This is a genomic window from Streptacidiphilus cavernicola (assembly GCF_042510955.1).
Taxonomy (GTDB): domain Bacteria; phylum Actinomycetota; class Actinomycetes; order Streptomycetales; family Streptomycetaceae; genus Streptacidiphilus; species Streptacidiphilus cavernicola.
On record NZ_JBHFAB010000003.1, the window covers coordinates 223857 to 279915 of the forward strand.

Sequence of the window (56059 nt, forward strand, 5' to 3'; positions counted from 1 at the left end):
GGTCTGCGAGTGGTCCATTGGCGCACTATTGAGCCCGGGTCGAGGTCGGCCGTCAAGGGGTTCATACCGGTGGATCGAACGGAAGGAGCCCCCGGCGGGACGGCCGGGGGCTCCAGGTAATGCTGTGACGGATCGTCAGGGTGCTTGCATCGCCGGGGTGATGGGGGCGGCGATCTCCCCGGTGCGCTCCTCCGGGGTCTCCTCGTGTTCGATCCGCTCGGTGCGTTCGGTACGCTCCGCGCGGTCCGGGACCGGCTTGGTGAGCGAGGTCCCGGCCGGGGCCTCGGTGCGGCTGTCGGCGTGCGGCAGCAGGGCGATCACCGCGTCCCGCTGGTCCGCCGGGGTCTCCTCGTCCAGCGGGTCCGGCGCGGCCGGGACCTGGAGCCGGAACGGCGGGTGGACGCCGAGCCGGGCGTAGCCGCGGCCCGGGGGCGTGTGGCTGGGCGGGGTGATGTCCAGCGGCGCGCCCAACGCCTCCGGCGCCAGGTCCGGGTCCAGCGGGCCGAGCACCACCCGGGCCCGGCAGGCGGACCGCACCGTCGGCTTGATCCGCGGCAGCGCGTCCAGGTGGTCCGCGACCACCACGGTGAGGTGCGCGGTCCGGCCGTGCCGGAGCGGCACCTCCAGCAGGTCCTGCGGGTCGGGACGGCCCTCGGCCTGGGCCAGCTCGCTCAGCTCGGCCGGGTGGTCCAGCAGCAGCCACAGCGGGCGGACGGTATCGGCCGGCGGCGCGATCCCGCTGCGCTTGGCCAGGTTGTGGGCGTCCAGCCGGCGCTGGGTCTCGTTGGCGGCCCACTCCAGCGCGGCCAGCGCGCCGTGCAGGCTGGTCTCCACCGTGTGCACGCCGGGGCGGCCGACCAGGCAGGCGTGCTCGCCGGTGCCCGCGCCGTCGATCACCACGATGTCGCCGGTGACCAGCGCCTGCAGGGCGAGCGAGCGGAGCAGGGTGGAGGTGCCCTGGCCCTGGGTGCCCAGCGCCAGCAGGTGCGGCTCGCCGGCCCGCGGGCCGGTCCGCCACAGCACCGGCGGCTGGTGTGCGGTGGACGAGCCCTGACGCACCGGGATCATCCGGTTGGTGCTGGTGGAGTCGGTGAAGCCGAGCACCACCTCGCCCTGCGCGGTGACGTACGGCTGCGCCGTGATGTCGGTGGGCAGCGGGGCCAGGGCCGACACCTGGAGCTGGTTGGTCTCCTCGTCCCAGGTGAAGCGGTACTCGCGGCTGCGTCCGGCCTTGCTGTGGATCACGTGCTCGATCCGGGCTCTGGCGTGCGGCTCGGTGTCGGTGAAGTAGGCCGGGTAGCGCAGCTCCAGCGAGGTGAGCCGGCCTTCCGCGTCGAACTCCCAGCCGCTGAAGGCGTCCTTGAAGTCGCCGCCGTGGCTGAACATCGGGGTCGGGTCCGACTCGTGCACCAGGTAGGGGGTGAGCGCGGTGTAGATCGCGGCCAGCTTGAGCTGGCTGGTGTCCGGGGCCGGCTCGGCGGCCGGGGCCCGGTCCCGTCCGGCCCAGGCGGCGCTGCTCATCAGGGTGAGCAGCGCCAGCAGCGGGCCGTAGGGGAGCAGGGCGACGGCGGCGATCACCGCCACCGCGACCAGCAGGGCGGGCCCGCGGCGGTCCTTGGGCAGCCCGCCCCACCACTTGGCGGTCCACCGGCCCTGCGACCGCAGGCCGCGACCGATGGTGAGCAGCGGACCGAACATGTCGCTGGCGTGGTCGCCCGCGGTGCGGGCGAACTCGCGCCCCCGGGCCAGGTGCTGGGTCAGGGTCATCGGGGGGTTCCTCAGAACTTGATGCCGCTGAGCAGGCCGGCCAGGCTCTGGCCGCCGGCCGTGATGCTGGGGGCGATCGCGGTGCCGGCCAGGTAGAAGCCGAACAGGGCGCAGACCAGGGCGTGGGAGATCTTCATGCCGTCCTTGCGGAAGAACAGGAAGGCGATGACGCCGAGCAGGACGACTCCGGAGATGGAGAGGATCACGGTGAACTCCTCGGTGGTGGGGACAGGCGCGGGGACCACGCCAGAGGGGATATCAGGCAATCGTCACAGAATGTCCCTATATCGTGACAAAAAGTAAGAGATGATGGGTAGGCGCAAACGGGTGGTTCTTGTTGAAGGCCGCAACCGAACCGCCGATAGGCCGCTCGGAGCAGTCCTCGGGGTGATGGTGTCCGCCGCCGCCGCCGGGTCGTGCGCGGCGCGCGGCACGTTCGCCCGTTCGGGTGCCTGGTCGGGCTCCGCCGACCGGGTCGACCCGGTGCCGGGGCGGGTTCCGGCGCCGGGAGTGGGACGGACCGCCGGCACCCGGCACAATGGCGTGGCCCGCACGGTCGTGCGGGCGTCGAACAGCAGCACGGACGACGGCGACGAGGAGCGGTGTGAGATGAGCGATCCGGTGGATCCCGAGCTGGTCGAGCTGGCCGGGCGGGTCTTCGACGCCGCGAGAACCGGCGACGCGCCCGCGCTGGCGGCCTACGTGGACGCGGGCGCGCCCGCCGACCTCTGCAACGACCGGGGCGACTCGCTGGTGATGCTCGCCGCGTACCACGGCCACGCCGACGCGGTCCGCACCCTGCTGGAGCGCGGCGCGGACCCGAACCGGGTGAACGACCGCGGCCAGACGCCGCTGGCCGGTGCGGTGTTCAAGGGCGCGGACGCGGTGATCGAGACCCTGCTCGCCGGCGGCGCCGACCCGCACGCGGGGCAGCCCTCGGCGGCGCTGACGGCGGAGATGTTCGGGAAGACCGCGCTGGTGGAGCGCTTCCGGGTGTACTGAGCGGGTGTACTGAGGGCCGCCGTCGGGATCGTAGGATCAACTGATGGACATCCGAGTCACCGGCTACGCCCACCCAGACGCCCAGCGCCTCGTCGCCGAGGTCCAGCAGGAGTACGTACGGCGCTACGGCGACCCGGACGCCACCCCGGTCGACCCCGCCGAGTTCGATCCGCCGAACGGCCTCTTCGCGGTCGTCTACGACGACGGCGGCAGCCCGGTCGGGACCGGCGCCTGGCGCGCCCGTGACGGCGGCGAGACCGGCCTGGCCGACGGCGACGCGGAGCTGAAGCGGATGTACACCGTGCCCTCGGCGCGCGGACGCGGGCTGGCCCGGCGGATGCTGCGCTTCCTGGAGGACGAGGCCCGCCGGGCCGGGCGGCTGCGGGTGGTCCTGGAGACCGGCACCGAGCAGCCCGAGGCGCTGGCCCTCTACGCCTCCGAGGGCTACCTCCCCACCGAGAAGTTCGGCCTCTACCGCGAGCACCCGCTGAGCGTCTGCCTCGCCAAGCCGCTGACCGCCGGGCCGCCGTCGGGCGGGGGCGCGGAGATCGCCGCAGACTGGTCGGAGACCGCTGTGTGATCGACCGTCACCGTCACGAAGGGCTGCGCACCATGGGCTGCTGGATCGACCGCAAGGACCTCGGGCTGCTGGCGCTGCGGCTCGGCACCGGGGGCGTGCTGTTCGCGCACGGCGCGCAGAAGCTGTTCGGCTGGTTCGGCGGGCACGGCCTGGAGGGCACCGCCAAGGGCATGGAGCACATGGGCTTCACCCCCGGCCGGCAGAGCGCGATCGCGGCCGGGCTCGGCGAGGCGGGCGGCGGCGCGCTGCTGGCCCTCGGGCTGGCCACCCCGGCCGCGGGGGCCGCGGCGGCCGGCGCCATGGCCGGTGCGGTCGCGGTGCACGCCCCGGCCGGGTTCTTCAACCAGAGCGGCGGCTACGAGTATCCGGCCTTCCTCGGTTTCGCCGCCGCGGGCCTGGGCCTCGCCGGGCCCGGCCGCTACTCGGTCGACCACCTCACCCGGCACCGGCTGGACCGCTCGGCGACGGTGCTGCTGGCCTTCGCGATCAGCGCGGTGGCCGCGACCGCGGTGGTCGGCAGCCGCACCCCGCCCGCCCCGGCCGCGGTCGCGGCCGACGCCGCGGACCAGGACGACCCGGCCGAGCCGGAGGGCCCGCAGGGCTCGGCCTGAGCCGCGGTTCAGGCGGCGGTTCAGGCGGCGGTGGGATAGCTGATGCGGTAGCTGAGGTGGGTGACGCCGGGCGCGTCCACCACGCCGATGCAGTCGAGCTGGACCCGGGCCGGGTCCAGGTGGTCCAGCAGCCGGACGCCGGCGCCGAGCACGATCGGGACCAGATGCAGCGTCAGTTCGTCCAGCAGTCCGGCTCGCAGGCAGGCCTGCACGGTGCCCGCCCCCATCACCCCCACCACGTCGCGGCCGTCGGCGGCGGCCCCGATCGCCGCCCCGGCCTGGGCGACGGCGGACTCGACGCCGTCGGTGACGAAGGTGTACTCCTCGTTCGGCGGCACCGGCTCGGGCGCGCGGTGGGTCAGCACGAACAGCGGGACGCCGGGCAGCGGCCCCTTGCCGGCCCAGCCGTCGGCGATGTCGTAGGTGCGCCGTCCGGCGATCACCGCGCCCACCTCGGCGGCCCCCGCGTCGAAGAACTCGGCGCTCTGCCGGGACATCCGGAAGGCCGGGTAGAACCGGCTCGGCGTGTCCCCGGCGTTGTACCAGTCGAACAGGGCGCGCCCGCCGGCTCCGAGCGGCTGCCCTGGACCGTCCTGGGGCCCGGCGATGTAGCCGTCGAGCGAGACGGAGAGGGCGGTGGCGATCCTGGACATGACGGAGACCTCCTCGGAGGGGGTGGGGGCACCAGGCAGGCGGCCGACGCCTCCGACGGTACTTGAGGTTCCCGGCCCCGGCCGGTACTCGGCCCCGGCGGCGCGCCGTGCGGCGCCGTGCGGCTGCGCGGTCAGCGCCTGCCCCGGGACTGAGCCAGCGTCAGGACCCTGGTGTACGAGCCGGGGGCGAGCCTGGCGATCAGGTCGGGGATCCTGGCGCTCCAGCCGATCAGTACCCGCGGCGAGCGCCGTTCGATGCCGCGCAGCACCGCCTCGGCGGCGGTGGCCGGGGGGATGGTGAGCAGCCTGCCGATCTGCTCCCGGCCCGCGGCGGTCTCCTGCTGGGTCACCCCGGAGCCGATCCGGGCGTTGCCGGCGATCCGGGTCGCGATCCCGCCGGGGTGCACGCAGGTGACCCCGACGCCCTCGCCCGCCAGCTCGGCGCGCAGCGCCTCGGTGAACCCGCGGACGGCGAACTTGCTCGCGCTGTAGGCGGGTTCACCGGCCGGGGCGATGATGCCGAAGACGCTGGAGACATTGGCCAGATGCGGCGCCGGGACGGGTCCGCAGCACCGGCAGCAGGTGGTGGGTGAGGGTGACCACGGCCCGGAAGTTGATGTCCATCAGCGGAACTCGTCCAGGGTGATCTGGTCGAACCGCCCGCCCAGCGCCACCCCGGCGTTGTTGACCAGCAGGGTGGTCTCCGGGTGGTCGGCCGCCAGTTGCCGGGCGGCCTTCTCGGTGGCCTCGTGGTCGGCCAGGTCGACCACCACGGTCGCCACGGCCAGGCCCGGACGTGCCGCGCGCATCGCGTCGGCGACCGTCCCCAGCCGTTCGGCGTCGCGGTCGAGCAGTACCAGGTGGCTGCCCCGGGCGGCCAGCGCACCGGCCAGCGCCTCGCCGATGCCGCTGGCGGCGCCGGTGACGATCGCGGTGCCGCCGCCGAAGGTGTACCTGTCCATGCCGGTCCTCTCAGGACGTGCCGCGGTCGCGGGCGAAGAACGCGGAGGCCAGCGCCGCGAACGCGTCGGCCCGTTCGATCTGCGGCATATGGCCGGTGTCGGTGAAGAGGTGGGACTCGGCCCGCGGCAGCGCCGCCCGCGCCGCGTCCAGGTGGGCGGCGGGCAGGATCAGGTCGCGGTCGCCCCAGACCACCAGGGTGGGCAGGTCGAGCCCGGCCAGCTCGGCCAGCAGCGCGGTGCGCCACGGCTCGCTGACGCCGCGGAAGCCGCCCAGGTCGCGGGCGACCTCCAGCAGGGTCCGGTTGTGGGCCGGGCGCCCGGCCAGCGCCAACGCCAGTTCGATCCGCTCGGGGGTGGCGAAGGACCGGTCGTGGAAGATCGCCCGGGTGGTCCTGGCCGCCCCGGTGCGGCTGGGGCGCAGCAGCAGGCCGCCCAGCGGACGGATCGCCAGCACCCGCAGCGCGATGGTCACTTCCTGCCCGAACCCGGCGCTGTTGGCCAGCAGCAGCGAGCGCACCCGCTCCGGCCGGTCCGCGGCCAGCCGCATCGCCACCGCGCCGCCGAGCGAGTTGCCGACCGCGTGCACCGGACCGCTCGCGCCCACCGCGTCCAGGAAGCCGGGCAGTGCCGAGGCCAGGCCGGTCAGCGTGCTCGGTCCGGGCAGCCGGTCCGAGTGGCCGAAGCCGGGCAGGTCGAGGCTGATCACCCGGTACTCGGCGGAGAGCCGGTCGTGCTGCTCGGACCAGTCCTCCAGGCTGCGCCCGATGCCGTGCAGCAGCAGCACCGGATCGCCGTCGCCGGTGGCCCGGTAGCGCATCCGCAGGCCGCCGACCTCGGCGGTCGCGGTCGGCGCGGCGGAGGGGAAGGCGGTGGAGGTGCTCACGCGGTACTTCCTTCCTTGGCGCGGCCCCCGACCGGCCGGGTGTCGGCAGCGGCGGCGTCACCGGCGGCGTTGGTGTTGGCGGCGTGGCCGAAGCGGACCGCGTCGGTCACCGGGCCGCGGCGCATCATCCGCAGGTCGCGGAGGTAGTTCTGGTGCAGCCGCCAGGGTGCGGACGGCCCCTGCCGCGGCAGCAGCCCGACGCTCCGCTGGACGTAGCCGGACTCCAGGTCGATCAGCGGGGCGAGCTGCTCCGCGTCGTCGAGGACCGGCGCGACCGGGGTGACGATCTGGTAGCCGCCGGCGTCCAGGTGCTGGAGCAGCCGGCACACGTACTGCGCGACCAGGTCGGCCTTCAGGGTCCAGGAGGCGTTGGTGTAGCCGACGGTGAGTGAGAAGTTGGGCACGCCGGACAGCATCATGCCCTTGTAGGCCATGGTCTCCGGCAGGGCGATGTCGCGGCCGTCGACGTTCAGCTCCATCCCGCCGATGGCGAGCAGGTTCAGCCCGGTCGCGGTCACGATGACGTCGGCGGGCAGCTCCGTGCCGGACTCCAGCGCGACGCCGGTGGCGGTGAAGCGCTCGATCCGGTCGGTGACCACCTCGGCCCGGCCGCTGCTGACGGCGGCGAACAGGTCGCCGTCGGGGACCACGCACAGGCGCTGGTCCCAGGGGTTGTAGGACGGCGCGAAGTGGGTGTCCACGTCGTACCCGGCCGGGAGCGCGGAGGCGGCGCCCCGGCGCAGGATCGACTTCATCAGCTTCGGCCGACGCCGGCTCAGTTGGTAGGTGGCCATGCTGAACAGCACGTTCTTCCAGCGGATCACCCGGTAGGCGGTGGTGGCCGGCAGCCGGCGGCGGAGCCGGTCGGCCAGGGCGTCGCTGCCCGGCAGCGCGGCGACATAGCTGGGGGAGCGCTGCAGCATGGTGACGTGCGCGGCCGTCTCGGCCATCGACGGCACCAGGGTCACCGCGGTCGCGCCGCTGCCGATGACCACCACCCGCTTGCCGGTGTAGTCGAGGTCGTCCGGCCAGTGCTGCGGGTGCACGATCCGTCCGACGAAGTCCTCGGACCCGGCGAACTCCGGGCTGTAGCCCTGGTCGTAGCGGTAGTAGCCGGCGCAGACCTGGAGGAACGAGCAGGTCAGGGTGACCGTCTCGGCGGGCTCGGCCGCGGGGTCGGCGTCGGGGTCGGCGCGGGTGGCGGTGACGGTCCACCGGGCGGTGTCCGAGGACCACTCGGCCCGTACCACCCGGTGGTGGAACCGGATGTGCCGGTCGATGCCGTTCTCCCTGGCGGTGTCCACCACGTAGTCGCGGATGGAAGTGCCGTCGGCGATCGCCTTGGGGTCGGTCCACGGGCGGAACGAGTAGCCCAGGGTGAACATGTCGGAGTCCGAGCGGACGCCCGGGTAGCGGAAGAGGTCCCAGGTGCCGCCGATCGCCCCGCGCGACTCCAGCAGGGTGAACGACTTCCCCGGACACTCGCGCCGCAGATGGCTGGCGGCCCCGATCCCGGACAGGCCGGCGCCGACGATCAGGACGTCGACGTGCTCAGGAGCCGGATGCGCGGCGGTACTCACCGATGGCCTCTTCTCGCGGGGTGGGGGACGGGACGCTGCCAGTCTGACCCCGGAACCACCCAACCGGCTTGACTTCAGACGACAGAGTTTTACCCTGGGGCGACATGACCCCCTTGGTGCGAGCCGCCGGACTGCGCGGCCTGGTCCCGCTGCTGGACGCGTTCGGCGAGGACGGTGCGGCGCTGCTCACCCGCTTCCGGATCGACCCGGCCGCGCCGGACTCCGACGACGCGCTGATCCCGGCCGGGGCCGCCGCCCGGGTGCTGGAGACCGCCGCGGCCCAGACCGGCCGTCCCGACCTGGGGCTGCTGCTGGCCGAGCGGCAGGACATCAGCATCCTCGGGCCGCTGGCCGTGGCCATCGAGACCTCGCCCACCATCGGCGCCGCGGTGGACTGCGCCTCGCGGTTCCTCTACATCCACAGCCCGGCGCTGAGCGTGGTCCAGGTCCCCGACCCGGACGGGGCCCCCGGCGTGGTCGGGCTGCTCTACCGGGCCAGCATCCCCGGGGCGCCGCCGCAGCCGCAGGCGACCGAGCTGGGGGTGGGCCTGATCCACCGCGTCCTGACCCAGGTGCGGAGCGGGTACGGGCTGCGCTCGGTGGACCTCCCGCACCCGATGCTGGCCCCGCGGGCCCGCTACGCCGCGTTCTTCGGCGCCGAGGTCAGGTTCGACCGCCCGTCCGCGGTGCTGCGGATGCCCGCGACGCTGATGTCCTCGCCGCTGGACAGCTGGGACGGGGTGCTGCGGGACATCGCCGTCGACTACCTGGCCAGCCACTTCGGCGAGCCGGGGGAGACGCTGACCGCGCGGGTCCGCGGCACGCTGGCGCGCTCGGTCGGCACCGCCGAGGTGAGCATCGGGTCCGTGGCGCGGTGGCACCGGATGCACCCGCGGACGCTGCAGCGGCACCTCGCCGCCGAGGGCACCAGCTACGAGGCGGAGCTGGACGGCGTCCGCAGGCGGCGGGCGCACCAGCTGCTGACCGAGACCGCGCTGCCGCTGTCGCAGATCACCGGGATGCTCGGGCTGTCCGAGCAGTCGGCGCTGACCCGCGCGGCCCGGCGCTGGTTCGGCGAGCCGCCGAGCCTGGTCCGCAAACGCGTGGCCGCGGGCCGCGGGGGCGCGGACGGGGGGTGACCGCGGCGGCGCGGGGTCTGTGTCCCGGTCAGGCCGGGCTCCAGTCAGGTTCCGGCGGCGCGCGTTAGGTTCGGGGCATGGGCATGGAGACCAGCACGCGGCGCGGGCCCTCCCCCAAGGGGGTGGCCCGGCGCGCGGAGATCCTGCGGGTGGCGCTGGACGCCTACCGGACGTCGGGACGGTACGGGCCGTCGCTGAAGTCCATCGCCGACGCCACCGGGCTCAGCGAGGCCGGGGTGCTGCACTACTTCGGCAGCAAGGACGAGCTGCTGGTGCAGGTCCTGGCGGCCGACGACGCGCGGTGCGCGGCGACCTACGACCTGACCACGATCGACGGCTTCTGGGAGCTGCTGGCGCACACGACCAGGACCCCGGGCCTGATCAGGCTCCTGATCGACATGACCGCCGCCGCCACGGACCCGGGGCATCCGGCGCACGCCTTCGTCGACCGCCGCACCCGGGACTGGCTGGCGCTGATGGAGCGGATCCTCGGCCCCGGCTACGACTGGGAGGCCCAGGTGCTGCTGGCCGCCGCCGACGGCCTGAGGTTCCAGTGGCTGCGCGATCCGTCCACCGACATCGTGGGCGACCTGCGCAGCCTGCACACCGCCCTGCTCAGCGGACCCGGCGTCAGATCCAGCTGAGCAGGCCGTAGCCGAGCGCCGCCGCGGCCAGGCCGAGGGCCAGGCTGCCGACGGCGTTGAGCCCGGCCTCCGCCAGCGAGCCGTCCTCCATCAGCCGGACGGTCTCGAAGGAGAAGGTGGAGAAGGTGGTCAGGCCGCCGCAGAAGCCGGTGCCGAGCAGCAGCCCGTGGTTCGCGGGCAGGTGGTGGTGCACGGTGGCGGCGGTCAGCGCGCCCAGCACGAACGACCCGCAGACGTTGATGAGCAGCGTTCCCCAGGGGAACACGCTGTCGTGCCGGGCCTGCACCGCCCGGTCGGTCAGGAAGCGCAGCGGCGCCCCGACCATGCCGCCGAGGAAGACCATCAGGACGGGCATCGCTCAGACGCTCCGCTCGGTGTCGGCGGGCCGCTCGGTGTCGGCGGGCGGGACGAGTTCGACGGTGTCGAGGGTGGCCAGGCTGTGCGGGCTGACCTCGCGCAGCTGCGGCAGGAAGGCGCGGATCCGCTCCGGCGTGTCGACGATGACCACCAGCACCGGCAGGTCGTCGGCGACGTCCAGCAGCCGGGTGGTGTGGATCATCCGGGAGGTACGGCCGAAGCCCTCGATGCCGCGCAGCACGCTGGCTCCGGCCAGGCCCGCCCGGTGCGCCCGGTGCACGATCTCGGTGTAGGCCGCGTGGTGGTGGAACGGGTCGTTGTCGGCGAGGTGGACGGTCAGCCGCAGCGCGGTGCCGCGCAGTTCCTCGCGGGGCTCCCGCGCGGGGCCCTCGTCCTGGTGGCGGCGGCGCAGCGGGCTCATCGTGGGGCTCCTTCAGGGGCCGGGTCGGCGGCGGTGGCCGCGACGGCGGTCGCGGTGTGTCCGGACTGGCTGCGGCGGCGGGGGCCGCGGCGCACCGGGAGTCCGCTCAGCAGCCGGGCCAGGGCGATGCCGGTCCACACCGCGGCCAGCCCGGCGATCAGGCTGGTCAGGGCGTAGGCGTCGGCGAGCGCCAGCCGCCCGTCGGCGATCAGGCCGCGGGTCTCGTTCATGTAGGTGGAGAAGGTGGTGAAGCCGCCGAGGACGCCGACCCCGAGGAAGGGGCGGCGGTAGCGCGACGGCGGCCAGACCTCGACCACGTAGACCATCAGCGCGCCCAGCAGCAGGCTGCCCAGGACGTTGGTGCCGAAGGTGGCCCAGGGGAAGCCGCCGGCCGGGGTGGGCCAGACGCGGGCGAGTCCGTAGCGGGCGAGGCTGCCGAGGCCGCCGCCCAGCGCGATGACGGCCAGCACGCCCCCCTGCCGGTTCCGCTCGCCGCGGGCCCGCGGCGGCCCTGCGGTGTCCGGGTCGATCGGGAGCTCGGCTGCGGGCATCGGCCCTCCTGGGGGCGTGGGCCCGCCGCGGGCGGCCGGGCCGGTGCGGGGTGTGCGGGGCATGGCTCTCCTACCTGAGTCCAGGGCCGCCCGGGTACGGGCGGCCGCCAGGTAGGGACCGTTGGCAGCTCGACGTCACGCTGCGGTTCTACGGCGAGCCCCTCCGCCGTACGCACGAGGATAGCGCCCCCGGGTCCGGCCCGTGCAGAAGGGGGGCTACCGCCGGTCGGCCCGGCGGCCGTCCCAGGCGCCCAGTGCGGTGGCCAGCTCGTCGTCGTCGCGGCAGGGCAGCTCGGTGTAGCCGCCGGGACCGGTCGGCACCACCAGCCACAGGCGCTCCTGCATGCCGGTCGAGGTGATGTCCTCGCGCGCGGTCTCGTGCCGGAACAGCGCCCACAGGTCCTGGCCCAGCGGGGCGACCGCGGTCAGCGTGGCCGCGCCGGGGTGGGTGTAGCCGGTCCAGTCCCGGCCGTCCAGCACCCGGTCCAGGGTCCGCGGCAGCTGCCGTCCGGTGAAGGCGGCGGCCCGGCGGACCGCCTCGGCGCGGCGGTTGCGGTGCCGGGTCAGCTCGCGCTTGCGGCGGCGCTCCTCCGAGGCCGAGTGCCGCTGCGCCAGCCGGGCCCGGTGCACGGCGGCCAGGTCGCGCAGGGCCCCGGCCGGATCCCCCGGGCGGTCCTGACTGGTGGGCATGGTCTCGGTCATCGGCGTCCCTCCAACGTTTCCAGCAGAGATTACTCCAGGCGTGGCAATAGATGACTTATATTACTGACTGCTTGACTAGGAATGACAGAGGTTGTTGTATGGCCTCTGGGGAGCTGACGACCGGAGGAGCACTGATGGCTGGGGGAGGGCGTGAGACCGTCGGCATCATCCTGGCCGGCGGCCGGGGAGAGCGGGCGAAACCGATCACTCTGGAATCCGCGGACTACATACGCAGCAAGGCGCTGATCCCGTTCGCCGGGCGGCGCCTGATCGAATGGGTCGTCGATGCCTGCCGGGAGCAGGGCATCCGCCGCTTCTACGTGGTAGCCCAGGGGCTGGAGAACCGCAACCAGATCAAGCTCCTGCTCGGCCACGGCGAGCGCTACGGAGTCGACATCCAGTACTCGCGGGCCCGCTTCGACCGCTACAACGTCGGCTCGGGCGCCGCCACGCTGCACAACCTGGAGTACTGGGACCTGCGGGACCAGGCGCTGGTCCTGCCGGTCGACTCGATCTTCGAGTTCTCGCTGGCCGAGATGGAGGCCACCCACCGCCGCAACGGCGCCCTGGTCACCGTCGCCGCGGTGGAGCGGACCGCGGCGGAGGTGGCGGGCAAGTACGGGGCCATGCAGACCGGTTCGAACGGCCTGGTCAACGGCTTCGTGGAGAAGCCGGGACTGGAGCGGATCAGCCGGCTCTTCCCGGGGGCGGCCGACCCGGACCTCGGTGCGCTGATCCCCACCAACGCCGGGATGTACCTGGTCGACAGCAACGGGCTGCGCCGCGCGGCCCGGGACCCGGAGCTGATGCGGCTGGCCCAGCAGCGGCTGGACTGGGGCGGCGACCTGCTGCCCTGGCTGGTCGGCCACGGCCTGATGGTGGCGGTCCACCCGATCGACCGGCTGGGCGACCTCGGCAGCGTCGAGGACTACCTGCTGACCCTCGGCGAGGTGCTCGGCGGCGGCTACCCGCAGATGGACCAGCTGATGGAGGTCCCGCACAACAAGGAACCGCGCTACTGGATCGACGAGACCAGCCTCAACACCAGGGACGAGCGGACCGGCACCACGCTGGCCCAGAAGATCGAGGACGGCAGCGTGGTGATCGGCCCCGGGGTCCGGATCGGCCGCCACGTCGAGATCGGCTCGGGCGTGCGGATGGAGTACGCCGACATCGGCGACGGGGTGGAACTGCGCGAGGGCGCCCGGCTGAGCCGTACCGCCTGCGGCGACTCCTCGGTGATCGGCCCGTACGCCGAGATCAGCGACTGCTATGTGGGGCCGATGGCCGAGGTCGAGTCGGAGCGCCGCAGACCGGTCCGGCTGGAGTCCTTCACCGCGCTCGGCGACGGGGTGCACCTGTGGCCCGGCACCGAGCTGTCCCGGGTGAGCGTCTACCCCCGGCTCAGGATTCCGACCGTCACCGGCCTTCCGCCGGGCACCAGCATCACCAGCGCCGAGGACCTCGGCCGATGGCTCTGAGCAGCAGGAGGAAGCAATGGACAGTCCGGTGACAGTGGTCGGTGGCACGGGGCGGGTCGGGCGCCTGGTCGTCCGCAAGCTGCTCGGCCGCGGCGAGCGGGTCCGGGTGGTCGGACGCAGCCCGCAGCGCGCCCGGCGGCACCTGCCGGCCGGGGCCGAGTTCCAACAGGGGGACGTCCGGGTGGCCGGCTCGCTCGGGACGGCGCTGGCGAACTCGTCGGCGGTGGTCTACTGCGTCGAGCCCGGCACTGACGAGCGCGGCCCGGACCGGCCGGAGACCACCCTGCACATCGGGGTCCGCAACGTGCTGGAGGCGGCCACCGCGTCCGGCGGCCACCCGCACGTGGTGCTGGTCAGCCAGCTCCACGCGACGCACCACGGCCACCCCTTCAACGCCTACGGGCGGGTCCTCGACTGGCGGCTCGCCGGGGAGGGGACAGTGCGCGGCTCCGGCCTCCCGTACACCGTGGTGCGGCCCGGCTGGCTCACCGACGGGCCGGTCGCCGGGGGCGGGGTGCACCTGGCCCAGGGCGACCGCGGTGACGGCCGGGTCTGCCGCCAGGACGTGGCCGAGGCCTGCGTGCAGGCGCTCTACTGCCCCTCGGCCAGCGGGGTGACCTTCGAGATGTTCAACGAGCCCGGTCCGGCCGCCCCGTCCTGGGAACGGCTGTTCGCGGCCCTCGAATGGGACCTGGCCCCGGTGGGGTGACCTCCGCGCTGCCCGGCACCTGTCCAGCACCTGTCCAGGCCCCTGACGCCCAGAGAGGCGACAAGACGACATGACGACCAGTGAGATCCTCCAGATCCCCCCGCCCCCGGCGCCCCCCGGCGCCGTCGGCGCCGGACGGCCCCAGCCGCTCGGCGCGACCGTCGACCGGGACGGCGTGAACTTCTCGGTCTTCTCCGAGCGCGCGACCGCGGTGCAGTTGCTGCTGTTCGACCGGCACGACGCGCCCGAGCCCAGCCGGGTCATCGCGCTCGACCCGGACCTGCACCACAGCTACCACTTCTGGCACTGCCGGGTGGACGGGCTGGGTCCCGGCCAGGTCTACGCCTACCGGATGGACGGCCCCGGCGACACCAGGGAGACCGGCAGCCGCTTCAACCCGCGCAAGGTGCTGCTCGACCCGTACGCGCGGGCGAACATCAACTCGGTCTGGGACCGGGCCGGGGCGGTCGGACCGCAGGACAACTGCGCGACCGCGATGCGCAGCATGGTGGTCGACCTGGACGCCTACGACTGGGAGGGCGACCAGCCGCTGCGCACCCCGCTGGCGGACACCGTGATCTACGAGGCGCACGTCCGCGGCATGACCGCGTCGCCCACCTCGGGCGTCGCCGACCCGGGCACCTTCCCCGGGCTGATCGAGAAGATCCCGCACCTCAAGGAGCTGGGGATCACCGCGGTGGAGCTGCTGCCGGTCTTCGACTTCGACGAGACCCAGGTGCTGCGGAGCGGCCCGGACGGGGAGCCGCTGCGCAACTACTGGGGCTACGACCCGTTCGGCTTCTTCGCCCCGCACACCGGCTACTGCGCCGACGCGCGCGACTGCCAGCACATCACCGAGTTCCGGGACCTGGTCAAGGCCCTGCACCGGGCCGGCATCGAGGTGATCCTGGACGTGGTGTTCAACCACACCTCGGAGGGCAACGAGAACGGCCCCGCGATCAGCTTCCGTGGCCAGGCCAACGAGGCGTACTACCACCTGTGGGCCCAGGACCGGCGCCACTACATGGACTTCACCGGCTGCGGGAACTCGGTCAACGCCAACCACCCGGCGGTCGCCAAGTTCATCATCGAGTGCCTGGAGTACTGGGTCACCGAGCACCACGTCGACGGCTTCCGGTTCGACCTGGCCTCGGAGCTGTCCCGCGGCGCCGAGGGCTACGAGCTGGAGGTGCCGCCGCTGCTGTGGGGGATCGAGCTGTCCGGCATCCTCTCCGAGTCCAAGATCATAGCCGAGCCCTGGGACGGCAGCGGGCTCTACCAGGTGGGCCGGTTCCCGGGGAACCGCTGGAGCCAGTGGAACGGGCCGTTCCGGGACGAGGTGCGCCGCTTCGTGCGCGGCGACGCCGGTCTGGTCGGCTCGCTGGCCACCCGGATCGGCGGCTCCCGCGACCTGTTCAGCCGGGCCGCCGACCTGCCCACCAACGGGATCAACTTCATCACCTGCCACGACGGCTTCACCATGAACGACCTGGTCAGCTACAACCGCAAGGACAACTACCGCAACGGCGAGTCCGACGCCGACGGCAGCTTCGAGAACTACAGCTGGAACTGCGGGGTGGAGGGTCCCACCGACGACGACGGGATCGACCGGCTGAGGGTCCGTCAGACCAAGAACCTGGCCGCGCTGCTGCTACTCAGCCGGGGCGTCCCGATGCTGCTGGCCGGGGACGAGTTCCGGAACAGCCAGGGCGGCAACAACAACGCCTACTGCCAGGACGGCCCGACCTCGTGGCTGGACTGGGACCAGGCCGCCAAGGAGACCGAGGTGCACCGGTTCTTCCAGGGCATGGTCGCGCTGCGCAAGCGCCACCCGGCGCTGCGCGCGCCGCGGTTCTTCACCGGGAGGGTGAACGAGCGCGGCCTGCCCGACGTCTCCTGGCACGGCACCACGCTGGGCTGCCCCGGCTGGGACGACCCGGAGGCCCGGGTGCTCTCGTTCACCCTGGCCGGCTTCGACGGCCATCCCGACCTGCACGTCGTGCTCAACATGTTCCACCTGGGCCTGGACTTCGAGCTGCCGGTGATCGACGGCCGCTGCTGGGCCCTGACCGTGGACACCGCCCGCGCCGAAGGCCAGGACCTCCTGCCCCCCGGCTCCGAACTGCCGGTGTCCGGTTCCACCGTCCATGCCCATGGCCGCAGCGTCGTCGTCCTGACCTCGCTGCCGGAGGGAGTCAACCGATGAGCCTGTCCGAACACACCCGAACCTGCTCCGACAGCGTCGCCGGGTACATCACCGGCTACGAGCCCACCTACGGCCGCTTCGGCCTGCGCACCTCCGACGGGCGCGAACTCACGGTCCACCTGGGCGAGTCGGTGAACTCGCAGATCGTCCGCAACCTGGGCGACGCGCCCAGGGACACCAGCGGCAGCACCAGGGACATGCTCTCCGAGGGCCGCTACGTCTTCGTCTACGGCATCTTCTACCGGTGGGACGGCGGCGAGCGGATCGAGGCCCGCAGCATCACCTTCCCCGAGGAGCGCCGCGGCAGCTACGTCTTCGAGCACCCGGCCTGGTGGGTCCAGCAGGCCACCGAGATCGCCGACTTCTACCTGCGCGGCCACTTCCCCGACGGGGTCTACGACTGGCGCAACTTCCGGACCCGGCTGACCCTGTCCGGCACCCACGTCCCGGACACCGCGGGGGAGGACGTGCGGCAGGAGACCGACACGATATCCCGACTGGTCTACGGCCTCTCCACGGCGTACCTGCTGACCGGCGAGGACCGGTTCCTGGAGGCGGCCGAGTCCGGCACCGAGTACCTGCGCGAGCACATGCGGGTGGTCGACGACCGCGACGGCATCGTCTACTGGTACCACGGCATCGACATCACCCCGTCCGGCCAGCGCAAGGTGCTGGCCTCGGAGTTCGGCGACGACTTCGACGCCATCCCGATGTACGAGCAGATCTACGCCCTGGCCGGGCCGACCCAGACCTTCCGGGTCACCGGCGACCCGCAGATCCTGTCCGACATCGACCGCACCGTGGCGCTGTTCCACCGCTACTTCAGGGACACCGAGCGCGGCGGGTTCTTCTCGCACCTGGACCCGATCACCATGGACCCCAGGGCCGACACGCTCGGCCGCAACCGCTCCCGGAAGAACTGGAACTCGGTCGGCGACCACGCCCCTGCCTACCTGATCAACGCCTACCTGGCGACCGGGCGCGACGACTTCGCGGAGCTGCTGCAGGAGACCGCCGACGCCATCGTGGAGCACTTCCCGGACGAGCCCAACAGCCCGTTCGTGCAGGAGCGGTTCCACGAGGACTGGAGCCCGGACCGGACCTGGGGCTGGCAGCAGGACCGCGCGGTGGTCGGCCACAACCTGAAGATCGCCTGGAACCTCACCAGGATCAGGGCGCTGCACGACAAGCCCGACTACGCCGACCTGGCCGAGCGGATCGCCGAGATCATGCCGGCCGTCGGCAGCGACCAGCAGCGCGGCGGCTGGTACGACGTGGTCGAGCGGATCGCCGACCCGGACAGCGGCGCGCACCGGCTGGTCTGGCACGACCGCAAGGCCTGGTGGCAGCAGGAGCAGTCGATCCTGGCCTACCTGATCCTGGCGGGCGTCTCCGGCGACCCGGAGCACCGCCGGCTGGCCCGGGAGGCGGCGGCCTTCTACAACGCCTTCTTCCTGGACTACGACGACGGCGGGGTGTACTTCAACGTCCTGGCCAACGGCCTGCCGTACCTGGTGGGCACCGAGCGGCTCAAGGGCAGCCACTCGATGGCCGGCTACCACGCGCTGGAGCTGTGCTACCTGGCCGCCACGTACACCGGACTGCTCATCAACTCCGCGCCGCTGACCCTGCACTTCCGCCCGCTGCCGGGGGCGCTGCCGGGCGGGATCCTGCGGGTCTCGCCGGACCTGCTGCCGCCGGGGTCGGTGCAGCTGGCCCGGGTCTGGGTGGACGGGGAGCCCTACAAGGACTTCGACGCCGAGGCGCTGACCGTCAAGCTGCCGGTGAGCAGCCGCCCGCAGCGGGTGCGGGTGGAGATCGAGCCGGTGGAGATGCGGCTGCGGATCAACAGCGACTTCGACGGCATGACCGCCCACATCCACCTGAGCGGCGCGGTGGACCGCACCGAGCTGGACAAGTTCCGCCGCGGCCTGGCCGAGGCGCTCTCGGCCGGACCGCGCCGGGTGGAGTTCCACCTGAGCGAGCTGACCGAGATGAGCCGTCCGGCGATCAACGAGCTGCTGTTCCACCGCACCAAGACCGGCCTGGACGTGGACTTCGTGATCGTCGGCTGCGTGCTGCCGGACGTGATCCAGGCACTGGTGGCCACCGACGCGTTCCTGATCGACCCCACCGTGCGGGCCTGACCGCCGCGCACACGGCCCCGGCCCCCGCTCCGTCCGTCGACGGGGCGGGGGCCGGGGCCTTTGCGGGGGACCGCTGACGGCCGCTCAGGCGGCCTGCGCGGCGGCCACCCGGACCAGGGTCTCCACGATGCCGGGGATGACCGCGGTGAGGACGGGGCCGATCGCCGGGCCCAGCGAGTCGGCGGCCGGTCCCGCGATCTCCACGCCGTGGGTGATCCTGGTGCCGCCGGGAACCTCGGCCAGCCGGTGCACGAAGCGCAGCGTCACCGCGCCGGGGATCTCGCTCTCGGTGGTGAAGCCCCGCTCCGGCTGGGCCCGGACCAGCAGGAAGGGCACCGGGGCGCGCCCGCGTGGATCGCCCTCCCTGGGCACCAGCCGCCCCCGGGTACCGGCCGCGAACGGGCCGGCCAGGGTCATCCGCTCCAGCCCCGGGTCGAACGCCGGCCAGAGCGCGGTGTTCGCATAGCAGGCCCACACCTGGGCCGGGGTGACGTCCGCGTCGACGCTGTGCTCATGGCTCCACATGTGCGTGAGCGTGGCCGAGCGGGGCCGCCGGGTCAACGGAAGGCCGCCGATCCGGTGGCGACTCCACGAGGTCCGACGACTCCCCGCAGTCCCGGGGACCTGACGGAGTGCCAGGTGATTCCCCGTCGCCCGGGGCCGGATCCCCGGGCCGGCGTGCTGGACTCAGGAGGCTGAGCCGTTTCGACAGTGGTATTCCCACGACCAGCGGAGGCACCTCGTGAAGAGCACATCACCCCCGCCGCCCGGGGAGGGCCGGCTGCAGATCACCGACGTCCGACCGGAGGTCGACCACGGGCGCCGCCCCGTGCGCGCCGTCCCCGGAGAGCTGTTCGAGGTCTCGGCGACGGTGTTCCGCGAGGGCCACGAGTCCATCGCCGCCCATGTGCTGCTCGCACCCGAGGGCGGCGGCGCCCGACCGCTCCGGTTCCCGTTGGCCGAGCCGGTGCCGGGCACCGACCGGTTCGCCGCGGAGGTCGCGGTCGACCGCGAGGGCGACTGGACCTACCGGGTCGAGGCCTGGACCGATCCGGTCGCGACCTGGCTCCAGGTGGCCGCGGCCAAGGTCCCGGCCCGGGTGGACCTGGAACTGGTCTTCGCCGAGGGCGCGCTGCTGCTCCGCCAGGTCCTGGCCGCCCACTGCCCCGCCGACGGCGCCGATCCCGCCGCCGAGGCCCTTGTCGACGCCGCCGCGGGGAACGACCCGCTGCTCCCCGCGGAGCGGGCGCTGCTGGAACGCGTGGAGGCGGCCCTCGCCGACCGCGCCGCCGCGCCCGACGCCCGCCTCGCCGCGGTGCTCGACCCGGCCGCCGCCGCCGTGCTGGCCGCCCACCCGCTGCGCGAACTCCGCACCAGCGGCCCGGAACTCCCGCTCCGGGTGGACCGCGAGCGCGCGCTCTACGGCTCCTGGTACGAGTTCTTCCCGCGCTCGGAGGGCGCGGTGGTGGACCCGGCCGGGCTCGCCCCGCCGCGTTCCGGCACCCTGCGGACCGCGGCCGAGCGGCTGGCCGGGGTGGCCGCGATGGGCTTCGACGTGGTGTACCTGCCGCCGATCCACCCGATCGGGCGGCGCGGCCGCAAGGGGCCTGGCAACACCGCCACCGCGGTCGACGGCGACCCCGGCTCGCCCTGGGCCGTCGGCGCCGACGAGGGCGGCCACGACGCGGTGCACCCGGAGCTGGGCACCCTGGCCGACTTCGACCACTTCACCGCGACCGCGGCCGGGCTGGGCCTGGAGGTCGCCCTCGACTTCGCCCTGCAGTGCTCCCCCGACCACCCGTGGGTCCGGCAGCACCCGCAGTGGTTCCGGCACCAGTTGGACGGCAGCATCGCCTACGCCGAGAACCCGCCGAAGAAGTACCAGGACATCTACCCGCTCCACTTCGGCACCGACCCCGAGGGCATCCTCGACGAGAGCCTGCGGGTGCTGCGGCACTGGATGGACCACGGGGTCCGGATCTTCCGGGTGGACAACCCGCACACCAAGCCGGTCGCGTTCTGGGAGCGGCTGATCGCCGCCGTCCACGCCACCGACCCGGACGTGCTGTTCCTGGCCGAGGCGTTCACCCGCCCGGCGATGGTGCGGGCGCTGGCCCGGGTCGGCTTCCACCAGTCGTACAGCTACTTCACCTGGCGCGAGACCAAACAGGAACTGGCGGACTACCTGGGCGAACTGGCCGGCCTCGACGCGCTCGACCCGGTCGGGAACGCCGCCGTGCTGCGGCCCAACCTCTTCGTGAACACCCCGGACATCCTCCCGGACCACCTCCGCGACGCCCCCCGGGCGGCCTTCGCGCTGCGCGCCGTGCTGGCGGCCACGGCCGGCCCGTCCTGGGGCGTGTACTCGGGCTTCGAGCTGTACGAGTCGGCGGCGGTCGCCCCGGGCGCCCAGGAGTACCTGGACTCGGAGAAGTACCAGTACCGGCCCAGGGACTGGGCCGCCGCCGAGCGCGCAGGGGACAGCCTGGCCCCGCTGATCACCCGGCTGAACCAGCTCCGCCGGGAGCACCCGGCGCTGCGCCGGCTGCGCAACCTGCGGGTGCACCCGACCGACAACGACGCGCTGCTGTGCTTCTCCAAGCAGGCCCCCGCGGGCCGGTCCACGGACCGGGTGATCGTCGTGGTCAACCTCGACCCGGAGCAGGCCAGGGAGGGCTACGTGCACCTGGACCTGGCCGAACTCGGCCTGGTCGCGGGGGAGGAGTTCGAGGTCAGGGACCAGCTCGGCGGCGGCAGTCACCGCTGGCGCGGGAGCGACTACGTCCGGCTCGACCCGGGGGAGCGGGTCGCCCACCTGTTCACCGTGCACCCGGACCGGCGGTGAACCACCCGGCGTCGGGAGAGCGGGCCCCGACCCGGGCGCTGCTGGCCGGGGTGCATCCCGATCCGCACAGCCTGCTCGGGCCGCACCCGGACCCGGACGGGGTGGTGTTGCGGGTGCTGTGCCCCCGGGCCGAGCAGGTGACCGCGGTCGCCGGACGGTGCCGGGTCCGGCTGCGACCCGAGGGCCACGGCCTGTTCACCGGCCTGCTGCCGGGCCGGGGCGCCCCGGACTACCAGCTGGAGGTGGCGGACGGGGACCGGGTCCGCCGGGTGGACGACCCGTACCGGTTCCCGCCGACGGTCGGCCCGGAGGACCTGGAGCTGATCGCCGGGGGCCGGCACCGGCGGCTGTGGCGGGTCCTCGGCGCGCACACCCGGGAGCTGCCGGCGGCCGGCCGGACCGTGGCCGGCACCGCCTTCGCGGTCTGGGCCCCGGGCGCCCGGGGGGTCCGGCTCAGCGGCGACTTCAACGGCTGGCTCGGCGCCGGGCACCCGATGCGGCGGCTGGGGGAGTCCGGCGTCTGGGAGCTGTTCGTCCCCGGGGCAGGCGACGGCGCGCGGTACACCTACGAGGTGCTGGGCCCGGACGGGGTCTGGCAGCAGAAGGCGGACCCGCTGGCGACGGCGGCCGAGCGGCCGCCGTCCACCGCCTCGCTGGTGTGTACCCCGCGCCATGCCTGGGGCGACGCCGGGTGGATGGGACGGCGGGACCGCAGCGACCCCCGGGCGGCGCCGACCAGCGTCTACGAGGTGCATCTCGGCTCCTGGCGGGCCGGCCTCGGCTACCGCGAGCTGGCCCGCGAACTCCCGCGCTACGTCAAGGACCTGGGGTTCAGCCACGTCGAGTTCATGCCGGTGGCGGAGCACCCGTTCGCCGGCTCCTGGGGCTACCAGGTCACCTCCTACTACGCCCCCACCGCGCGGCTCGGCAGCCCGGACGACTTCCGGCTGCTGGTGGACGCGCTGCACCGGGCCGGGGTCGGGGTGCTGCTCGACTGGGTCCCCGGCTACTTCCCCAGGGACGACTGGGCGCTGGCCCGGTTCGACGGCTCGGCCCTGTACGAGACCGCGGACTCGGCCGACCGGAACCGCGACGGCGCGGACACCCTGGCCTTCGACTACGCACGGCCGCAGGTGCGCGACTTCCTGATCGCCAACGCGCTGTTCTGGTGCGAGGAGTTCCACGTCGACGGGCTGCGGGTGGACGCCCCTGCGTCGATGCTCTACCGGGGGCGTCCGGGCGCACCGCGGGGCTGGGCCCCGGACGGCTGGGAGGTCCGCGAGGACCCGGACGCCGCGGCGCTGCTGCGGGAGCTGAACACGGTGCTGCACCGCCGCTTCCCCGGCGTGGCCACCATCGCCGGCGCGTGCGCGTCCTGGGCCGGGGTGACCGCCCCGGTGGAGTCCGGCGGCCTCGGGTTCGACTTCGGCTGGAACGCCGGCTGGGCCCACGACACCCTGGCGTACCTGCAGGAGGACCCGGTGCACCGGCAGTTCCACCACGGCCGGATGACCTCCCCGATGCGCTACGCCTACGCGGAGCGGCACATCCTCCCGGTGAGCCATGACGACCTGGTGCACGGCCGCGGCTCACTGCTGGCCCAGATCCCCGGCGACCCCTGGCAGAAGTTCGCCACGCTGCGCGCCTACCTGGCCTTCCAGTGGGCCCAGCCGGGCCGGAAGCTGCTGTTCATGGGCCAGGAGCTGGGCCAGCCGGACGAGTGGTGGCACGAGGGCGAGTTGGGCTGGGACCTGCCGGAGATCCCCGGGCAGCCGGGCGAGCGGCACCGCGGGGTACGGACCCTGGTCCGCGACCTCAACCGGCTGCAGCGGTCGGTGCCGGCGCTGTGGCAGCGGGACGACTCCCCGGACGGCTTCGACTGGATCGCCGAGGACGCGGCGCAGGAGAACATGCTCGCCTTCGTCCGGCACGACGCCGCGGGCGAGCCGCTGGTGTGCGTCTACAACTTCTGCCCGGTGCCGCGGACCGGGTTGCGGCTGCCGCTGCCCCGGGCCGGGCGCTGGCAGGAGGTGCTGAACACCGACTCGCACTACTACGGCGGGACCGGGACGGGAAACCAGGGGGCGATCACCGCTGAGCCGGGACCGGTCCCCGGCACCGCCCGGACCACCCTGCTGCTCCCGGCCCTGGCGGCGCTGTGGCTGCGGCCGGGGGATCCTGCGCCGCCCTGCGCCGACCAAAAATGACAAGAGTGGTCATACCAGTTGACTCACCCTGTGTTGCAGCCGCTATGGTGGAGTCATGAGTCCTGTTGGGGATGGCCGCTACGATCGGCCGAAGGCATATGGACGAGCGTGGATCTCACCTGACATCCTGGATGACATCTGTCAAACGGTGTTCGCGTCCTTGACCCGCCGTGATCAGCGCCGCTGGGCCGAGGCCTACATCCGCGGGCTGCTGACGGTCGAGGGCCGGAAGAGCATGCGCCGGATCGCGGCGGCAGACGTCGGCGCCGCGGGGGAGCAGAACCTGCAGCAGTTCGTCAGCAAGTCGCCCTGGGAGTGGAAGCCGGTCCGCCGCGCCCTGGCCGAGTACCTGCAGCACCGGGTCCAGCCGCACGCCCTGGCGGTGGAGCCGCTGTTCATCCCCAAGGCCGGCGGTTGCTCCGTCGGCGTGGAGCGCCAGTTCGTCCCGCGGCTGGGACGCGTCTCCAACTGCCAGCAGGCGTACGGCATCTGGCTGGTCGGCCAGGACGCGAGCTACCCGGTGGACTGGGGGCTGGCGCTGCCGAGCACCTGGACCGCCGACCCGGGGCGGCGCCGGCTCGGCGGCATTCCCGACCACGTCGCGTCCGACTCGCCGGCCCGCGGCGCCGTCGCCGGCCTCCTCGCCCTCCCCCGCGCCCCTCAGATCGCGGGCCGTCCGGTGCTGATGGACGTCGGCAACAAGGACCTCGACCACGTCTGCTCCGTGCTCGACGACGGGTCGCTGCCCTTCATCCTGCGGGTGGGCGGCTCCTTCCCGGTCGCCGCGGCCGGCGCCCGGTCGGCGCCCTTCGGCGGCCAGTGGGTCCCGGCCCGCAGGCTCATCGACTCGCTGCGCGGCCAGCACCGCCTGGTCGAATGGGTGGACCGGGCCCACCACCAGCGCCGCCGGGTCGCCGCGATCACGGCCACCGCCGTCCACCTGCCGAGGAGTGCGGCCGGGAGCAGCGCCACCCACCGACTGCTGCTGCTGGGCGCCTGGACCGATCCCGCGGACCACGGGCCGGCCGAGTTCTGGCTCACCAACAGCACTCAGCAGTCACCCGCGGCCGTCTTCAGGACCGCGCAGCTCACCCAGCAGGTCCAGCGCGACCAGGAGGAGGTGAGCGCCCAGGTGGGCATCAGCGACTTCGAGGGCCGGTCGTTCCGCGGGTGGCACCACCACGCCACCCTGGTCTCGGTGGCCCACGCGATCACCCTGCTGTCCAGGGCGGAGGAGAGCGGCTTCGCCCGGATCGGCCCGCTCCATCCGCTTCCCGAACCGGCCGTCGTCCCGTTCCTCGGTGCGCAGCCTTCGACGTAGGGACCTCTTCTCCGGTCTCGCACGTTCGGACCAGCGGCGCTGGGGTGAGGTGTACCTGCGGGGGCTGCTGGACGCCGAAGGCCGCAAGACGCCGGCCCGCATCGCGGAGCATGTGCTCGGCTGCGACGCCGCCCAGGGCGCCGGAAAAGGCCGTCTGGAATTACCTGCAGTACCAGTTGACGGCGGGTCGGAAATCCGACTTGCCAGAGTATGCACCGGGATCCGGCATTCCATTGTGACGTATCGGACCGACTGCTCTACTTGTCGAAGGCATCCGGACCGCAGAGGAGAATTCCTATGTCTACCGAGGTGAACAAGTCCCTCGCACTCCGCTATTTCAACGAGGTGTTCAACAAGGGGGACATCGAGGCCCTTGAGGAGATAACCGCTTCCGATTTCGTCTTCACCATGCCCACGCACGACGAGCCGTTCCGGGGCGTCGACGGCTACAAGGGGCTGGTGGACATGCTCCGCGGCTGCTTCCCCGACATCCAGTTCGCCGTCGAGGACATGGTGGCCGAAGCGGACCGGGTGATGACGCGCTGGACCGCCCGCGGCAACCACACCGGCATCCCGTTCCCCACCGTCATCGGTGAGGTGCCGGCGGCCGGCAACCAGTTCCACATCGAGGGCATGACCTGGCACCAGATCACCGACGGGAAGATCTCCCAGGTGACCGCCAACGAGGACGGCCTGGGGCTGATCACCCAACTGGGCCGGGCCCTCTTCCCCGGCCAGTCCTCGGCCACGCCGGTGCCGGGCTCCCCCGAGGACAACAAGGCCGTCGTCGGCCGCTACTTCGACGAGATCATGGGCAAGGGGGACCTGGCGGTCATCGACGAACTGATGACTCCGGACTTCTCCTTCCACATCCCCACCCTGCCCGACCCGGTACGGGGCCCGGAGGGGATGAAGCAGTTCGTCACCGGTCTGCGCACCGCGTTCCCCGACGCGGCGTTCGCCCCGGAGTACATGATCGCCGACGGGCACCGGGTGGCGGTCCGCTACCAGATGACGGGGACCCAGAAGGGCAGTTTCCTCGGCGCTCCCGCCAGCGGCAACTTCGTCAAGGACGACGGCACCGACCTCTTCCACCTCTCCGGCGGCAGGATCGTGGCCGTGCACGTCGCGGAGGACGGCCTCGGCCTGCTCCAGCAGTTGGGCGTGCTCGGCGCGGTCTGACCGGCAGACGGAAGTTCAACCCGACGACAGAAGGAGACCGACCATGCCGACCCTCCCCTCCGGAGTGGAAAGGCGCGTCGAGCGTTTTCGCGAGCAGCGCTGGGTGCTGGACAACGTGATCCGCAGTGTGGGCGTGACCTGGGACCAGGGCGACATGGACTTCGCGCTGTTCCCCTGCGGGATCGGCGCCCTCGGTGACTTCCTGCGCGTGGAGCGGAACGTCAAGAAGTACAACGACATCGCCCGCGAGTACTCCGCGGCCGGGAAGCGCCGCCAGGAGGCCGCCGAGAACCTGGACCAGCAGGGGTACACGGTCGCGGCGAGGGAGAGCTACTACATAGCGTCCGTGCTCTACGGCCAGGCGCAGTGGCCGATCGCCGACCACACCCGGCAGAACCACGAGCTGGAGAAGCGGAAGAACCACTGCTACGCCAAGTACGCCGAGTACGCCGACCACATCGTGCGCCGGGCCGAGATCCCCTACCAGGGCAAGGCCCTGCCGGGGTGGCTGCACCTGCCGCCCGACTACAAGCCGGGTGACAAGGTGCCCTGCGTGATCACGGTCGGAGGCATGGACAGCACCAAGGAGATCTGCGTCGCGCTGACCGGCGACCAGCTCCTCAGCCGCGGCATCGCCGTCTTCCTGTTCGACGGGCCGGGGCAGTACAGCGCCGCGCTGCGCGAGATCTTCGTCACCGAGGCCGGCTTCTACGAGGCCGGCCGGGCCATCTACGACTGGCTGGGGCAGCAGAGCGAGATCGACACGGAGCAGATCGCCGTGCGGGGCGTGAGCATGGGCGCCATGTGGGCCAGTCAGATCTCGACGGTGATCCCGACCACCAAGGCGTGCGCCATCGCCTACCCCAGCTACGAGCAGGGCGAGGACACGGCGTTCCAGATGAACTCGCCGACCTTCAAGCTGCGCTTCATGTTCATGGCCGGGTACGAGGACGAGGCGGAGTTCGACAAGTTCATCCAGGGCGTCAACTCCCACGGCCTGGGCGAGAAGGTGGCCTGCCCGTACCTCGTGTGCAGCGGCGAGGACGACGACTGGTCGTCGATCGAGTCGACCTTCGAGGTGCTCAACGACGTCAGGACGCCCAAGGAACTCCTGCTGTACCAGGGTGAGGGGCACACGCTGCACAGCCGGCCGTCGAGCTACCTGGGGCCGAACGAGTTCGTGTACATGGCCGACTGGATCTCCGACCGCTTCAAGGGCAAGCCGATGGAGTCCGTCCTGTCCGTGGTCGACGCGACCGGTCGGATCCACCGCGAGCCCTGGGGCGAGGACCGCAGCTACGACTACGGACTCCCCGGCCTGGTGTAAGCGCTTCACTCCCATCTCACGTGAGGAACGACCATGTCTGTCGAGGAGAACAAGAGCATCGCCATCGCCGTGTTTCCGGCGGCCTGGAACCACGGTGACTTCGGTCCGGCGGAGAAGTACATCCACCCGGACGTCGTCGACCACTTCGACGACTCCCGGGGCATCGAGGCATTCAAGGGTGTGATCACGGGCTTCCGGTCGGCGTTCTCCGATCTTCAGCTCACCGTTCACCACGAGGTCGCCGAAGACGACCTGGTGGTGCACCACTGGACGATGACGGGAACCCACGACGGGGCATTCCAGGGCATCCCGCCGACCGGCAAGTCACTGACGTGGACCGGGATCACCATCGTCCGCATCGCCGGCGGCCAGATAGTCGAGCGCTGGGCGAACGTCGACGTGCTGGGCATCCTGCAGCAGCTCGGCGTCGTCCCGCCGCCGCCCGCCCCCTGACGGTTTATCTGCACAGTTCGCCGTCTGACGGGTTGTAGGATCTCACCGTCCCCGTCGGAACATGAATACCCGAGGAGAAACGGCCGTGGCCGTCGACACGTTACCCCCGACCGCAGTCGTCCGCGTCTCACGCGGAAGTTTCGACCCGGCGCGGTACCCGGAGGTCAGGGAGATGACCGAGGTGACCGGTCGCTATTTGATTCCCGCCATCAAGAAGCTCCCCGGCCTGGTCAGTTACTACGCGGGCGTCGCACCCGACGGCTCCGTGGTCCACGTCAGCGTCTGGGAGTCCGACGAGCACGCCCGGCAGATGAGCCGGCTCAAGGAGATAATCGTAGACGCCCGGCAGGATGCCGAAAGGGCCGGCGTCACGCTGACCCCCATCGTCAACCATCCGGTCGAATGGACCGTCTGAGCGACCGTCGAAGCCCGGCCCGGCATCCCGCCGAGCCGGGCTTCGGCGTTCTCCGGGGCCGACGGGAAACCGACTTACCAGAGTATGGCCATGGATTCCGCGGATCGTTGTGACGCTTCGGGTCGACTGTTCTACTGGTCCCGAAGCCATAACTCTCGCTGTTTCTCCGAAAGCGGAGTTCGCCTAGCGGAACGGAGAACGAATCATGCCTCTGCGGTCCATCGGGGCCCTCCTGCCGAGTGGTCCCGCCCGTCGGCCCGTCATGCTGATGGCCCTCGGCACGTTCGCGCTCGGAACCGACGCGTTCGTCATCAGCGGAGTGCTCTCCAAGGTGGGAAACAGCCTGAATGTCTCCCTCGGGACGGCCGGGCTGCTCATCACCGTCTTCTCCGGTGTCTACGCCGTGAGCGCGCCGGTGTCCGCCGTCCTCACCGGCAACATGTGCCGGAAGCGGGTCATGCAGCTGGCGCTGCTGATATTCGTCGTCGCCAACGTGCTCGCCGTCTTCGCCCCCGACTACGCGATCATGGTGGCGGCGCGGGTGCTGGCCGCCGTCGGCGCGGGGCTCTACACGCCCTCCGCCGCCGCCGCCGCGGCCGGCATCGCCAAGCCGGAGGAGCGAGGACGTGCCCTCACCCTGGTGCTCGGCGGGCTGACCGTCGCCAACGCGGTCGGTGTGCCGCTCGGCACCTTCATCGGCCAGGCCGTCAGCTGGCGGGTCACCTTCGCGATCGTCGCCGCCCTCGGGGTGATCGCGTACGCCGGGCTGACCCGCTCGCTCGACGAGATCCCCTCCACCGGCGTCGTCTCGCTGCGTGACCGCATCAGCGCCGCCGCCATCAAGGGCGTGCCCTCGACCCTGCTCTCCGTCATCATCGCCATCTGCGGGGTCTTCACCCTGTACATCTACCTGGCCTGGTTCATCGGCCGGGTCGGCGGGCTGACCGGCGCCGCGATCACGATCATCTACCTGATCTTCGGTGTGACGGCGGTCGTCTGCAACTTCTCGGCCGGATGGCTCATCGACCACATGGCGCCGGCCCGGATCGCCGCCCTCGCCTTCGCCGGCCTGGTCGTGGTGCACGTGGCGTTCGCCCTGACCGCATGGGCCGGGGACGGGTCCACCTGGACGGTGTACGTGCTGGCACTCCTGGTCGCCCTGTGGGGTCTGACCAGCTGGCTGTTCTACCCCGCGCAGCAGAAGCGGCTGGTGCTCGCGGCCGGGTCGCGCGCACCCGTGGTCCTCTCCCTGGGTGCTTCGTCCCTCTACGCCGGACAGGCCCTCGCGGGTGTCCTGGGCGGTGCGCTGGTCAAGCACGGCCCGGCCAGCCTCGCGATCGCCGCGGCGGCCTGTGCGCTGATCGCCCTGGCGGTGCACCTCGCCGCCTCGGCCCGGGAGTTGTTCCCGGCCCGCGAACCCGCGCTGCCCGAGCCCGCCCCGTCGACCGTGCCCGCCACCCCGTCGACCCGGAGTTCGGTGTGAGGTGCGGTCGGCGCCTCCAAGACACTAAGGAGTTGTTTCGAACATGACTGATCTTCAGACCCACAGACCCCCGGCAGTCACCCAGGACGGCCTGTTCGTGGGCGGTCGCTGGACCGGCGCCGCGCACGGCGGGGTGTACCCCACCGTCAACCCCGCCGACGGCACGGTGATCGCAGAGGTGGCCGACGGGTCCGCCGCCGACATCGACGCCGCGGTGCGGGCCGCCCGCCGGGCGTTCGACGAGGGCCCCTGGCCGCGGATGTCGGGACACGAGCGGTCCAGGATCCTGCTGGCGGTCGCGGACCTGATCGAACGGGACGCCGAGGAGCTCGCCCGGCTGGACACGGCCGACATGGGCAAGCCCATCTCGTTCACCCGGGTCGAGAACGGGCTGGTCGCGGCGGCCGTCTACCGCTACTACGCGGGGCTGGCCAGCCAGTCGCACGGCAGCACGCACGACTGCATGGGGCCCGGGTTCGCTTATGTGCTGCGCGAGCCGATCGGGGTCATCGGCGCGATCACTCCGTTCAACGTCCCGCTGCTGCTGTCCGCCACCAAGATCGCCCCGGCCCTGGCGGCCGGCAACACCCTGGTGCACAAGCCGTCCGAGACCACGCCGCTGTCCGCGCTGAAGATCGCCAGGCTGTTCGCGGAGGCCGGCCTGCCGGAGGGCGTGCTGAACGTGGTGACCGGGACCGGCGCCGGTCCCGGGATCGCCCTGGTGGCCCATCCCGGCGTCGACAAGATCGCCTTCACCGGGTCCAACCTGGTGGGCCAGGACATCATCCGAGCGTCCGCGGACACCCTCAAGAAGGTCTCGGTCGAGCTCGGCGGCAAGTCGGCGAACATCGTCTTCGCCGACGCCTACCTGGACGAGGCGATCGAGCACGCGTTCAACGGCATCTTCATCGGCTCGGGGCAGATCTGCATCGCCGGCTCGCGCCTCCTGGTGCAGCGTCCGGTCTACGACCAGGTCGTGGACGCGCTGGTCGAGCGGGCCGAGGCGACGATGCCGGGCGATCCGATGGACCCCGCCACCCTGATCGGCCCGCTGGCCCACCAGGCGCAGTTCGAGAAGGTGAGCGGCTACGTCCGCACCGGGCTGCGGGAAGGCGCGGAACTGGTGTCCGGAGGGCAGTCGCACCACCCCCAGGGACCGGACTCCGGCTGGTACTTCCAGCCGACGATCTTCAAGGGGCGCAACGACATGCAGATCGCGCAGGAGGAGATCTTCGGGCCGGTGCTCACCGTCATCCCCTTCGACACCGACGACGAGGCGGTGGCGCTGGCCAACGGCACCAAGTTCGGCCTGGCGTCGGGCGTGCACACCAGCGACATCAAGCGCGCCCACGCGGTCGCCGCCGCGATGAGGGCCGGGACCTGCTGGATCAACACCTACCACCAGTGGGACCCGGGGATCTCGTTCGGCGGCCGCAAGGCATCCGGCTACGGCCGCGAACTCGGCCCCGAGGTCATGAGCTCCTACACCGAACTGAAGTCGGTCTGGGTCGACCTCCCGGCCCGCTCCGGCGGAGGCATCGGCTAGGGGCGCGATCGAGACAGCAGCGCCGGCTCCCGTCCGCCCGCCACCCAGCGGACGGGAGCCGTCCGCGCGCCAGGAGAAAGCGGTCCCGCCCATGCAACCCCCGCCCGTGCACGAGCCCGGAATTCCCGACCGGCTCCGCTCGATCGAACTCTTCGACGAGTTGACCGACGAACAACACGCCTGGCTGACCGGCGTGACCGGACTGAGACGATTGGAAGACGGCGAGATCCTGTTCGAGGACGGAGCCGAGGCCACGCATTTCTACGTGCTCTCCGACGGCGAACTCATCGTCACCAAACTGATCGACGGCCGCAACGAGGTCCTCACCCGGCACTCCTCCCACCCGACCGCGGCCGACCAGCACGACGACAAGCCCTCGGTGGCCCACCGGTTCACCGGTGAGCTGCCGCTGCTCACCGACGGCGGCTACGTGGCCACGGCCACCGCCGTCGGACCGACCACCGTCCTCGTCTACACCAAGGACGCCTTCCTCGACATCCTGGTCCGCTGCGCCGGCGTGGCCCGGATGCTGCTGCCGGTCCTCGCCTGGCGGATCAAGGCCTCGGAGATGCAGGCCCGCAACCGGGCCACGACCATGGCCCTGGGCACCCTCGCGGCAGGTCTGGCACACGAGTTGAACAATCCGGCTGCGGCCATGGCCAGGGTCGCCCAGGACCTCGTACCCGCCGTCGAGCGGCTGGACCGCTCCGCCCAGCGGTGGGGGAGCACCGCGGACGCCGCGGACCGGGAGGCACTGGCCGCCGCGGTCCGCGCCGCCGCCGAGGCCCCCGTGCCCACCGTGACCGACCCGGTGTCCGCCGCCGACGCGGAGGACGACCTGCTCGGCTGGGCCGAGGAGCGCGGCTGCTCCCGGGCCGCCGTGCTCGCCTCGGCTCTGGCGGACCAGGGCCTGACCACGGACTGGCTCGACGAGCGGCTCGACGGGATCCGGCCGGAATCCCTGGCGGCCGCGCTCGACCACCTGTCCAGCCTGCTGGAGACGCGGGTCCTGACCGGCGAGCTGCGGGCGGCGGCCCCGCGCATCTCCACCCTGGTGGCGGCCACCCGCGACTACGCCAACCTGGACCGGGCCCCGGAGCAGACCTTCGCGGTGACCGACGGCCTCGAGGCCACCCTGACCATGCTCCGCCCCAAGCTCGCGCAGGTGCGCGTCGTGCGCGACTACGCGCCGGGCCTGCCGCCGATGACGGGCTATCCGACCGAGCTCAACCAGGTCTGGACGAATCTCATCGACAACGCGGTCGACGCGATGGAGGGGGCCGGCACGCTCACCCTCAGGGTCGCCCGCGAGGGGGCCTGTCTCACCGTCGAGATCGGGGACACCGGGACCGGGATCCCCGCCGACTCGCTGCCCCGGATCTTCGAACCCTTCTACACCACCAAGGACGTGGGCAAGGGCACCGGCCTCGGGCTGCACCTCTCCCACCGGATCGTGCACCAGCGGCACCACGGCTCGATCACCGCGCGGTCGGCCCCGGGTGACACCCGGATACTGGTCCGGGTCCCCCTGGACGGCGGCGGCCGACGCCTCGACCGCACACCCGGCACAGCCCCCTGACCGGCAAGGAGACCACACCGTGCCCCACACCGACCGCAACAAGGGCCTGCACCCGGTCCTCGTCCGCCAGTTGGCCGCCATCGAGAGCCGCGACCTGGACGGCCTGATGGAGAACTACCTGCCCGACGCGGCCCTGCTGCGCTTCGAGGGGGCCTGGGTCGGCACCGCCGCGCTGCGCGAGCTGTTCACCGGGTACCTCACCCTGGAGCCGGTGCTGATCGACCTCACCGAGTACGTCGAGGCCGACGACACGGTGTTCTACCGCGCGGCGGTGGGACTCGGCGGGGCGGTCGCGGACACCTTCGGCACCCTCGTGGTGCGAGAGGGCAGGATCTGGCGCCAGACCGTGGCCTTCGTCGACGGTTCATGATCCGGCGCGGTACTGGTGCATCAGCGCGACGGCCATCGCGCCCTCACCCACGCCCGAGGCGACCCGCTTGATGGATCCCGATCGGACGTCGCCGGCCGCGAACACCCCCGGCACGCAGGTCTCCAGGAACGCCGGGGGCCGCTCCAGGCTCCAGGTCTCCGGCGGGACGTCCGTGCCGGTCAGGATGAAGCCGTGCGGGTCGGTGGCGACGGCGTCGCCGAGCCACTGGGTGCGCGGCCGGGCGCCGATGAAGGTGAACACGAAGCGGGCCGGCTCCTCCGTCTCGGCCCCGGTCACGCTGTCGGCCAGCCGGACCCGCTCCAGGCGCTCCCCGCCGAGCAGGGCCGCGACCCGGGTGTTCAGCCGTACCTCGATGTTGGGGGTGCGGCGGACCTCGTCGACCAGGTACCGCGACATGCCCGCCTCCAGGGAGTCCGAGCGCACCAGCACCGACACCAGCGCGGCGTACTTGGCGAAGTGCACCGCGGCCTGCCCGGCGGAGTTGGCGCCGCCGACGATGAACACGTGCTGGTCGACGGCGGCGGTGCTCTCGGTGGTCGCGGCGCCGTAGTAGAGACCGGCGCCCTCGAACTCCCGGGCGCCCGGGATCTCCAACCGGTTGTAGGAGACGCCGGTCGCCAGCAGCACGGTCTCGGTGCTGATCTCGGTGCCGTCGGCGAGGACGATGATCCGGGCCGGATCGTCCCGGTGGAAGCCGCAGACCTCCATGGGGTGCAGCAGTTCGGCTCCGAACCTGGTGGCCTGGGTGACCGCGCGCCGGGCGAGGTCGCGGCCGGAGAGCCCGGAGGGGAAGCCGAGGTAGTTCTCGATCAGGCTGGAGGTGCCCGCCTGTCCACCCGGCGAGTCGGCGTCCACGAGCAGGGTGGACAGGCCCTCGGAGGCGCCGTAGACGCCGGCCGCCAGCCCGGTCGGCCCGGCGCCGATGATGACGGTGTCGTAGTGCGGGCGCGAGGCGGTGGTCGACAGCCCGATCCGCTCGGCGAGTTCCGCGGTGGTCGGGGAGGTGAGCACGGTGCCGTCCGGGAACAGCACCAGCGGCAGCGCGGCGTCGGGACGGCTCCGCAGCAGCGCCCTGGCACTGCCCTCGGTCTCCGCGTTCAGGAACTGGAACGGCCGGCCGTTGCGGGTCAGGAAGTCCCGCACCTCGTGGGTGCGCGGCGACACCGGCTGGCCCACCACGCGTATGCCCTGGTACGGGGGGCGGTGGGCGGCGATCCAGTCCGAGAGCAGGTCGTCCAGGACCGGGAACAGCCGTTCGGTCGGCGGGTCCCAGGGCTTCATCAGGTAGTAGTCGAGCCTGACCCGGTTGATCGCGGTGATCGCGGCGTCGGTGTCGGCGTAGGCGGTGAGCAGCACCCGGCGTGCGTCCGGAAACCTGCTCACCGCCTCGACCAGGAACTCGACCCCGGTGATGTCCGGCATCCGCTGGTCGACCAGGAACAGCGCGGTCTCCTGGCCGCGTCGCTCCAGCACGTCCAGCACCTCGAAGGCCTCGTCCGCCGAGGTGGCGCCGAGGATCCGGTAGCGGTCCCGGTAGTTCGCCCGCAGGTCCCTCCGCACCGCCCGCAGCACCTGCGGGTCGTCGTCCACTGCCAGGATCGCCGGCTTCAACGCGTCATCTGCTGCCTGGATCAACGGTGGCTCCTTCGTAGGGGGATGCCGTTCAGCGGGTCTGCAGGACGAGCTGGTCCGGGTAGCACCAGGCCCAGTCCTCGCCGGGCTCGGCCGAGGCGACGATCGGGTGGCCGGTCGCGCGGTGGTGCCCGGTGGCGTGGCGGTTCACGGACGAGTCGCAGCAGCCCACGTGTCCGCAGCTGAGGCACATCCGCAGATGGACCCAGCTGTTGCCGAGGGCCAGGCACTCCTCGCATCCTTCGGTTCCCGGGACCACGTCCCGGATCTGGTCGAGGTGGGTACAGGCGGGCACGCCGGCCTCCAGGGTCGGTGGGGGGATCCGGGGGACACCGGATCGGCTGAGCCAGCCGAGCATAGGCGGACCGGAACCGTCCGGCGGCGCGGACCTCAGGAAGTCGGCGCATGAGCCGCCATTTCCACGGAATTCCGTTCCGACTGCCTCAGGTCGGCACTCCGGCGCCCGGAACTCCGCTATCTGACGAACTCTCGGCTACCTCAGGAAGTGGCGGCCCGTTCGATTGACGCCGGATCGGCGGCAGGGCAATCGTCGTGGAGTCATATCCGTTCCGCAGCGCCGGAGGATTCTGTGAGCAAGCACATTCTCGTCATTCTTTCGGAACACGGTTACTGGGCCGAGGAACTGGTGGGCCCGCTGGCCGCGTTCGACGACCGGGGATACCGGGTCACCTTCGCCACACCGACCGGGAAGCGCGCGCACGCCCTGCCCCCGAGCCTGGAGGAGGGGTACGTCGACCCGCCGCTGGGCCGAGCGGTGACCACCGCCGAGGTCGCCAAGGCAGGCCGGGACGTCGAGGCGTCCGACCGCCTGGACGGCTCGATCGACATCTCCGCCTGGGTGCCCGAGCGCCCCTACACCAGCGACGCCGACTACCTGCGCGCCCTGGAGGCCTACAACAGCGACCTGGACCGGCTGGCCGAGGACATCGACGGGTACGACGCCCTGCTGATCGTCGGCGGCAGCGGACCGATCGTCGACCTGGCCAACAACGGCCGGGTGCACGACCTGATCCTGGCCTTCGAGCGGGCCGGCAAGGTGATCGGCGCCGAGTGCTACGGCGTCGCCTGCCTGGCGTTCGCCCGCGACTGGGACGACCGGGCGAGCATCATCCGCGGGAAGCACGTCACCGGCCACTGCAAGGAGTACGACTACAAGGACGGCACCGGCTTCCTCGGCACCGACTTCGTGATGGGCCCGCCGCCGTACCCGCTGGAGTACATCCTGCGCGACGCGACCGCCCCCGGCGGCGCCTACCACGGCAACTTCGGCAAGCCGCGCTCGGTGATCGTGGACCACCCGTTCGTCACCGGCCGGTCCACCCCGGACTCGTTCCTGACCGGTCAGAAGATCGTCGAGGTCCTGGAGCGGGGCCTGACCCGGTACGGCTGGTAGAGGAAGGCACCCATGGCAGCGCAGCGAGGCACCACCAAGCTGATCGAGCAGTTCCAGGCCGACGGCCTGGGCATCATGTTCGGCAACCCCGGCACGGTCGAGCAGGGCTTCCTCGACGCAGCCGACAAGGCGGAGGGATTCCGCTACGTACTGGCCCTGCAGGAGACGGTGGCGGCCGGGATCGCCGACGGCTACGCCCGCGCCACCGGGGGAGCGGCACTGCTGCAGCTGCACACCGGCGTCGGCCTGGGCAACGGCATCGGCATGCTCTACCAGTCGCTGCGCGGCCACACCCCGCTGGTGGTGGTCGCCGGGGACGCCGGGGTCCGCTACGACGCGATGGACGCGCAGATGGCCTCCGACCTGGTCGCCATGGCCCGCCCGGTGACCAAGTACGCGACCCGGGTCACCGACCCGGCCTCGGTGCTGCGGGTGGTCCGACGGGCCGTCAAGATCGCGCTGACGCCGCCCTGCGGACCGGTCTTCATCGACCTGCCGATGGACGTGCTGGACGCGGTCAACCTGGAGCCGGTGCTCCGGTCGAGCATCCCCTCCACCAGGACCGCCCCGGCCGCGGCGGCGGTGGCCGAGGCCGCCGCGCTGCTGGCCGGGGCCGACAACCCGATCGTGCTGATCGGCGACGGCGTCGCCCACGCCGGGGCCCAGGACGAGCTGGCGGCGGTCGCCGAGCGGCTCGGCGCCAGGGTCTGGGGGGTCGACTCGTCCGAGGTCAACCTGCCGGCCTCGCACCCGCTGAACCAGGGGCAGACCGGCCACATGTTCGGCGAGCACAGCGCGTCCCTGGTCGAGCGGGCGGACGCGGTGCTGATCGTCGGCACCTATGTCTTCCCCGAGGTCTTCCCGGCCCTGGAGACCCCGTTCCGACCCGGCGCGAGGATCGTCCACATCGACCTCAACGCCTATGAGATCGCCAAGAACTTCCCGGTCGACCTCGGCCTGGTCGCCGACCCCAAGCCGACCCTGGCCGCGCTGGACGCGGCGCTGGACCGGCTGCAGACCGCCGAGCAGCAGGCCGCAGCCCGCCGCCGACTGGACCGGGCGCGGGTCGAACGGGCGCAGCGGCAGGCCGAGTTCGAGCAGCGGGACCACGAGGCGGAGACGCTCACCGCGTTCCTGCACGCGCTCTCCCGGGAGACCGGCAACGACCTGGTCGTCTTCGACGAGGCACTCACCTCGTCCCCTGAGGTCGGCGCCTACCTGCCGGCCGACCGCCCCGGGGACTACCACCTGACCCGCGGCGGCTCGCTGGGCGTGGGCATCCCCGGGGCGGTCGGCGCCAAGCTGGCCCGCCCGGACCGCACCGTGGTCGGCTTCACCGGCGACGGCGGCGCGATGTACACCTACCAGGCGCTGTGGACCGCGGCCCGCTACGACATCGGCGCCAAGTTCGTGGTCTGCAACAACCACAAGTACCGGCTGCTGGACGACAACATCGGGCAGTACTGGCGCGAGCGCGGCATTCCCGCGCACGCCTTCCCCGCCTCGTTCGACCTGTCGCACCCGGCCATCGACTTCAGCGGGCTGGCCCAGTCGCTCGGGGTCGAGGCCGTCCGGGTGGACAAGCCCGAGCAGGCGGTGAAGGCCGTCGAGCAGATGCTGCGCCACCCCGGCCCGTTCCTGGTCGACCTGCACGTCTGACCCCCGATCACCCCCGATTCCGCAAGGAGACCGTGACATGCCGTCTGCGAACACCGAGCCGTTGACCCCCGAGTCGATCCGCGCCGTGGCGGAGGAGTGGTACGTCGCCCTGGACCGCCACATCCCGCTTGAGGAGACCTTCCCCTTCCTGGTCGACGACGGCCTGGAGATGCGCTTCCCCGAGGGCACCTCCCGCGGCCACGCCGGCTTCGCCGAGTGGTACAAGGCGGTCACCCACCGCTTCTTCGACGAGGAGCACACCGTCACCAAGGTCGAGGCCGTGATCGAGGGCGACCGTGCCACCGTGCAGGTGCTGGTCAACTGGCAGGCCAGGATCTGGGACGCCCCGGCCGCCAAGAGCGCCTGGCTGGGCTTCGACGCCGACCAGACCTGGGTCGTGGTGGCCGGCGCCGACGGTCCGCAGATCAAGACCTACATCGTCAACGGGCTGGAGCCGATGCCCGGCTCCGCCGCCCTCTGACCGGCGCCCTGGAACCCCGACCGACCCGAGCGAGGGACGACGACGATGACCGCGCGAGACGTGCTGGACCGCTACTACGCATACGCCAACGCCGGTGACTGGGAGCGCTGGTGCGACCTGTTCTCGGCCGACACCGAGATGGACGAGCAGTTGGCCGGCCACATCGAGGGCCGCGAGACGCTGCGCACGATGATGGCTGGGATGGGCGACCTGTACGCCTCGTTCCAGAACAAGCCGCTGCACTTCCTGGTGGACGGCGAGCAGGCCGCGGTGGTGTCCCACATCACCGCGGTGAGCCCGTCCGGCCGGGCGGTCGAGGCGGAGGTGATGAACTACTTCCGGATCGTGGACGGCGAGATCAGCTACATGGCCAACTTCCACGACACCGTGCCCTTCCAGGTGCTCTCGCAGGGGGCGGCGTGACCGCGACCGAGTACGACTACGTCATCGTGGGAGCGGGCTCGGCCGGCAGCGTGCTGGCGAACCGGCTGACCGAGGACCCGGACACCAGCGTGCTGCTGCTGGAGGCCGGCGGCAGCCGGATACCGCCCGAGGTGGACCTCCCGGCCGCGTGGTTCCAACTGCTCGGCGGGCAGATCGACTGGGGCTACCGGAGCGTGCCCCAGCCGGGACTTGACGGCCGGCAGACCTTCGAGCCGCGCGGCAAGGCCCCCGGCGGCAGCAGCAACCTCTACATCATGATGCACGTCCGCGGGCACCCCACGGACTTCGACAACTGGGCCTACCAGGGCGCGGCGGGCTGGTCCTACCAGGACGTGCTGCCGTACTTCACCCGGCTGGAGCGGCAGGAGGACGTCACCGGCCCGACCACCGGCACCAGCGGCCCGCAGCGGATCACCAACGCCTCGCTGCACCACCCCAACCCGGCCTCCAGGGCCTTTGTCGACGCCTGCGCGGAACTGGGCCACCCGCGGGTCGAGGACTTCAACGCGGGCGGCATGTTCGGCACCGGCTGGCACCACCTGGACGTGGCCGACGGACGCCGCCAGGGCGTGCTCGCCTCCTACCTCGAACCCGCCCTGCACCGGCCGAACCTGACGCTCCGCACAAGTGCCCTGAGCACCAGACTGCTGTTCTCCGGCGACACCTGCACCGGGGTCGAGTACCTCCAGGGCGAGGACGCCGCCGACGCGGTCGGCCGGGTGCTGGCCGACTGGGTCGGCGGCCCGGTGACGCCCGAGCCGGGGCTGCACCAGGCCCGCGCGCGGGCCGAGGTGGTGGTCGCGGCCGGGGCGATCGAGTCGCCCAAGCTGCTGCTGCTGTCCGGCCTCGGAAACCCGGACCGGCTGCGGGAGTTCGACATCCCGCTGGTCGGCGCGCTGCCCGGGGTCGGCGAGAACTTCCACAACCACGTGCTGACCGGGCTGATCACCGAGGCCAGGGACACCGTCCCGGCCCCGACCCAGAACCTCTCGGAGAGCGCGCTGTTCCTGGCCTCGCAGCCGGGACTGCCCGCCCCCGACCTGCAACTCGCCTTCGTCCACGTGCCGTTCGACGGCGCGGTGGGACAGGAGCACCCCAACAGCGTCAGCATCCTGCCCGGGGTGGTCCGGCCGCTCTCGCGCGGCTGGATCCGGCTGGCGAGCGCCGACCCGGCGGACGCCCCGCTGGTCCACCCGAACTACCTGGGCGACCGGGCGGACCTGGACCGGCTGGTGCAGGGGGTGAAGCTGGCCCGGGAGATCACCGGGACCAGTGCCTTCTCCCCGTGGAACAAGCAGGAGCTGTCCCCGGGACCGGCCCTGGCCACCGACGAGGAACTGCGCGGCTTCGTCCGGCGCAGCGCCGACAGCTACCACCACCAGGCGGGCTCGTGCCGGATGGGCATCGACGACCTGTCGGTGGTGGACCCGGAGCTGCGGGTGCACGGCGTCAACGGCCTGCGGGTGGTCGACGCCTCGGTGATGCCGGCCGTCCCCTCGGGCAACTGCCACACCGCCATCGTGATGATCGCCGAACGCGCGGCCGACCTGATCCGAGGAGTGTCCCGTGACTGAGCCCGCGCTGTGGAGCAGACCCCTGGAAGGCGCCAGGATCGCCGTGCTGATGGAGAGCGACTACTACGAGCCGGAGATCTTCTACTACCAGCACCGCTTCGCCGAGGAGGGCGCCGAGGTCGACTTCCTGACCCGGCTCTGGGACCAGCCCTCGATCACCTTCACCGGGCACGAGTACCGCGCCCCGTTCACCGTCGACCGCAGCTTCGAGCAGCTCGGCGAGCGGGGCCTGGCCCGGTACGACGCGCTGGTCGTGCCGTCCGGCATGGTCGCCGACCGGCTCCGCTACACCGAGGACGTGGACCGGCTCGCCCCGGCCGCCGAACTGCTGCAGCAGGCCTTCGCCCGGCCCGACCTGCTCAAGGGCATCATCTGCCACGGCATGTGGCTCGCCGCGTCGATCCCCGGCAACGTCAAGGGCCGCCCGGTCACCTGCCACAACAACCTGATCGGCGACGTCCGCAACATGGGCGCCGAGTACGTCGACCAGGACGTGGTGGTGGACGGGGACCTGGTGACCGGCCGTACCGGCCAGCACCACCACCTGTTCGCCCGCAGCCTGATCGAGCTGCTCGTCCAGAGGAGAACACGCTGATGCGCTGGTCGCACATAGGCCTGAACTGCCGGGACCAGAAGCAGACCGAGGAGTTCTACCGCCGCTGGTTCGGCTTCACCCGGGCCCGCTCGGTGCCGATCCCGGACGGCGAGATCGTCTTCCTGCGCCAGGGCGACGCCTACCTGGAACTGTTCCCGGCCGGCCCGGGGGAGGGGACCCCGGGACAGGCCGACGGACCGTCAGGCCCCGGCGCGGTACGGCACCTGGCGTTCCAGACCGACGACGTGGACGCCTTCCTGGCCCGGCTCGGCGACGAGGCGGAGGTGACCCTCGGCCCGCTCGGCTTCGACGACGTCATCTGCGGCTGGCGCACCGTCTGGCTGCGCGACCCGGACGGAGCGATCGTCGAGGTCAGCCAGGGCTACACGGACCAGCCGGACGCCGCCGGGGAGCACGGCCGATGAGCACCGCCGCCACGGCCGAGGCGACCGGCACGGTCGGCTGCGCCTGCCTCGCCGCCGCCAACGGCGAGGCGGCGCAGGCCGACCGGCTGCTCCGCCCACTGCTGCCCGCGCTGACCCCCTGGCTGGTCGGCCGCCGCTGGTTCACCCACGAGCACGGCTGCATGACCGAACTCGCCCCGGTCACCGGCTCGGTGCTGCGGCAGGACGGGGACGAGGGGGACGCCGCGGTGCTGGTGCACCTGCTGGTCGAGGCCCGCTACCCGGCCGCCGCCGCCCGCCGCTACCAACTGCTGCTCGGCCTGCGGCAGACCCTCCCGCCGGTGCTCGGGCCGGCCGCGGTCGGGGCGGCCCTGGGCGACCCCTGGGACGGCTGGCAGCTCTACGAGGCCACCGCCGACCCGGAGTTGATGTCCCTGCTGCTGGACCGGACCGCGGCCGGGGAGAGCACCCGCTCGCTGCTGCTGTCGACCACCTCGGCCCAGCCGCTGCCGAGCGGCCTGGCCCCGCGCGCGCTGGCGGTGGAGCAGAGCAACAGCACCGTCGTCTACGGCGACCGGCTGCTGCTCAAGGTCTTCCGCCAGCCCGAGCCGGGACCGCACCCGGAGACCGAGGTGCTCTCCGCGCTGACCCGGCTCGGCTCCACCCGCACCCCGCACCTGGCCGGCTGGCTGCACACGCCCGGCACCGGGCGCGGCTCGACCGTGCTCGGCATCCTGGAGGACTTCCTGCCCGCCGACGGCGACGGCTGGGAGCTGGCGGTGCGGCAGGCCGTGGACTGCCTCTCCGACGACCGGCGCGGGGCGTCGGTGATCGAGGGCTTCACCCATGACTCCCACACCCTGGGCCGGGCCGTCGCCGAGGTGCACCGGGCGCTCGCGGACGCCTTCCCGACGGTCCGGCTGAAGGCCCAGCAGATCATCGACACGGTCGCCGACATGGACCGCAGACTCGCCGCGGCGACCGCCGCGGTCCCGGCCATGGAGGCCTACGGCTCCCGGATCAGCGCCGTCTACGACGACTTCGCCCAGGCAGCCTTGCAGGGACGGGGGCTGGACGGCCAGCGGGTGCACGGCGACCTCCACCTCGGCCAGGTGCTGCGGGGCCGGGACGGCTGGAAGGTCATCGACTTCGAGGGCGAGCCGGCCCGTCCGATCGGCGAGCGCGGACTGCCCCAGTCGCCGCTGCGCGACGTCGCCGGGATGCTCCGCTCCTTCGACTACGCCGCCCAGCACGCGCTGTTCGAGCTGCGCTCCCCCGGCGCCGAGGCCAAGGGCGCGGACGCGGTGGCCGAGCGGCTGCGCCAGGAGCGCCGCGCCCGGGCCTGGACCGTCCGCAACCGCCGTGCCTTCTGCGACGGCTACGCCGAGGCGGGGGACACCGACCCGCGGGTGCACCCGATCGCCATGCGCGCCTTCGAGACCGACAAGGCGGTCTACGAGGCGCTGTACGAGGCCGCCCACCGCCCGGCCTGGCTCCCCGTCCCGATGGCCGCGATCCGCAGGACCGTCGGCAGCCGCGAGGCCTCCACCGCGGTCCCCGCCCGGGGCGGGCACCGGTCGGCCGGCGGCACCGCGGGGCCGGCTGCGGAGGCCCCGGGACGGTGACCCGCCGCGCCACCACGGCGCCGGCCGCCCCGCGGGGCGGCCGGCGCCGTGCGTCGTCTCCGTCGTGCCGGTCGGGGCGGGTTCAGGCGTGGTCGGCCGAGGGCGGGGCCACCCGCAGCGCCGACGGCACCCCGGCCTGGGCCAGCGCCTGCTGGTAGGCGGCGACGGCCTGCGGGCCGTGCCCGTGGTGCTGCCACAGGTCGCCGATGTGGCGCCAGACCTCGGCCGAGGCCCGTCCCGAGGGCAGCAGGTTCAGCTGTCGTTCGGCCGCGCGCAGCGTCTCCTGCGCGTGCACCGCGTCGCCGCGGTCGAACTGGGCCTGCGCCAGCACCGCGCGTGCCTCGGCCGCCTGGTGCGGGGGGCGGCTGCTGAGCAGGCCGATGGCGCGGCTGGCGTGCTCGCTGGCCCGGGACGGCTCGCCCAGCCGCAGGGCGGCCTTGGCGAGCCCGAGTTCGGCCCTGGCCTGGTCCTGGCCGGTCCCGATGGCGACCAGCACCCCCTGTGCCTGCTCCAGCAGCTCCCTGGCCCTGGCTGCGTCCGCCCGGTCGGAGTCCAGCAGCAGTTCGCCGCAGACCTCCTTGAGCAGCGCCTGGTGCCGGGCGCTGTCGGTCTCCGACAGCAGCGCCAGGGCCCGTTCGGCGAGAGTGAGGGCCTCGTCGACGCGGTGCCGGGCGCGGGCGACCAGGGCGGCGTTCCAGTAGACGCTGCCGCGGGCGGTGGAGGAGCCGGGCTGCTCGTCGTCGCCGATCATCCGCTGGGCGAGCAGGTGGGCCCGGGTCAGGTCGCCGCGGACCCGGTAGCAGTCGATCAGCACCGCGCCGAGCCGGCTGTGGTCGTCGGTGCCGCCGAGGCCCAGCCGCTCCAGCTCGCGCAGCGCCCGCTCGCCGATCTCCACGCTGAGCACCTGGTCGCCGGCGTCGCGGTAGCCGCGGCAGAGCACGAGCGCCAGTTGGCTCCACTCGGCCGAGCCGACCCGGGTGGCCGGGTCCTCGAACAGCTCGGTGGCCAGCGAGATCGAGGCCTCCAGCCGGCCCAGCCGCTCCAGCGCCCGTGCCTGGCCGATCCGGGCCCGGCGGGCCGTGGCGGGCTCCAGGAACGTGTGGGAGGCCAGGGCTTCGCTGTAGGCCTGGAGCGCCTCCCCGTCGGAGCCCTTCCGCAGGGCCATGTCGCCGAAGGCGATCTTGAGTTCGAGCTCCTTGACCTTGTGGTCGTCCTGGCCGGTGCGCAGGTAGCCGGGGGAGGTGCCGAGCCGTTCGGCGAGGATCTCCAGGACCGCGTCGGAGGGGATCCGCTTGTTCGTCTCGATCAGCGAGATGTAGCTGGCCGAGGTCTCCGGCGAGACCAGGTCCTGCTGGCTCAGCCCGCGCTTCAGCCGCAGGCCGCGCAGCCGCTGCCCGAGGCTGTCCGGGGTGCTCTGTGGTTGCTCCGTCATGTTCCGTTCCGTGCCTGGGACTTTCGGCCGCGCGTGGACGGACGCCATCCGGGTTTGAATGTCCATGTCAATTATCTTCCGCCCCCGGTCGCCTCTTATGCCTGAACGACACCCGGAACCTGGGGCGCGGCGGAAGGGGCGCCGGGTCCCTCCCCGGCGCCCCTTCCTGCCCGGTCCGCTACTCGACCTCCACGGCGGTCCGCAGCGGCGGCGCCGGAATGGCCTCGGCGCCGCTCAGGTCGAGTCCGAGCTGGTAGGCCCGCATCGCCAGCTCGGTGTTCCCCAGCCGGTTCCAGACATTGCCGAGGTAGCGGCAGGCCTTGGCGGCGGTGCGGGAGTTCGGCAGCTGCTGGAACTGCCGGAACGCGGCGTGCAGCGACTCCTCGCCCTCCGCGGTCCGGCCGTTGAGGATCCGCGCCTCGCCGAGCGCGACCTGGGCCTCGGCGCTCAGGTCGCCGAGCCTGCTCGACAGCAGGGCCACCGCGGAGGCCGCCAGCTCCTCGGCGTCCCGGGGGCGCCCGGTCCGCAGGGCGACGAAGGCCAGGGCGAGTTCGACGTCCCCGCGCTCGTCCTTGGTGCCGACGTCGTCGAGGGACTCCTTGGCCTGTTCGAGCAGGATCCTGGCCCGGCCGAGGTCGCCGCCCTCCAACCGCAGCTGCATCCCGCCGGTGAGGCCCTTGAGCCTGGCCAGCAGTCGGAGGTTGTCGCCCTCCGCCATCAGTCCGAGCGCCCGCTCCACCAGGGCGACGGCCTCGTCGCGCTTCCCCCGGGACTCGGCGATCAGGCTGGCGTTCCAGTAGACCATCCCCCGGGCGGTGCGGGACATGCTCTCCTCGGCCCGGGCGAGCAGGCGGTTGCTGAGCAGCTCGCCCCGGGTGTAGTCGCCGCGCAGGTGGTAGGCGCCGACCAGGTTCACCCCCAGCATGATGTGGTCCTCGGTGACGTCCAGGCCCAGTTCGTCCAATCGGCGCATGGCCGCCTCGCCGAGGTCCACGCTCATGCCGAGATCGCCGGCCAGCCGGTAGCAGCGGCACAGGGCGACGTTGACGTTCGCCCACTGGGCCGATCCGGCGGCCAGGGAGCCGTCGGCGGCCAGCTCGTGCAGGATCGAGACCGCGGCCTCCATCCGGCCCAGCCCCTCCAGGGCGCCGGCCTGCCCGATCCGGGCCCGGAGCACCAGCTCCGGGGCGAGCGACGAGGCCTTGCCGAGGATCTGGTTGAAGCTCTGCAGCGACTCCTCGGGAGAGCCGTTGCGCAGCGCCATCTCGGCGAAGCCCAGTTCCAGCCGGAGGTTGCTCTGCTCCGTCTCGTCCCGGCCGGTGCGCAGGTACTCGACCGTCGATCCGACCTTCTCCGCGAGCGTGGACAGGACGGCGTCCGAGGGGCGCCGCTTCCCTCCCTCGATCAGCGAGACGTAGCTGGTGGAGATCTCCGCGGTGGCCAGGTCCTGCTGGAGCAGCCCCTGTGCCAGGCGGCGCTCGCGGATGCGCCGCCCGATACCGGCGGAGTCCGCGGCCTGCCGTTCTTCGGGCACCGTCTTACCTCCTGAGTGGGCTGTCATCGACTCGTGCATTACACATGTACACCAAATCAGTCATCTCACGCCAGTGTTCCGCACCAGGCTGTTACGCGTGAAGGCCAACCGCTTGTGACGAAGTGGTGATACATACAGGGCAAGACTTGACTCCCACTGTGAATCCTACTTGACTGTGGCTGTCAAGAATTGTCGTCATGAGGTCGGGGGGCACCAATGAAGAAGATTCTTCTCTGCATAAGCACGGTCATCGGCACGGCCGCGCTCCTGTTCGCGCTGGCGCCGCAGGCGCTGACCGCTCCGCAGGCCGGAGTTCCGGTGCCGCGGTCCACGGGCACCATGCACACCAACGCCACCGAGGGCGGTTGCTGCTGAGCCGGGGACCCCCGTCGGGCCGGTTGGCCGGAAACCGGCCGGGGAACAGCACACCCGAGTATTCGTGTGACAGAGTGGGGCAGTCGCCGCTGACACGCTTCCTGACTGGACAGTTCGCTGTCCATGACAGGTGGTACGTGTCGGCGGCGCTGCGCTTTTCACGTCCGGTTTTCGGGAGGGGCTCAGTTGTCTCGGGGGATGCACGTGAAGGCCGTTGTCGGGGCGGTCGTCCTGCTACTGGGCTGCACCGCGTGCGGCGGAACCGCGGGGGCCCGGTCCGGGGGAGTGGTCACCGCGGTCTGGGGAGCCCCGCAGGAGCCGTTCACGCCGGGTGACTCGATCGACTCCAACGGCGTCAAGGTGGTCGAAAGCATCCTCACCGGGCTGATCAGCTACGACCCGAAGACCTCGGCCCCGGTCAAGGAGAACGCCGCCTCGATCAGCAGCACCGACCAACAGCACTTCACCGTCACCCTGGAGCCCGGCTGGACCTTCAGCGACGGCAGCCCGGTGACCGCGTCCTCGTACGTGGACGCCTGGAACTACGCCGCCTTGTCCACCCACAAGCAGCTCAACGCCTCGTACTTCCAGTACATCCAGGGCTACCACGCGGTGCAGCCCAGCTCCGGCGCGCCCACCGCCGACACCCTGTCCGGGCTGAGGGTGGTGAACGACACCACCTTCACCGTGGCGCTCAGCCAGAAGTTCTCGACCTGGCCGGAGACCCTGGGCGCCGCCGCCTACGCCCCGCTGCCGGCCGCCTTCTTCAAGGACCCGGCGGCCTGGGAGAAGCACCCGGTGGGCGACGGCCCCTACCGGATCGCCTCCTACGTCGTGAACCAGCAGGTGGACCTGGTGCCCTACACCGGCTACCGGGGCACTCAGAAGCCGCAGAACGACGGGATCGACCTCAAGGTCTACACCGACCCCGCCTCCGCCTACGCGGACCTGCAGGCGGGCCGGCTGGACATCGACGACACCCTGCCGCTCACCGAACTGGGCAACGCGGCCGGGGACCTGGACGGACGGCTGGTCAACACCCCGTCAGGAAGCCTCTCCCACCTGGCCTTCCCGATGTACGCCAAGGGCTGGGGCGGGAAGCGCGGGGCGGAGGTCCGGCAGGGCATCTCGATGGCGATCAACCGGCCGCTGATCGTCTCCAAGATCTTCCACGGCACGGTGACCCCGGCCACCGACTGGACCTCGCCGAGCGTGAGCGGCTACCGGGCCGGGCTGTGCGGTGCGTACTGCCGCTACGACCCAGCCGCGGCCAAGCAGTTGATCGCGGCGGCGGGCGGCATCCCCGGGGGCTCGTTCACCATCACCTACAACGCCGACGCCGGGAACCAGCCCTGGGTGGACGCGGTCTGCAACAGCATCAACAACGCCCTGGGCGACGACCGGGCCTGCGTCGGCAGGCCGGTCGCCACCTTCGCGGACTTCCGCAACCAGGTCGGCAACCGGCAGATGACCGGCCCGTTCCGCAGCTCCTGGGAGATGGAGTACCCGCTCACCCAGGACTTCCTGCAGCCGCTGTTCGCCACCGGCGGCGCCGGGAACGACCCGGACTACCGCAACCCCGCCTTCGACGCGCTGATGGGCCAGGCGGACGCCGCGCCCGACAGCGCGTCCGCGGACCGGCTCTACCAGCAGGCGGAAGGGCTGCTGGCGGCCGACATGCCGTCGATCCCGCTGTGGTACCAGAACAGCGTGGCCGGTTACTCCGCCGCGGTCTCCGACGTGCGGATGGACGGGTTCCGCACGCCGGTCTACTACGCCGTGCGCAAGTAGTCCGGCTCCGCCTCGGGCTCCGGCCGCCTGCTCCGGTCCCCGCTGTCGGGCTCCGGCGGCGGCCCCAGCAGGGCGAGCGCGGGACCGGCCAGCACCGTGGTCAGCAGCGCGACCACGACCAGCGCCGCGAACAGGGTCCGCCCGATCAGCCCGGCCTGGAACCCGGCGCCGAGCAGCACGATCTCGGTGAGCCCCTTGGTGTTCATCAGTACCCCGAGCCGCACCGACTCCCGCGCGCCGAGGCCGCCGCGCAGGCCGACCACGGTGCACGCGGCCAGCTTGGTCAGCACGGCCGCCGCGAACAGCAGCAGCACCAGCGGCACGAACCCGGCCCGCCCGGCGGCGGAGGCCAGGTCGACCTGCTGGCCGGTGCCCAGGAAGAAGCAGGGCAGCAGGGCGGCGGCCATCGGCCGGACGCTCCGCAGCGAGGCCTGGCCGCGCCGGGTGGCAGGCCAGGCGCTGCCGAGCAGCAGGCCGCCGAACAGCGGGTGCAGGCCCAGCGCGGCGGACCCGGCGGCGGCCAGGCAGACCAGCCCCAGCATCGGCAGCAGCCCCAGGTCCCGGCCCTCGACCAGCACCGGCGGACGGGTGTGCCGCCGGTGCACCAGGACCATTCCGCCGACCGCGCCGACCAGCCCGGCGATCGTCTGCGCCGTCCCGATCAGCCCGGCCAGCCGCAGCGCCACCGCCAGCAGGCCCCAGCAGGCACCGTCGCCGAGGCAGGCGGCGGCCAGGCTGAGCCGGCCGGTGCCGGTGCCGTCCAGGCCGCGGTCCTGGAGGATCCGGGCGAGCACCGGCACCGCGGTGACGCCGAGGGCGCAGACCAGGAAGGCGCCCAGCGCGGCGGTGGTCCCGTGCGGGCCGCCCAGGCCGTGCGCGTGCAGGGCGGGCGCCAGCAACAGCCCGCCCGCCGCCGGTGCCAGCAGCGAGGCGGCGGTGACCGCCAGCAGGGGACGGGCGGCCTGTCGGCCGGTGCGGCCCGAGGCGGTGAGCCTGCCGCCGATCTCGAAGGCGTAGAGGGCGAGGCCCAGCTGTCCCAGGCCGCTGAGCACCGGCATGACGTCGGGGCCGAACAGAGCCCGGTGCAGGCCGGGCAGCGTCCGCCCGAGCAGGCTGGGCCCGAGCGCCACGCCGACCAGGATCTCGGCGACCACCGGGGGCTGCCGCAGCCGGACCGCGACGGTGGCCGCGGCCTGGCTCAGGGCCAGGAGGACGGCCAGTCCGATCAGCAGGCGGGTGGTGCTGTCGAGCCCTGTCATCTGCGGCCTCTCGATGGCTGCGGCGTCGCCGCAAACCGGCGTCGGCGCCAATGACAATCTCAATGACAGTCTGTAATCTAGTGAGTCACTCAGGGGGTGTCCATGGTCACGGCTGTGTTGGCCGACACGTTCGGACGTCTCCTACGTCGACCTCTACCTGGTGTACTGGCCGGTCCCTGGTCCCCGGGCTGCGGTTGGAGACCTGGCGGGCAATGGAGCACCTGCTGGAGACCGGCCGGGCTCCCGGCTGGACGTAGTCGAGCCGTGCCGCGCACGGGTGCGGCAGCGCGCCGGTGCTGATCCGCATCGCCGCCAACGCGGACGTGTTCGGATTCGCGCTGAGCGAGGGCGAGATGGCGGCTCTGGACGCCCTGGACGAGAACCTGGTGACCGGCTGGAATCCGGCCACCGCGCCGTGACGTGCCAGGTGTCCGACTACTGGGCCCGGCGTCGGTAGAGGTCGCGGAGCAGGGCGATCTCCGCGCCGTGGTGCAGCAGTTCCTGGTTGACCCACCAGACGGTCTCGATGAACGGGTCCTCCGGGTCGCTGCCGTAGGGGTAGGCGCTGTGGCCGACCGTGTCGAGCGCGGTGTCGTCGGCCGCGAGCAGCGCCGCGCGCCAGGCGGCCGAGGCCGCCTCGAAGGCCGCGACCGCGCCTGCCGCGTCCCCCGCGGCGCGGTACTCGTCCCTGCTGAGCGAGCGGCTGCCCGCGGTGTGGTCCGCGCGGAGCGCCAGCTGCTCGCTGAGGTGGCTGAGCCGCCAGGCGATGGTGGTCAGCGGCGGCGGCACCGGGTGCGGGGCGGGCGCGAAGTCGCGTCCCCACGGACCGGCGCCGAGCAGCAGTGTCGCCCCCGGTCCTGGCCCGTCCGCGCGTCGCCGCAGCGACCAGCAGCCGGGCGCGGGCTCCCAGAGGTACTCGGCGTCGGTCATCGCGCCGACCGCGACGTCGGTGCCGTTCCCGCTGTCCATGACCGGGCCGGTCATCCGGTCGATCAGACGCTTGCGGCCGAAGTCGAACTGCTGCAGCAGCGGGAGCAGGCGGGGTGGCGTCGTCGTCGCCATGGGCGCTCCTGAGGGGTGGGTGTCCCGTGGGACGGGTGCGGACGCGGGTCTCTCCCGGTTCGCACCCTGCCACAGCCGTCACCGCCGCGCCCCTCAATTTCCGCGCGCCGCCTGCGGCCTGAGCTGCTGGGCGGAGGCCCTAGGCGGTGCGTCGGTGCGGCAGGTGCAGCCGCCGTCCCTGGTGCAGCCGGAGCACCGGGGCGGCGGGGGCGAGCTGAGCGCTGGTCAGGATCTCAACCCGGGCCAGGTTGCAGGGGGCGGGCTCGGCCGGGCCCGCGGGGACGTTCGCGTGCGCCTGGAGCGCGATGCTGACCAGGGCGACCAGCAGGTCGGCGTCGCTGTCGCAGTCCAGGTGAACGGTCACCCACGGCGATTCGGGATGCAGTCGGACCGCGGTGGACTGCTCCAACTCGGCGTGCAGCCGCGCGATCGGGCCCGGGGTGAGGTGCAGGTCGGCGTCGCGGTCGGAGTGGAAGTGCACGATGTCGTGGTCCCCGGCCCGCAGAGCCGAGCCGCTGCCGCATCCGGACGGCACCCGGGTCAGCTCCGGCCATGAGGCGAGTTGTTCGTTCGCGCGCTGGGCGACGTTCATACGCTCATCCTCACCTGGCCGCGCGGCCCGCCGCTACCCCTGCAGCAGAGAAACGCCGACGTGACATCAGCGGCTCGGCGGCGGGGCCGCGGTCAGGTGAGCGCTTCCAGGCTCGGGCCGAAGCTGGGGCCGGGACGACCGGCGATGCCGTCGATGTCCACGTCGATGTCGAGGTCCAGGTCGTACGGGTCGGGATTGGGGTCGGGGCGGACCACCAGGCGGTCCAGGGCGGGGGTGAAGTCGGCCCGCAGGATCGGCGTGGTGGCGGTGGGCCGGTGGGCCGGCAGCAGTCGCGGCAGGATCTCGGGCCAGATGTCGATCTCCGGCAGGCTGGGGGGCATGGCCGTGGCCGGGTGGGTGGCCCGCTCGACGGCGATGGCCTGGTTCAGCCACCAGAACGCCTCGCGGTTCTCGCCGCGCAGGACGTGCTGGAGGTAGAGGCAGATGGCCGCGGTCTGGTTGCCGGCCCCGGCCGCGATCTTCCACCAGAAGACCGCGCTGATCGGGTGGGTGGAGAGATGCAGCAGGCAGCCGAAGAGGAGCGCGCCCTCGATCTGCAGATCCGGGTCCGGGCCGGGGGCGACGCTGCGGAGCGGGCGGCGGCCGGGGAGCTCCTGCTCGTCGACGAAGCGGATCAGGACGGTCAGGGCGCCGGGGGTGGCCAGGGTGTTGCGGGCGGCCTCGTCCAGCCGGGCCCGGGTCGCGTTGCGGTGCTGACCGGCGGCCTGGGCCCGGCGGGCGCGCAACTGCCGTACCCGGTGCGAGATCTCGCTCAGGGCGGCCGGGAGGTCGACGTCGGCCAGCTGGTTGACGGTGCGGGTGCGCGCGGCGTAGGCGCGGAGGTGTTCGGCGGCTTGGTCCTTGGCGGAGAGTCGGGTCACGGGGTAGCTCCGGTGTGGCGTCGTTTCCTGGCGGGTGCGGTGTCCTGAGGGGTCTTCAGCAGGTTGCGTAACCGCATCTCGCCGCCGACGTAGGCCTTGGCGCGGTTGTAGTTCCGGTCGACGGTGGCGGGATGGGTCTTCAGGAACCAGGCGATGAACACCGTTGACCGGTTGTGGGCCTTGAGCATGAGGATGTCGAACTGCCGTGCCGGCAGCAGGCGCAGGGTCTGGTAGAGGCCGACCTCGGTGTCGGCGTCGGGTGCCTCCAGTGCCTGGCGCATCCCGCGCAGCAGGCCGCGGGCCTCGTCGGCGAGGGCGTCCAGGGCACGGGACCGGCCGACGCTGTGGGCCTCGATCACCACCTCTTCGACCAGCCGGGTCAAGCCGCTGGCGGCGATGTCGGGGCCGAGGATGAAGGCGTCCCAGTCGGCGGCTATCTCGATCAGGACGGTCAGCGCGACCCGGCGGGCGTGCTCGTAGTCGTCCAGCACCTGCCAGGCGAAGACCGTGAAGTTGCTGAAGTGCGTGACGATGTAGGCCTCGCAGTCCAGGGAGAGCGCCAACGGGGGCTCCACGGCGGAGAACCAGTCACGCAGCCCGGCCTGCTCCTCGGGCTCCAGGCCCATCCCGTCGAAGGGGGAGTGATCGTCGCTCACGCTGCCTCCCGGCGCGGGCCCGTGCAGGGCTGCTTCGTGGGTGGGCGCAGCGAGCGGAACTGAGGGTGGTTCATCGCACTCGATTCGGTCGGGGGTTCGGTCGGGGGTTCGGGCGGGGTCGCGCGGGTCGCACGGGGTCCGGGCGTGGGGCGGGCGAGGCGACGAGGCCGCCGCTTGCCGCACTCCGCGGTCGGCCCCGCCGTCGCCCGGCTCGGCACCAGCAAATCGCCTCGAACACCTGAATCGCGCACGGTCAGCCGAGTGAATTTTCACCGCGCGAACGCGCCCCCGCACCATCAGTCACCGCACCGTCCGACAGGTGAACACATCCGTGCACGTCACACCTAGCACCCCGGCCCGGGGAGACAGCACGGGGCCACGGCTCACGCACCCTGCGCTGTGACGGACGTCACGTTTGGGGGGTGAGCGCGAGCCGCGGCCGGGTACAGCGGTCCACGACTCGGGTCAGCCGTTGATGATCGAGAAGCCGACGAGGACACCCGCCGAGACGGTGGTCTTGCCGGGGCTCAGGTCGCCCTCGCCTCCTGCGCCGCCGCCCTGGCCGTGGCCGTGGTAACTGTTCTGCAACTGGTCGGAGTCCACGTCCTGGATGTGCACGACCGGGCCGAGCCGTGCCCCGGCCGCATCGGTGTACAGGGTTGCCTTCTCGCGCGCGGAGCTCCTTCTTCGTGCTCACGTCGAACTCGACCCCGTCGACCTGGTTGAACAGGGTGAACGGGGCGAGCAGGGCGGCGGGTCGCGCTTCCGCTACGACCACACCGGATTCACCGGCGTCGGAGGCCTGTTCATGTCCCGGATCCTCGGCGGCGTCCGCACCAAGATGCTCACCGTGGGCCTGTCCGCGGTACTGGACGACCTCGATGACCGGTGCGGACTCCGCTCGGACAGCGTCCTGAGGCCCAGGCAGTTCTAGCCCAGAAAGCCTGTGCGGCTTGCTCTGTACGCGACCTCCACCACGGCACTGCCGGCTACGGGTAGGAACAAGCGCTATGAACACATTGTCCGAGTTCGTCATCGCTCGCCGCCGATGGGTGGCTGCCCTCTGGCTGGTCGCCCTGGTGTGCGGCATCGCCGCCACCGGCGGGATCAACAAGCACCTGTCCAACGAGTTCTCCCTGCCCGGACAACCGGGATTCAAGGCCAATCAGCAGATCGTCGCCCAGTACGGCAACGGCGCCTCGGTCGCGCCCCTGGTGCCGGTGGTGACCCTGCCACCCGGCACCACCGTGGACGACCCGGCCGCCAAGGCGGCGCTGACCCGAGGCTTCGACTCCGTGGCCACGATCAAGGGCGTCCGCGTCGCCTCCTACGCGAACACCGGCGACCGGCACTTCGTCTCGGCCGACGGCCGCACCAGCTACGGACTGGTCTTCCGTCCGCCGTTCGCCACCAACGGCTTCAACGACAACGACATCGCCGCCCAGAGCGCCACCACCGTCGCCGACCTCAAGGCGGCGCTGCCGGCCGGCTCCGTGGTCCAGCTCACCGGCATGGACCCGCTGGCCACCGCCGGCACCACCAGCAGCGGCAGCGGCGTGCTGACCGAGGCCCTGCTGTCCGGCCTGGGCGCACTGGCCGTGCTGCTGTTCGTCTTCGGCTCGTTGCTCGCCCTGCTGCCGCTGCTGGTCGCCGCGGTCTCGGTGACCTCCTCGTTCCTGGCGATCCTGGGCCTGACCTACCTGACCGACGTCAGCTCCATCGTGCAGTTCCTGGTCGGCGTCATCGGCCTGGGCGTCGCCATCGACTACTCCCTGCTGGTGGTCACCCGCTGGCGCGAGGAGATCGCGCACGGCCACGACAACGAGACCGCGGTGCGCGAGTCGCTGAAGCACGCCGGCAGCGCGGTCGCGTTCAGCGGCGTCACCGTTGCCATCGGACTGGCGTCGATGCTGGTCCTGCCGGTTCCGTTCCTGCGCTCCATCGCGCTCGGCGGGATGACCATCCCGCTGGTCAGCGTGCTGGTCTCGCTGACCCTGCTGCCGGCCCTGCTGCTCGGCGTGGGCAAGCGCCTGGACTGGCCGAAGCTGCGTCAGGAGTCCACCGCCTCACGCGGTTGGACCCGCTGGGCGGGCTTCATCGTCAAGCGCCGCTGGATCGCGGCCCTGGTCTCGCTGGCCGTCCTCGGCTTCCTGTTCGTCGCCGCGTTCGGCCTGAAGATCGGCGAGCCGGGCGCGGACAGCCTGGCCAACGCCGGACCGGCCCGTGCGGGCCTGGTCACCCTGGAGCACTCCGGCTTCTCCACCGGCGTGCTGACCCCGATCGAGGTCCTCGCGCCCAAGGACTCCGCCGCCGCGGTCACCGCCGCCGCCGAGCACACCGGCGGCGTCCTCACCGCGATCTCCCCGACCGGCGCCGGCTGGCAGCACGACAGCACGGCCATGGTCGTGGTGATCCCCGGCACCGAGACCACCGGGCCCACCGGCCAGAGCATCCTGCGCCACGTCCGCACCGCCACCGAGCAGGCGGCCCCGGCCGCGATGACCGGCGGCAGCGGCGCCACCGACGTCGACATGATCAGCGCCGTCTACGGCAACCTGCCGCTGATGCTCACCCTTATCGGGCTGGTCACCATCGTGCTGCTGACCCGGGCGTTCCGCTCGATCGTGCTGGCGGTGAAGGCCTTCCTGCTCAACGTCCTCTCGGTGGGCGCGGTCTACGGCGTGCTGCGGCTGCTCTGGCAGGACGGCCACGGCTCGCAGGTGATCTTCGGGGTCCCGGCCACCCACGCGATCACGTCCTGGGTCCCGCTGATGGTGTTCGCGTTCCTGTACGGCCTCTCGATGGACTACGAGGTCTTCATCCTGTCCCGGATGCGCGAGGAGTACGACAAGTCCGGTTCCACCACCACCGCGGTGGTGCAGGGGATCGGCCGCACCGGCCGCCTGGTCACCTGCGCGGCGCTGATCCTCTTCGGCTCCTTCGCGGCGCTCAGCTCCAGCTCGGAGACGATGCTGAAGATCTTCGGCTCCGCTCTGGCGATCGGCATCCTGCTGGACGCCACGGTGGTGCGCGCGCTGCTGGTCCCGGCCTTGGTCTCGCTGCTCGGCCGCTGGAACTGGTATCTGCCCGGCTGGGCCGCCCGGGCGCTGCGGGTCGCCCCGTCGCCGCTGCCCGTTCCGACCGAGGACGTGCCGGAGCGCGTCCCCGAACCCTCGGTGGCGGGATAGCGCAACCTGCTGACCGGGAGACGAGGGGCGGGCCGTCATGGACGGGCCCGCCCCTTTTCCGTTGTCCGTCGCGGGTCGGCCACCGCGAAGCGGTGCGGTGGGTGGGGCGGCGGTGGCGTGTTCGGGTGGGCGCACAGGGGTTTCGGGTGCGGCGCGTGGTGTGGGGCGGTGCACCGCCAAACGGGTGACGTGATGGTCGTTCGTTTGCTGACGATCGGTCACGGCCTCTAGCTTCCCGTTCGGGGGCACGTCTGGGGCTCCTGCCAGGACGTGCCTCGGCTGACGGGCCCTCACCCGTCGCCCGGCACGGCCTGACC

Annotated in this window: 53 protein-coding genes and 2 pseudogenes; 34 read left to right on the forward strand and 21 right to left on the reverse strand. The window is 72.4% G+C overall.

The features are described from left to right. Positions 1–135: 135 nt before the first annotated feature. Both ACEZDE_RS05405 and ACEZDE_RS05410 read right to left on the reverse strand, forming a co-directional pair. Positions 136–1767, reverse strand: a complete 1632-nt coding sequence (locus ACEZDE_RS05405; protein ID WP_380532920.1) for a hypothetical protein — start codon at positions 1765–1767, stop codon at positions 136–138. 11 nt (positions 1768–1778) lie between these two features. Then, complete coding sequence (locus ACEZDE_RS05410) at positions 1779–1973, reverse strand: hypothetical protein (RefSeq protein WP_380533344.1); 195 nt, start codon at positions 1971–1973, stop codon at positions 1779–1781. Positions 1974–2376: 403 nt separating this feature from the next. Here ACEZDE_RS05410 and ACEZDE_RS05415 point away from each other — a divergent pair, with 403 nt between their 5' ends. From ACEZDE_RS05415 to ACEZDE_RS05425, 3 genes are read left to right on the forward strand one after another with little or no spacing between them, the layout of a single operon-like run. Next, entirely contained in the window at positions 2377–2769 is a 393-nt protein-coding gene (locus ACEZDE_RS05415; RefSeq protein ID WP_380532922.1) for an ankyrin repeat domain-containing protein, read from the forward strand. 43 nt (positions 2770–2812) lie between these two features. Further along, positions 2813–3349 carry a GNAT family N-acetyltransferase gene (locus ACEZDE_RS05420; protein ID WP_380532923.1) on the forward strand — a complete coding sequence of 179 codons (537 nt, stop codon included), beginning with the start codon at positions 2813–2815 and terminating at the stop codon, positions 3347–3349. Positions 3350–3381: 32 nt separating this feature from the next. Beyond that, positions 3382–3960 carry a DoxX family protein gene (locus ACEZDE_RS05425; protein WP_380533346.1) on the forward strand — a complete coding sequence of 193 codons (579 nt, stop codon included), beginning with the start codon at positions 3382–3384 and terminating at the stop codon, positions 3958–3960. Positions 3961–3980: 20 nt separating this feature from the next. Here ACEZDE_RS05425 and ACEZDE_RS05430 read toward each other — a convergent pair whose 3' ends face one another. The 4 genes and pseudogenes from ACEZDE_RS05430 to ACEZDE_RS05445 form a co-directional block, all read right to left on the reverse strand. Continuing rightward, a complete protein-coding gene (locus tag ACEZDE_RS05430; RefSeq protein WP_380532925.1) occupies positions 3981–4613 on the reverse strand; it encodes a dihydrofolate reductase family protein in 633 nt (210 codons plus the stop codon). A 131-nt stretch (positions 4614–4744) separates the two neighbouring features. Next, positions 4745–5575 (reverse strand): annotated as a pseudogene (locus ACEZDE_RS05435) (SDR family NAD(P)-dependent oxidoreductase). A 10-nt stretch (positions 5576–5585) separates the two neighbouring features. Beyond that, a complete protein-coding gene (locus tag ACEZDE_RS05440) occupies positions 5586–6458 on the reverse strand; it encodes an alpha/beta fold hydrolase (RefSeq protein WP_380532928.1) in 873 nt (290 codons plus the stop codon). Beyond that, entirely contained in the window at positions 6455–8038 is a 1584-nt protein-coding gene (locus tag ACEZDE_RS05445) for a flavin-containing monooxygenase (RefSeq protein WP_380532931.1), read from the reverse strand. The genes ACEZDE_RS05440 and ACEZDE_RS05445 overlap by 4 nt, the downstream gene beginning before the upstream one ends. Positions 8039–8142: 104 nt before the next feature. Here ACEZDE_RS05445 and ACEZDE_RS05450 point away from each other — a divergent pair, with 104 nt between their 5' ends. Further along, positions 8143–9177 carry an AraC family transcriptional regulator gene (locus tag ACEZDE_RS05450; protein ID WP_380532934.1) on the forward strand — a complete coding sequence of 345 codons (1035 nt, stop codon included), beginning with the start codon at positions 8143–8145 and terminating at the stop codon, positions 9175–9177. Between the two features lie 83 nt (positions 9178–9260). Continuing rightward, positions 9261–9821 (forward strand): TetR family transcriptional regulator, encoded by a 561-nt coding sequence (locus ACEZDE_RS05455; RefSeq protein ID WP_380532937.1) that lies wholly within the window; start codon positions 9261–9263, stop codon positions 9819–9821. On the opposite strand, the gene crcB is transcribed toward ACEZDE_RS05455, so the two are convergent. The 4 genes from crcB to ACEZDE_RS05475 all read right to left on the reverse strand — a co-directional run bounded on the left by crcB (position 9808) and on the right by ACEZDE_RS05475 (position 11852). Beyond that, complete coding sequence (gene crcB / locus ACEZDE_RS05460; RefSeq protein WP_380532939.1) at positions 9808–10176, reverse strand: fluoride efflux transporter CrcB; 369 nt, start codon at positions 10174–10176, stop codon at positions 9808–9810. The two genes, ACEZDE_RS05455 and crcB, sit on opposite strands and share 14 nt — an antisense overlap. A gap of 3 nt (positions 10177–10179) precedes the next feature. Next, positions 10180–10599 carry a DUF190 domain-containing protein gene (locus tag ACEZDE_RS05465; protein ID WP_380532942.1) on the reverse strand — a complete coding sequence of 140 codons (420 nt, stop codon included), beginning with the start codon at positions 10597–10599 and terminating at the stop codon, positions 10180–10182. Beyond that, complete coding sequence (locus tag ACEZDE_RS05470; RefSeq protein WP_380532945.1) at positions 10596–11150, reverse strand: fluoride efflux transporter FluC; 555 nt, start codon at positions 11148–11150, stop codon at positions 10596–10598. Before ACEZDE_RS05470 ends, ACEZDE_RS05465 begins: the two co-directional genes overlap by 4 nt. 216 nt (positions 11151–11366) lie before the next feature. Next, positions 11367–11852: a hypothetical protein gene (locus ACEZDE_RS05475; protein ID WP_380532948.1), complete on the reverse strand. Its 486-nt coding sequence runs from the start codon at positions 11850–11852 to the stop codon at positions 11367–11369. A 134-nt stretch (positions 11853–11986) separates the two neighbouring features. Between ACEZDE_RS05475 and ACEZDE_RS05480 the strand changes: the two genes are divergently transcribed. The 4 genes from ACEZDE_RS05480 to ACEZDE_RS05495 all read left to right on the forward strand — a co-directional run bounded on the left by ACEZDE_RS05480 (position 11987) and on the right by ACEZDE_RS05495 (position 18395). Beyond that, on the forward strand, positions 11987–13333 hold the full coding sequence (locus ACEZDE_RS05480) for a sugar phosphate nucleotidyltransferase (protein ID WP_380532951.1): 1347 nt from the start codon (positions 11987–11989) through the stop codon (positions 13331–13333). Positions 13334–13349: 16 nt separating this feature from the next. Next, a complete protein-coding gene (locus ACEZDE_RS05485; protein WP_380532954.1) occupies positions 13350–14042 on the forward strand; it encodes an SDR family oxidoreductase in 693 nt (230 codons plus the stop codon). A gap of 70 nt (positions 14043–14112) precedes the next feature. Then, on the forward strand, positions 14113–16248 hold the full coding sequence (glgX, locus tag ACEZDE_RS05490; RefSeq protein WP_380532957.1) for a glycogen debranching protein GlgX: 2136 nt from the start codon (positions 14113–14115) through the stop codon (positions 16246–16248). Further along, positions 16245–18395 carry an AGE family epimerase/isomerase gene (locus ACEZDE_RS05495; RefSeq protein ID WP_380532960.1) on the forward strand — a complete coding sequence of 717 codons (2151 nt, stop codon included), beginning with the start codon at positions 16245–16247 and terminating at the stop codon, positions 18393–18395. The genes glgX and ACEZDE_RS05495 overlap by 4 nt, the downstream gene beginning before the upstream one ends. A gap of 84 nt (positions 18396–18479) precedes the next feature. Here the strand turns inward: ACEZDE_RS05495 and ACEZDE_RS05500 are convergent, their stop codons facing one another. Continuing rightward, positions 18480–18920: an SRPBCC family protein gene (locus tag ACEZDE_RS05500; protein ID WP_380532962.1), complete on the reverse strand. Its 441-nt coding sequence runs from the start codon at positions 18918–18920 to the stop codon at positions 18480–18482. A gap of 217 nt (positions 18921–19137) precedes the next feature. Between ACEZDE_RS05500 and ACEZDE_RS05505 the strand changes: the two genes are divergently transcribed. The 12 genes and pseudogenes from ACEZDE_RS05505 to ACEZDE_RS05555 all read left to right on the forward strand — a co-directional run bounded on the left by ACEZDE_RS05505 (position 19138) and on the right by ACEZDE_RS05555 (position 33123). After that, positions 19138–21240 (forward strand): maltotransferase domain-containing protein, encoded by a 2103-nt coding sequence (locus ACEZDE_RS05505; RefSeq protein ID WP_380532965.1) that lies wholly within the window; start codon positions 19138–19140, stop codon positions 21238–21240. Then, positions 21237–23447 (forward strand): 1,4-alpha-glucan branching protein GlgB, encoded by a 2211-nt coding sequence (gene glgB / locus ACEZDE_RS05510; protein WP_380532968.1) that lies wholly within the window; start codon positions 21237–21239, stop codon positions 23445–23447. The genes ACEZDE_RS05505 and glgB overlap by 4 nt, the downstream gene beginning before the upstream one ends. Before the next feature lie 55 nt (positions 23448–23502). Beyond that, the gene (locus ACEZDE_RS05515; protein ID WP_449341700.1) at positions 23503–24768 is read left to right on the forward strand and encodes an IS701 family transposase; all 1266 of its coding nucleotides are present in this window, start codon (positions 23503–23505) and stop codon (positions 24766–24768) included. Next, a pseudogene (locus ACEZDE_RS33740) lies at positions 24749–24904 on the forward strand (transposase); the annotation flags it as partial. The gene ACEZDE_RS05515 and the pseudogene ACEZDE_RS33740, both read left to right, overlap by 20 nt. A gap of 161 nt (positions 24905–25065) precedes the next feature. Continuing rightward, positions 25066–25950 carry an ester cyclase gene (locus ACEZDE_RS05520; RefSeq protein WP_380532973.1) on the forward strand — a complete coding sequence of 295 codons (885 nt, stop codon included), beginning with the start codon at positions 25066–25068 and terminating at the stop codon, positions 25948–25950. 43 nt (positions 25951–25993) lie between these two features. Further along, on the forward strand, positions 25994–27277 hold the full coding sequence (locus ACEZDE_RS05525) for an alpha/beta hydrolase family protein (protein ID WP_380532977.1): 1284 nt from the start codon (positions 25994–25996) through the stop codon (positions 27275–27277). 33 nt (positions 27278–27310) lie between these two features. Next, entirely contained in the window at positions 27311–27730 is a 420-nt protein-coding gene (locus ACEZDE_RS05530; RefSeq protein WP_380532980.1) for an ester cyclase, read from the forward strand. Between the two features lie 85 nt (positions 27731–27815). Further along, positions 27816–28145, forward strand: coding sequence for a hypothetical protein (locus tag ACEZDE_RS05535; protein ID WP_380532983.1), 330 nt, complete (start codon positions 27816–27818; stop codon positions 28143–28145). Between the two features lie 268 nt (positions 28146–28413). After that, positions 28414–29628 carry an MFS transporter gene (locus tag ACEZDE_RS05540; RefSeq protein WP_380532986.1) on the forward strand — a complete coding sequence of 405 codons (1215 nt, stop codon included), beginning with the start codon at positions 28414–28416 and terminating at the stop codon, positions 29626–29628. Between the two features lie 43 nt (positions 29629–29671). Continuing rightward, positions 29672–31174, forward strand: coding sequence for an aldehyde dehydrogenase family protein (locus ACEZDE_RS05545; RefSeq protein ID WP_380532989.1), 1503 nt, complete (start codon positions 29672–29674; stop codon positions 31172–31174). A 91-nt stretch (positions 31175–31265) separates the two neighbouring features. Beyond that, on the forward strand, positions 31266–32753 hold the full coding sequence (locus tag ACEZDE_RS05550; protein ID WP_380532992.1) for a sensor histidine kinase: 1488 nt from the start codon (positions 31266–31268) through the stop codon (positions 32751–32753). Positions 32754–32772: 19 nt separating this feature from the next. Then, entirely contained in the window at positions 32773–33123 is a 351-nt protein-coding gene (locus ACEZDE_RS05555; protein WP_380532995.1) for a nuclear transport factor 2 family protein, read from the forward strand. Here the strand turns inward: ACEZDE_RS05555 and ACEZDE_RS05560 are convergent. Both ACEZDE_RS05560 and ACEZDE_RS05565 read right to left on the reverse strand, forming a co-directional pair. Then, on the reverse strand, positions 33118–34776 hold the full coding sequence (locus tag ACEZDE_RS05560) for an FAD-dependent oxidoreductase (RefSeq protein ID WP_380533347.1): 1659 nt from the start codon (positions 34774–34776) through the stop codon (positions 33118–33120). The two genes, ACEZDE_RS05555 and ACEZDE_RS05560, sit on opposite strands and share 6 nt — an antisense overlap. A 31-nt stretch (positions 34777–34807) precedes the next feature. Continuing rightward, positions 34808–35071 carry a UBP-type zinc finger domain-containing protein gene (locus ACEZDE_RS05565; RefSeq protein ID WP_380532996.1) on the reverse strand — a complete coding sequence of 88 codons (264 nt, stop codon included), beginning with the start codon at positions 35069–35071 and terminating at the stop codon, positions 34808–34810. 294 nt (positions 35072–35365) lie between these two features. On the opposite strand from ACEZDE_RS05565, the gene ACEZDE_RS05570 reads away from it, so the two are divergent. Genes ACEZDE_RS05570 through ACEZDE_RS05605 form a run of 8 tightly spaced genes read left to right on the forward strand, consistent with a single transcriptional unit; the run spans position 35366 to position 42972 of the window. Then, positions 35366–36190 carry a type 1 glutamine amidotransferase domain-containing protein gene (locus ACEZDE_RS05570; protein ID WP_380532999.1) on the forward strand — a complete coding sequence of 275 codons (825 nt, stop codon included), beginning with the start codon at positions 35366–35368 and terminating at the stop codon, positions 36188–36190. 12 nt (positions 36191–36202) lie between these two features. After that, a complete protein-coding gene (locus ACEZDE_RS05575) occupies positions 36203–37849 on the forward strand; it encodes a thiamine pyrophosphate-binding protein (RefSeq protein WP_380533002.1) in 1647 nt (548 codons plus the stop codon). Positions 37850–37886: 37 nt separating this feature from the next. Beyond that, positions 37887–38330, forward strand: coding sequence for a nuclear transport factor 2 family protein (locus ACEZDE_RS05580; RefSeq protein ID WP_380533005.1), 444 nt, complete (start codon positions 37887–37889; stop codon positions 38328–38330). Positions 38331–38375: 45 nt separating this feature from the next. Continuing rightward, positions 38376–38753 (forward strand): nuclear transport factor 2 family protein, encoded by a 378-nt coding sequence (locus ACEZDE_RS05585; RefSeq protein WP_380533008.1) that lies wholly within the window; start codon positions 38376–38378, stop codon positions 38751–38753. After that, positions 38750–40348 (forward strand): GMC family oxidoreductase, encoded by a 1599-nt coding sequence (locus tag ACEZDE_RS05590; protein WP_380533010.1) that lies wholly within the window; start codon positions 38750–38752, stop codon positions 40346–40348. The genes ACEZDE_RS05585 and ACEZDE_RS05590 overlap by 4 nt, the downstream gene beginning before the upstream one ends. Beyond that, positions 40341–40943, forward strand: a complete 603-nt coding sequence (locus ACEZDE_RS05595; protein ID WP_380533013.1) for a DJ-1/PfpI family protein — start codon at positions 40341–40343, stop codon at positions 40941–40943. Before ACEZDE_RS05590 ends, ACEZDE_RS05595 begins: the two co-directional genes overlap by 8 nt. After that, complete coding sequence (locus tag ACEZDE_RS05600; protein ID WP_380533015.1) at positions 40943–41368, forward strand: VOC family protein; 426 nt, start codon at positions 40943–40945, stop codon at positions 41366–41368. The genes ACEZDE_RS05595 and ACEZDE_RS05600 overlap by 1 nt, the downstream gene beginning before the upstream one ends. Next, positions 41365–42972 carry a maltokinase N-terminal cap-like domain-containing protein gene (locus tag ACEZDE_RS05605; RefSeq protein ID WP_380533018.1) on the forward strand — a complete coding sequence of 536 codons (1608 nt, stop codon included), beginning with the start codon at positions 41365–41367 and terminating at the stop codon, positions 42970–42972. The genes ACEZDE_RS05600 and ACEZDE_RS05605 overlap by 4 nt, the downstream gene beginning before the upstream one ends. An 82-nt stretch (positions 42973–43054) precedes the next feature. On the opposite strand, the gene ACEZDE_RS05610 is transcribed toward ACEZDE_RS05605, so the two are convergent. Together ACEZDE_RS05610 and ACEZDE_RS05615 are read right to left on the reverse strand one after the other, a co-directional pair. Continuing rightward, complete coding sequence (locus ACEZDE_RS05610) at positions 43055–44404, reverse strand: helix-turn-helix domain-containing protein (protein ID WP_380533021.1); 1350 nt, start codon at positions 44402–44404, stop codon at positions 43055–43057. 178 nt (positions 44405–44582) lie between these two features. After that, positions 44583–45938: a helix-turn-helix domain-containing protein gene (locus ACEZDE_RS05615; RefSeq protein WP_380533024.1), complete on the reverse strand. Its 1356-nt coding sequence runs from the start codon at positions 45936–45938 to the stop codon at positions 44583–44585. A gap of 216 nt (positions 45939–46154) precedes the next feature. Between ACEZDE_RS05615 and ACEZDE_RS05620 the strand changes: the two genes are divergently transcribed. Together ACEZDE_RS05620 and ACEZDE_RS05625 are read left to right on the forward strand one after the other, a co-directional pair. After that, the gene (locus ACEZDE_RS05620) at positions 46155–46313 is read left to right on the forward strand and encodes a hypothetical protein (protein ID WP_380533026.1); all 159 of its coding nucleotides are present in this window, start codon (positions 46155–46157) and stop codon (positions 46311–46313) included. Between the two features lie 198 nt (positions 46314–46511). Further along, the gene (locus ACEZDE_RS05625) at positions 46512–48104 is read left to right on the forward strand and encodes a peptide ABC transporter substrate-binding protein (protein ID WP_380533029.1); all 1593 of its coding nucleotides are present in this window, start codon (positions 46512–46514) and stop codon (positions 48102–48104) included. On the opposite strand, the gene ACEZDE_RS05630 is transcribed toward ACEZDE_RS05625, so the two are convergent. Further along, positions 48086–49363: a cation:proton antiporter gene (locus ACEZDE_RS05630; protein WP_380533032.1), complete on the reverse strand. Its 1278-nt coding sequence runs from the start codon at positions 49361–49363 to the stop codon at positions 48086–48088. The genes ACEZDE_RS05625 and ACEZDE_RS05630 overlap by 19 nt on opposite strands. A gap of 293 nt (positions 49364–49656) precedes the next feature. Between ACEZDE_RS05630 and ACEZDE_RS05635 the strand changes: the two genes are divergently transcribed. Further along, positions 49657–49782 (forward strand): hypothetical protein, encoded by a 126-nt coding sequence (locus ACEZDE_RS05635; RefSeq protein ID WP_380533035.1) that lies wholly within the window; start codon positions 49657–49659, stop codon positions 49780–49782. A gap of 16 nt (positions 49783–49798) precedes the next feature. On the opposite strand, the gene ACEZDE_RS05640 is transcribed toward ACEZDE_RS05635, so the two are convergent. The 5 genes from ACEZDE_RS05640 to ACEZDE_RS05660 form a co-directional block, all read right to left on the reverse strand. Next, positions 49799–50425 carry a DinB family protein gene (locus ACEZDE_RS05640; RefSeq protein ID WP_380533038.1) on the reverse strand — a complete coding sequence of 209 codons (627 nt, stop codon included), beginning with the start codon at positions 50423–50425 and terminating at the stop codon, positions 49799–49801. Between the two features lie 139 nt (positions 50426–50564). Next, positions 50565–51017 (reverse strand): luciferase domain-containing protein, encoded by a 453-nt coding sequence (locus ACEZDE_RS05645; RefSeq protein WP_380533041.1) that lies wholly within the window; start codon positions 51015–51017, stop codon positions 50565–50567. Positions 51018–51109: 92 nt separating this feature from the next. Then, on the reverse strand, positions 51110–51898 hold the full coding sequence (locus ACEZDE_RS05650; RefSeq protein WP_380533043.1) for a hypothetical protein: 789 nt from the start codon (positions 51896–51898) through the stop codon (positions 51110–51112). Next, entirely contained in the window at positions 51895–52554 is a 660-nt protein-coding gene (locus ACEZDE_RS05655) for a hypothetical protein (protein WP_380533046.1), read from the reverse strand. Before ACEZDE_RS05655 ends, ACEZDE_RS05650 begins: the two co-directional genes overlap by 4 nt. Before the next feature lie 465 nt (positions 52555–53019). Continuing rightward, on the reverse strand, positions 53020–53172 hold the full coding sequence (locus tag ACEZDE_RS05660) for a hypothetical protein (protein WP_380533049.1): 153 nt from the start codon (positions 53170–53172) through the stop codon (positions 53020–53022). On the opposite strand from ACEZDE_RS05660, the gene ACEZDE_RS05665 reads away from it, so the two are divergent. Both ACEZDE_RS05665 and ACEZDE_RS05670 read left to right on the forward strand, forming a co-directional pair. Next, positions 53165–53488 carry a hypothetical protein gene (locus ACEZDE_RS05665; RefSeq protein ID WP_380533052.1) on the forward strand — a complete coding sequence of 108 codons (324 nt, stop codon included), beginning with the start codon at positions 53165–53167 and terminating at the stop codon, positions 53486–53488. The genes ACEZDE_RS05660 and ACEZDE_RS05665 overlap by 8 nt on opposite strands. A gap of 76 nt (positions 53489–53564) precedes the next feature. Beyond that, positions 53565–55742: an MMPL family transporter gene (locus ACEZDE_RS05670; RefSeq protein ID WP_380533055.1), complete on the forward strand. Its 2178-nt coding sequence runs from the start codon at positions 53565–53567 to the stop codon at positions 55740–55742. Positions 55743–56059 lie beyond the last annotated feature (317 nt).

Coding starts and splice junctions, on each gene's coding strand:
- ACEZDE_RS05405 (WP_380532920.1), bottom strand. CDS start 1,767: ATGACCCTGACCCAGCACCTGGCCCGGGGGCGCGAGTTCGCCCGCACC.
- ACEZDE_RS05415 (WP_380532922.1), top strand. CDS start 2,377: ATGAGCGATCCGGTGGATCCCGAGCTGGTCGAGCTGGCCGGGCGGGTC.
- ACEZDE_RS05420 (WP_380532923.1), top strand. CDS start 2,813: ATGGACATCCGAGTCACCGGCTACGCCCACCCAGACGCCCAGCGCCTC.
- ACEZDE_RS05425 (WP_380533346.1), top strand. CDS start 3,382: ATGGGCTGCTGGATCGACCGCAAGGACCTCGGGCTGCTGGCGCTGCGG.
- ACEZDE_RS05430 (WP_380532925.1), bottom strand. CDS start 4,613: ATGTCCAGGATCGCCACCGCCCTCTCCGTCTCGCTCGACGGCTACATC.
- ACEZDE_RS05450 (WP_380532934.1), top strand. CDS start 8,143: ATGACCCCCTTGGTGCGAGCCGCCGGACTGCGCGGCCTGGTCCCGCTG.
- ACEZDE_RS05455 (WP_380532937.1), top strand. CDS start 9,261: ATGGAGACCAGCACGCGGCGCGGGCCCTCCCCCAAGGGGGTGGCCCGG.
- crcB (WP_380532939.1), bottom strand. CDS start 10,176: ATGCCCGTCCTGATGGTCTTCCTCGGCGGCATGGTCGGGGCGCCGCTG.
- ACEZDE_RS05465 (WP_380532942.1), bottom strand. CDS start 10,599: ATGAGCCCGCTGCGCCGCCGCCACCAGGACGAGGGCCCCGCGCGGGAG.
- ACEZDE_RS05470 (WP_380532945.1), bottom strand. CDS start 11,150: ATGCCCGCAGCCGAGCTCCCGATCGACCCGGACACCGCAGGGCCGCCG.
- ACEZDE_RS05475 (WP_380532948.1), bottom strand. CDS start 11,852: ATGACCGAGACCATGCCCACCAGTCAGGACCGCCCGGGGGATCCGGCC.
- ACEZDE_RS05480 (WP_380532951.1), top strand. CDS start 11,987: ATGGCTGGGGGAGGGCGTGAGACCGTCGGCATCATCCTGGCCGGCGGC.
- ACEZDE_RS05485 (WP_380532954.1), top strand. CDS start 13,350: ATGGACAGTCCGGTGACAGTGGTCGGTGGCACGGGGCGGGTCGGGCGC.
- glgX (WP_380532957.1), top strand. CDS start 14,113: ATGACGACCAGTGAGATCCTCCAGATCCCCCCGCCCCCGGCGCCCCCC.
- ACEZDE_RS05495 (WP_380532960.1), top strand. CDS start 16,245: ATGAGCCTGTCCGAACACACCCGAACCTGCTCCGACAGCGTCGCCGGG.
- ACEZDE_RS05500 (WP_380532962.1), bottom strand. CDS start 18,920: ATGTGGAGCCATGAGCACAGCGTCGACGCGGACGTCACCCCGGCCCAG.
- ACEZDE_RS05515 (WP_449341700.1), top strand. CDS start 23,503: ATGAGTCCTGTTGGGGATGGCCGCTACGATCGGCCGAAGGCATATGGA.
- ACEZDE_RS05520 (WP_380532973.1), top strand. CDS start 25,066: ATGTCTACCGAGGTGAACAAGTCCCTCGCACTCCGCTATTTCAACGAG.
- ACEZDE_RS05525 (WP_380532977.1), top strand. CDS start 25,994: ATGCCGACCCTCCCCTCCGGAGTGGAAAGGCGCGTCGAGCGTTTTCGC.
- ACEZDE_RS05530 (WP_380532980.1), top strand. CDS start 27,311: ATGTCTGTCGAGGAGAACAAGAGCATCGCCATCGCCGTGTTTCCGGCG.
- ACEZDE_RS05540 (WP_380532986.1), top strand. CDS start 28,414: ATGGCCCTCGGCACGTTCGCGCTCGGAACCGACGCGTTCGTCATCAGC.
- ACEZDE_RS05545 (WP_380532989.1), top strand. CDS start 29,672: ATGACTGATCTTCAGACCCACAGACCCCCGGCAGTCACCCAGGACGGC.
- ACEZDE_RS05550 (WP_380532992.1), top strand. CDS start 31,266: ATGCAACCCCCGCCCGTGCACGAGCCCGGAATTCCCGACCGGCTCCGC.
- ACEZDE_RS05575 (WP_380533002.1), top strand. CDS start 36,203: ATGGCAGCGCAGCGAGGCACCACCAAGCTGATCGAGCAGTTCCAGGCC.
- ACEZDE_RS05580 (WP_380533005.1), top strand. CDS start 37,887: ATGCCGTCTGCGAACACCGAGCCGTTGACCCCCGAGTCGATCCGCGCC.
- ACEZDE_RS05585 (WP_380533008.1), top strand. CDS start 38,376: ATGACCGCGCGAGACGTGCTGGACCGCTACTACGCATACGCCAACGCC.
- ACEZDE_RS05600 (WP_380533015.1), top strand. CDS start 40,943: ATGCGCTGGTCGCACATAGGCCTGAACTGCCGGGACCAGAAGCAGACC.
- ACEZDE_RS05605 (WP_380533018.1), top strand. CDS start 41,365: ATGAGCACCGCCGCCACGGCCGAGGCGACCGGCACGGTCGGCTGCGCC.
- ACEZDE_RS05610 (WP_380533021.1), bottom strand. CDS start 44,404: ATGACGGAGCAACCACAGAGCACCCCGGACAGCCTCGGGCAGCGGCTG.
- ACEZDE_RS05620 (WP_380533026.1), top strand. CDS start 46,155: ATGAAGAAGATTCTTCTCTGCATAAGCACGGTCATCGGCACGGCCGCG.
- ACEZDE_RS05625 (WP_380533029.1), top strand. CDS start 46,512: ATGCACGTGAAGGCCGTTGTCGGGGCGGTCGTCCTGCTACTGGGCTGC.
- ACEZDE_RS05630 (WP_380533032.1), bottom strand. CDS start 49,363: ATGACAGGGCTCGACAGCACCACCCGCCTGCTGATCGGACTGGCCGTC.
- ACEZDE_RS05640 (WP_380533038.1), bottom strand. CDS start 50,425: ATGGCGACGACGACGCCACCCCGCCTGCTCCCGCTGCTGCAGCAGTTC.
- ACEZDE_RS05645 (WP_380533041.1), bottom strand. CDS start 51,017: ATGAACGTCGCCCAGCGCGCGAACGAACAACTCGCCTCATGGCCGGAG.
- ACEZDE_RS05665 (WP_380533052.1), top strand. CDS start 53,165: ATGTGCACGACCGGGCCGAGCCGTGCCCCGGCCGCATCGGTGTACAGG.
- ACEZDE_RS05670 (WP_380533055.1), top strand. CDS start 53,565: ATGAACACATTGTCCGAGTTCGTCATCGCTCGCCGCCGATGGGTGGCT.